Source organism: Bradyrhizobium sp. OK095 (assembly GCF_900109945.1).
GTDB lineage: Bacteria > Pseudomonadota > Alphaproteobacteria > Rhizobiales > Xanthobacteraceae > Bradyrhizobium.
This window is the reverse complement of sequence record NZ_FOBX01000022.1, coordinates 1-57,228: the sequence shown is the minus strand read 5'-3', so window position 1 is coordinate 57,228 and position 57,228 is coordinate 1. Positions and strand designations below refer to the sequence as shown.

The window sequence follows — 57,228 nt, the reverse complement described above, 5'->3', positions numbered from 1 at the left end:
CAGAAAGCTCCCATCGCTGGGGAAATCCAGGCGATACTAGAGCACGATCTATGCCATGCGGCAAATCAGGCGCTTGTGGCTAGCGCGACAGCCGTTTTGCGAAGTGAACCGATTGCCAGTCTCCGAGGCCGGTGTCGCAAAAGCCCGCCTTCTTGGCGAGGCCGCGCATTTCGGCATTTGCCCGCGCGGTCTCGGCTGCGATCATCTCGTGACCGAGATCGCTCGCGCGCCTCTCCATCGCGGTCATCATCTGCAAGCCGAGGCCCGTGCGCTGAAATGCATCGGCGACCGAGATCGCGAACTCGCCATGCCGGGCAGCTGCATCATAGGCATAGAGCGTCTCGCCGATGATCATGCCGCGCCCCTCCTGCCTGAGCTCGGCGAGCAAGGTGAAGTGATCGGGATGGCTGGCTTTGGCGACGCATTCGGCCGCGACTATCGCGATGTCCGCCCGCGCGCCCATGAAGCGCTTGTTGCGCGTCGTCGTGGAAAGGCCGGTGAAATAGATCGAGAGACTGTCCATATCGGATGCATCGGCCGCCCTGATGCAGACAATTCCTCTCGTCTCGTTCGGCTCGACAACGGCATCCAGAGATAGCTGTGACATGCGTGACGCTCTCGGCAGGTTGCGTAGACCGCACACCTAACCGAGACCGCATGCCGGCGGCTTGGACATCGCTGCCAATCATGCGGCTGAAAACGAACAGCTCGTTTCCTGTGCCGTATGTCACACACGGGAGAGTGACGGCACCTCTTCGGGCATGATGGCCTGAAGGCCACCGAAGCGGCGCTCGCGGCCATGGAAGGAGGCGAGAGCCGCAGCGAGATCGCTCGCCTCGAATTCGGGCCACATCCGCTCGGTGAAGTGCAGCTCGGCATAGGCGCCTTCCCACAGCAGGAAGTCCGACAGCCGCTTCTCGCCGGAGGTGCGGATGATGAGATCGACATCGCGCAAGCCGGCCTCGCCGGTGACAAGCTGCGAGAAGGCTTCGCGGGTGAGGCTCGTCAGCGCCGCCGCCTTGGTTGCGGCGTTGAGGATGGCGTCGCGGGCGGAATAGTCGACGGCGATGCGCAAATGAAGCGTGCTGCCCTGGGCGGTGGCCTGTTCGGCTCGCGTGATCGCATTGGCGATGCCGTCAGGCAGCCGGTCGCGACGGCCGATCACGGTGAGACGCACGCCGTTCTTGACGAGGCTCTGCACCTCGTTGGCGAGATAGAAGCGCAGCAGGGTCATCAGCGCGGCGACCTCGGCCTTCGGCCTTCGCCAATTGTCGGTGGAGAAAGCATAGAGCGTCAGCGTGCCTATGCCCTGCTTGGGCGCGGCCTCGACGATGCGGCGGATCGCCTCGACGCCGGCCTCGTGGCCGCGCAGGCGCGACAGGCCGCGGCGTGTCGCCCATCTGCCGTTGCCGTCCATGATGATGCCGACGTGAAGCTTCTCGTTGCGGGACGCGATGTCACTTTGCATTGCAAAGTCTCCGGTCAAAAAGGGGAGGATCAGGTCGAGATGATGCCGAGGCGTCCGAGCGACGGCGCCTCGCGACCGGCGGCTTTCGCAGCGTCGCGCACCAGCCGCTCGAGCACGGCGAGATAGTCGAGGAAGCGGCGGCGGCCGGCCTTGGTCAGGCGGCAGCTGGTGTGCGGGCGATTGCCCTCATAGCCCTTAGTCACCTCGACGAGCCCGGCTTCCTGCAGCACGGCGAGATGCCGGCTGAGATTGCCGTCGGTGAGGCCGCAGAGCTGCTTGAGATCGGCGAACGCAAGACCCTTGGGATGCGCCATCAGAGACGTCAGAAGCCCAAGCCTCGCCTTCTCGTGAATCACGCGGTCGAGCCCTTCATATGAGAACGGCGCGCTGTCAGTCTTCGACATCATTGTCTCCGGACGCGAAATACAGAATGCCCGCCATCACCGACTGCCCGATCACGAAAGGCAGCCCCATGGTCCATGGCGATAGCGTGTGGGTTTGGCTCGCGAGCACGACGACCGCGAAGCCGGAAACGAAATACCAGGCGCCCGCGAGTGCGACGGTGCGCGGCAGCGAACGGACGGAGGCGAAGATGCCGAGCGACACCAGGATCTGCCACAAGCCCGGCAGCAACCACAGCGTCTCGCTCGCGAACTTCCACATCACCACCGCAAGCAGCACACCGGCAACGCCGGCGGGCAGGAACTGCTCGACCGCCTGGTGGATCATGGCATCCGCCAGACCCGAATGATGGCGGCGCGAACGCGCGCGCATCTCGATGCCGATGATCAGGCCGGAAAGCGTAGCAGCAATGAGCCAGCCGAAGAAGAAGCCGAGCGGCTCGCTTGTGAGATCGCCGAGCAGCCAGAATTGCAGGATCGCGGTGAGAAGCGCGACGGCGCCGGTCGCCGCCATCGTCGCCGGGCCGTAGCCGCGGAACGCGGTGCCTGCCGCAATCTGGCTGCGGATCGCCCCAATGTCCGCCAGTGCCTTGTCGAGATCGCGCATCGGCAACGCCAAAGCCCCGCTCCGCCCAATTGTCCGGGATTGCCCACCCCGTTACTTTGTATTGCAAAGTATATCGCATCGCAAAGTAAAGGCAAGCCGGAAAGCCGCCCTCGCGCGAACAACTGCCGGTTGCGCCGCACCTCCTCCCACGGATAAGATGGATGCAAAGGCGTTCCGGGGGGAAGTATGTGGCTTAAGTCATTGGTCGTTGCGTCACTGTTGCAAGTCAGCATCGCGGGAATGGCGCATGCAAAGGGCCCGTTCGGCTCCGTCAATGTCGGCAACTGGATCGGCGGCGCCTTCAGCAATGACGCGACGGGCGCTTTCTCCCATTGCGCGGCGACGACGCCTTATGCGAATGGCGTCATCCTCGTCGTCAGCCAAAATGCCGCCGGCACATGGTCGCTCGCCTTTGCGAGTCCCAGCTACAAGTTCGACAAGGGCGAGAATGCCGCGATCGACGTGACCTTTGACGGGCAGGGGCAAGCCAGGTTGTACGCCACGGCGTACCAGCCCAACATGCTCACGGCTATCATGCCGGTCAACGTGGTGCGCGCGTTTCAGAAGGCGAGCCTGATGGTGGCGACGGCCGGCCGCGCGGTCCTGAACTTCGACCTGACCTCGACCGGCCCCGTAATCGCGGCATTGGCCAATTGCGTGACCAAGGTGAAAGCCGACGGGCTCGACAAGGCCGGCGACTTCACCAAGGTCGCGGCTAAACCCACAGTGGCTGCCGACAAGCAAGGCGCGCCTTCCGCTCCCAAACAGGGACGGGCTGAAAGCTACTTTGGCACCGGTTTCGTGGTCAGTCCCAACGGACACGTTGTCACCAACAACCATGTGATCAAAGGTTGCGCTGGCGACATCAAGGGTAACCTCACCGGCGAGGCGGCGGTGACTTTGCGCGTCGTGTCGAGCGATGCCAACAACGACCTCGCCCTGTTGCAAGCGCCGTCGACCACGACATTCAAAGATTTCGTCCGAATCCGCGACCGTTCGATCCGCTCGGGCGATTCCATCATCGCGATCGGCTTCCCCTATCATGGAATGCTGACCTCGGACTTCACGGTGACGACCGGTATCGTGAGCTCGCTCAGCGGCATTCGCAACGACACGCGCTTTCTGCAGATCAGCGCACCCGTGCAGCCCGGCAATAGCGGCGGCCCGCTGTTCGACAACACCGGCCAAGTCGTGGGCGTGGTCACCGGAAAAGTGGACGCCCTCCGTATTGTCGCGGCGACCGGCAATATTCCTGAGAACATCAATTTCGCCATCAAAACGGGCGCACTGCGCGACTTCCTCGACAATTCGGTGGTGCCGTACCAAACGGCAGAGCCGAAGGCCGAGCTCAAGACCACCGACATCGCCGGCAACGCGCGGCCGTATACGATGTTGATCTCGTGCAACGCGACGGAGCAGGCGGACGCGAAGAGGTAGCGAGAGGCGACGCTGCCAATCCTGTCATCCTTACCGGAGCCAAATCCCCTCACCCGTGGCAGCACGTCTCCTTCGCCGCCTGCGGCTCATGGTGTCAGGCGACGAAGGCATCGAGCTTGTCGAAGAATGAGGCCCAGCCGCGCTGGTGGTTGTCGCGCGCGGTCTCGTCGAAGAACTGGGCGTGATGAAAGATCATCAGCGTGCCGTCGCTGTCCGGCTTCAGCGTGATCGTCACCAGCGATTCACGCTCCGGCGTCGAGTGCCAGGCCCAGGTGAACACAAGACGCTCGTTCGGCACGACCTCACGATAGGTGCCCCCTGCCTCGAAATATTCGCCGTCATCGCGGGTGAAGCTGATGCGGTAGCGGCCACCGGTGCGAACGTCGAGCTCGGCATTCAGCGTCGCCGGCGTCATGTTCGGCGGCCCGAACCATCGCATCAGCTGCGCGGCTTGCGTCCAGGCGGCGTAGACTTTTTCCGGCCGCGCGCGGAGCCGGCGCGTGAGCGTAAGGCTTGGACGTTCAAGGCCTGGTGGTTCGGCTGTGGGATTGGTGTTGACGGCTGCGTTGGCCATGTCTCTTCCTCCACGAAGGCGGCAAGACGATCGAGATTGTCGGACCAGAACTGCGCGTAGTGATTGAGCCAGCCTACCGCCTGTTGCATCGGCTGCGCGGTGAGCCGGCAAACCACCGTGCGCCCGGTCTTCTCGCGCACGATCAGGCCTGCATCCGTGAGCACGTCGAGATGCTTCATGATCGCCGGCAGCGAGACCGGAAACGGTGCGGCCAGCTCGCTCACCGACAGGCTGTCCTGCTCGCCGAGGCGGGCCAGAAGTGCCCGCCGCGTCGGATCAGAGAGCGCCGCAAAGGTTCGGTCGAGGGCCTCGCCCTGATACTTAACCATATGGTTTAGTCTAGGCGCAAGCAGCAGCGCGTCAAGCAGGAACCCGCGTACGCAGGCCTGCACGACGATTTGATCGGGACAAGGCCCGATCGTCAGAGCGCTGAAGGCGCGCGGCTAGTACGGCGCAACGTGCCGCGCGCGCCGGCGTGGCTGAGGCTGCGGCTGCGGCGCCTGCCCGTAGGCGACAAGCGGATTGGATCCGCACGCCATGAGCCGGCCCGACACACTGGCCTGACATTGTTCATAGGTGCTGTAGGTGCAATCGCCGGGATAGTCATATCCGCCGCCCTGGGCGCACCAGGGATAGTCGCGGGCCGCGGCGGGTGTGACGGTGGCAACACCGGCAAGGACCGTCGCACCGAGCGTCAGCAGCGCCAATTGCGTCTTGCGCATGATCCCAACTCCTCTCTTGGTGGCGCGAGATACGGCGCCATCTATCATCAGGTTTCGCCGCGCCGTTTTATTCCAGATCAACGGAACAGACCACGCAAGAAAAAAGCCCTGCCTGATGGCAGGGCTCCGTTTCTCGCCATCACAAGATCGCTACTCGACCTTCAGGCCGGCGAACTCGACGACCTTCTTCCACTTCGCGGTCTCGGCCTCGACCTCCTTGCCGAAGGCCTCCGGCGTCAGCACCAACGGATCGCCGCCGAGCTCGACCAGGCGCTTGGTCATGTCGGGCTCCTTCATTAGCGCGTTGATCTCGGTGTTCAGCTTGGCGATCATGTCCTTGGGCATGTTCTTCGGCGCACCCATGCCGAACAGCGCGCTCGCCTCGTAGTCCTTCACGGTCTCGCCGATCGCGGGCACGTCGGGGAGCTGCGGCGAACGCTGCGCCGTGGTGACGCCGAGCGCACGCAGCGAGTCGGAGCGGATGTGCTGGATGATCGAGGGCATGTTGTCGAAGATCACCTGCACCTGGCCGCCGAGCATGTCGGTGATCGCGAGCGCAGCGCCACGATAGGGCACGTGCTGCATCTTGCAGCCGGTCATCGCCATGAACATCTCGCCGGACAGATGCACCGAGGTGCCGTTGCCGGAGGAGGCCATGTTCACCTTGCCGGGATTGGCCTTCACATAGTCGATGAACTCGGCGACGGTCTTGGCCGGCACGTCCTTGTTCACGGTCATCACGTTCGGCACGCGCTGGAACGCGGCAATCGGCGCGATGTCGCGCACGAAGTTGAACTTGAGGTTGGTGTAGAGCGTGGAGTTGATGTAGTTGGCCGGATTGACCAGCAGCACGGTGTAGCCATCGGGCTCGGCGTTGACGACGGATTCGGTGCCGATATTGTTGCCGGCGCCCGGCTTGTTCTCGACCACGAATTGCTGGCCGAACTTTTCCGACAGCCGCTGGCCGATCAACCGGGCCAGAATGTCGGTGGCGCCGCCCGGGGGATAGCCGACCACGAACTTCACCGGCCGGGACGGATAGTCGGCGGCAAAGGCTTTCGACAGCGGGCTGGCTGCAAGAGGCGTGGCGGCAAGCAGGCCCAGCGCGTTACGGCGAGTGATCATCTCAAGGGTTCTCCCAGTGTTGTTCTTCAACGAGCGTTGTTCTTGAAGGCCGGATATCTTGAAAGTGGCGTCATTGCGGTTGTAACAAAGCTTGCCAAAGGCGGATAGTGTGCGGCGCGCATCACGACGAAAGGATAAGGCATGCCGGTCAAGGTCGAAGCTCTCGATCATCTCGTGATCAACGTCGCCGACGTCCCTGTGACCACCGAGTGGTATCGCAAGATCCTGGGCATGGAAGTCAAGGTATTCGAGCCCGGCGGCGACAAAGCGCCGCGGACTTCTCTTCAATTCGGTAACCAGAAGATCAACGTCCGGCCGCGCGATGCCGACAAGGTCGAATGGTTCACCGCGGACCATCAGACCGCCGGCAGCGAGGATCTGTGCTTCCTGACCTCCGCCGCGCCCGACGAGGTGGTGGCGCATTTGAAGGCACATGGCGTCGCGATCGAGGAAGGCCCGGTTCCCAAGCAGGGCGCCCGCGGCACGCTGCGCTCGGTCTATTGCCGGGACCCGGATGGCAGCCTGATCGAGATTTCGTCGTACGAGGATTGACGCGTCCATTTGCGTCCCGCGCCATCCGATGGCAGGAAGACGCAATCATCCGAAGACAGCCGCCATCAAGATGCAGGCTGCGCGGGAGGACACATGGCCATCAAACAAACCTCAGCCGGAATCGTAGGCCCGTTCGATGGGCTCGACGTACCCTGGCTCTTGAGGATGCGCGCCGAGGTTCGGCGCGATCATCCGTTCCTGATCTGGGCGCCGTTCGACGCGCCGGCGCGGCGCTGGAGCTATGGCGAGTTTCACGAACGGGTCGGCGCGCTCGCGGCGGGGCTGGTCAGGCGCGGGGTCAAGCCCGGTGAGTACGTGCTCATTCATCTCGACAATTGCATTGAGGCATTGCAGGCTTGGTTTGCCTGCGTCGAGTTAGGGGCCATCGCGGTGACCACCAACACCCGCTCGGCGCCGGCCGAGATCGCATATTTTGCCGATCATTGCGGCGCCATCGCTGCGATCACACAGCCGGCCTATGCCGAGATCGTCGCGCAGAACTGCCGCAACATCCGCTGGATGGCGGTGACCTCGCATGATGCGGGCGCGGCGCCCCAGCAGACGGTTTCACGCGGCGACAGTTTTGAATCCCTGTTTGCCGACAGCGCCGATCGCCCGCAGCGCGCGACCGATCCACTCGCACCGTGCAGCGTGCAGTACACGTCAGGCACGACGTCACGCCCGAAGGCGGTGCTCTGGACTCACGCCAACGCGCTGTGGGGCGCCAAGATCAACGCCGCGCATGAGGACCTGCACGCCGGCGACGTGCACCAGGTCTATCTGCCGCTGTTCCACACCAATGCGCTGGCCTATTCCATGCTGGCGACGCTGTGGGTTGGCGCCACCTGCGTGATCCAGCCGCGTTTCTCGGCAAGCAGGTTCTGGGGCGTGGCGCGCGAGCACGGCTCGACCTGGACCTCGACCATTCCGTTCTGCATGAAGGCGCTGCTCGAGCAGGAGATCCCGAAAGACCACAAATTCCGCCTGTGGGGCACCGCGATCAACGAGCCGCCGCCGTTTGCCGCGTTCGGCATCAAGATGATCGGCTGGTGGGGCATGACCGAGACCATCACCCACGGCATCATCGGCGAGGTCGACCAGCCCAACATCCCGATGTCGATCGGCCGCGCCGCGAGCGAATATCAGATCCGCATCACCGACGATGACGGACGGCCGACCGAAATCGGCGACACCGGCAATCTCTCGATCAAGGGTGTTCCCGGCCTGTCGCTGTTCGCCGAATATCTGCACAACGAGACGGCGACGCGCGAAAGTTTTGACGAGCACGGCTTCTTTCTCACCGGCGACCGCGTCGAGCGTCTGACAAACGGCTTCCTCAAGTTCGGCGACCGCGCCAAAGACATGCTGAAGGTCGGCGGCGAGAACGTCGCGGCGTCCGAGATCGAGCAGGTGATTGCGGTGGTGCCGGGTGTGCGCGAGGCGGCGGTGGTGGCGCAGAAGCATCCGATGCTGGACGAGGTGCCGGTCGTCTTCATCATCCCGCATGGCGGCGTCGCGGGCGCTGCGGCCGATCTGCATGACAGCGTGATGGCCGCCTGTCGCACGGGCCTCGCCGACTTCAAGGTGCCGCGCGAGATCAGGTTCGTCGACGACATGCCGCGCTCGACACTGGAGAAGGTGGCGAAGGCGGAGTTGAGGAAGTTGCTGGGGTAAGTCGTAGGGTGGGTTAGCCGAAGGCGTAACCCACCAACTTCGTCCGGCAAACGCGGAAGCGTGGTGGGTTACGCTTCGCTAACCCACCCTACTATCGCCGCTTAGAACGACCCCAGCGCCACCGGCCTGAACGCCTGCAACAGCTGCTGGTCCAGCTTGTTGCCCATGCCTTCCATCATCGCGAAGGCGCGGGAGTGGGTGAAGGGCATCCGGTAGGCGCGCTTCTCCACCAGGGCAGCGTAGATGTCGACGATGGTCGTAACCCGCACGATGTCGCTGATCTGGTTCGACGAGAGACCGTTCGGATAGCCGGTGCCGTCGAGGAATTCGTGATGATGCAGGACGACGTCGAGCATCTCCGGCGGGAAGCCGCCTTGGGCTGCGAGCGCGTCATAGCCGCGGCGCGGATGCTGGCGGACTTCGGCCATCTCCTCGTCGGTGAGCTTGCCGGGCTTGTCGAGCAGCACGGAGGGAACGAAGGCCTTGCCGACGTCATGCAGCAGCGCAGCGCGGGTCAGGCGGCGCTGGTCGTCCTCGCGCATGCCCAGATGCTGCGCGAAGGAGACGGCAAAGCCGGTGACGAACAGACAGTGACGATAGCTGCCGACATGGTGGCAGCCGACCGTCGTCAGCCATTCGCGCAGCGAGGAGTGCTTGATCGCTTTCAAAATCTTGCTCTCGGCGGCGATGACGTCGTCGAAGGTCAGGGGTACGCCGAGCGGCAGCTTCTCGAACATCTTCTTCAGCACCGCATGCGCCGCCTCGACGCCGCGGTTGAGCGTCTTGCCGCGATCGGTCGCGTCATAGGTCGCGGTGTCCGGGAAGGCAGCGCGGATGCGCTGGAGGATGTCCTCGGGCTGGAGCGGCCGCGAGATCGTGTCGGTGGCGCCCAGCGCCCAAGCCTGCATGGTGCCGTGATGAAGCGCATCGGCCAGCACGAACAGCCGCGGCATCGTGCGATAGGCATCGCCACGCAACTTGTTACGCACACGCTGCACGCTCTCGGGCGCGCGCAGATTGATGTCGACGACGAGACCGGAGAGATCGCGCGAGGGCTGCTCGGGAATCTCCTGCGTCGTCACCGTCGAAACGTCGCCCACCGATTTCAGGATGCTGGCGAGTTCGCCGCTCGCATCGCTCCGGTCGGAGGCGAGCAGAAGCCGGCGTTTGACGGCGGATTTGGCTGGCGCGTTCATGGCTTCCCCAAAAGCACGGGACTGGATTTGGTGTCAGCCTAGGCCGGATCAGGTTCTCTGGCCCTTAAGAGGCGTGCTCAAGGGAAGCTTGCGGAATTGGGTTCAATTTTAGGGTTTTGCCGGTCGCGACGGCTCCAAGAAAAATCGCGAAAACAACCCCATGCACAGTAGCGGCATAGCCATATTCTCTTCAGAAAATGACGAGAATAATTTGACGGTGACGAGAATGAGCCCTATATTCTCCGCATAAGATGCAGAGAATATGACCTACATCCACGAGACAGCCGACTGGCCAGCGTTTCGGTGGAGCGCAGACAAGCTCGCCGCGCGCCTGGCACAGGTGCGCCATAAGCAGGGCCGCCTGCTCGGCCGGATGGAAAGTCTCGGCTTCGATTTGCGGGCGGAAGCCTCGCTCCAGACGCTCACCGAGGATGTCGTCAAATCAAGCGAGATCGAAGGTGAGATGCTCGACCGCAAACAGGTCCGCTCCTCGCTGGCGCGGCGGCTCGGCATCGATATCGGCGCTCTCACGCCCGCTGAAAGAAACGTCGAGGGCGTCGTCGACATGACGCTCGACGCGACCCAGGCATACGATCAACCTATCACCGCCGAGCGGCTGTTCGGCTGGCATGCCGCCCTCTTCCCGACAGGGCGGAGCGGCATGTTGAAGATCGTTGTCGGCGGATGGCGCACCGACCAATCCGGTGCCATGCAGGTCGTCTCCGGACCAGTCGGCCGCGAACACGTCCATTTCGAAGCACCCGCCGCCAAGCGGCTTGAGAACGAGATGAGCGCGTTCCTCGACTGGCTCAACGCCGGTCAGGAATCAGATCCGGTCATCAAGGCCGCGATTGCGCATCTCTGGTTTGTGACCATCCATCCGTTCGAGGACGGTAATGGCCGCATTGCGCGCGCGATCGCGGATCTGTCCCTGGCGCGCTCGGAGCAAAGTGAGCAACGTTTCTACAGCATGTCGGCCCAGATCCGAAAAGAGCGAAGCGCCTACTACGACATTCTCGAAAAAACCCAGCGCGGAACGCTCGACATCACCGGCTGGCTGCAATGGTTCCTCGATTGCCTCGATCGCGCATTCGACGGCGCCGAAACGATCATCGAAAACGTGCTGCACAAGGCACGGTTCTGGAAGCAACATGGCACAAAGCCGCTCAACGATCGCCAGCGCCTCATGTTGAACCGCCTGCTCGATGGCTTCGAAGGAAAACTCACGTCTTCCAAATGGGCGCAAATCGTCAAGGTGTCGCAAGCGACCGCTGCCCGCGACATTGAAGACTTGATTGGCCAAGGCATCCTGCAAAAGGACGCTGCTGGTGGCCGCAGCACGAGCTATTCCTTGATCGCGTAAGCGCTGGATTGGCAGACGACAAAAAATCCGCCGGAGGTTGCCCTCCGGCGGATCACGTCACAGTCGCAGCCGCGCCTTACGCCTTCATCGCGCTCTTCACGGCTTCGGCCGTGATCGGCAGCGCCCGGACGCGGGCACCACTGGCATTGAAGATGGCGTTGCCGATGGCCGGGGCGATCACCGTCACCGCGGGTTCGCCGACGCCGGTGGCTTTCTCGCCATTGGCGATCACGGCGATTGCGACCTCGGGCACCTGGCTCATGCGCAAGGGCGTGTAGCTATCGAAGTTCGTCTGCTCGATGCCACCGTCCTTCAGCGTCGCCTTTTCGTACATCGCCAGCGACAGGCCCCACATCGCCGCACCCTCGACCTGGGCACGGATGTTGTCAGGATGCACCTGCGTGCCGACATCGGTTGCGACCGTGAGCTTCTTCACGGTCACTTCGCCCGACGGCGCCACGGCGACATGCGCGACGCAAGCCGTCCAGCTCGCGGTCGCGCGCTCCTGCGATGATACGCAGGCGACGCCCATGCCTTCGCCTTTCGGCAGCTTCTTGGTGCCGTAGCCGGCCAAGCCCATCGCGGCGAGCAGCGTGTTGCGCAGCCGCTGCGCACCACCGTCGTTCTTGCCGGCGCCGTCGAGCAGCGAGATGCGGTATTGCGCCGGATCCTTGCCGGTCGCAGCCGCGATCTCGTCGATCATGCTTTCGACCGCCCAGAAGGTCCAACCCGGCGCCACCGAACGAAGCTGACCCGACGGGGTGGCGTTGTGCGCCATCTCGTTCTTGATCGCCCGCACATAATGGTTGGGCACGGTGTAGAAGAAGTCCGACCCGTTCACCGTGAACGAATCCAGCGGACCCTTCTTGTCGACCGAGGGCGTGAGGAAATCAGGGATTCCCCAGCGCTGGGTCGGCCAGGCCGAGACCACGTCGTGGCTGAGCGCAACGAGCTTGCCGTCGCCATCAACACCGGCTTTCACTTTCTGGTAGGTAAGCGGACGCGAGAAATCCATCGTCATGTCGTTCTCGCGCGTGTAGATCACCTTCACCGGCTTGCCGATCGCCTTCGCCGCCTGCACAGCTGGCACCATCATGTCGGCATCCAGCCTGCGGCCGAAACCGCCGCCGAGCCACATCTGGTGCATCACCACGAATTTTGGATCGATCCCGGCAGCACCGGCCGCAATCGCGCCGGAGCGCGTCGCGAACTGGTTGCCGGAATAGATGTGCAGGATGTCGCCCTTGAACTCTGCGGTGGCGTTCATCGGCTCCATCGGCGCGTGGATGTTGATGCTGGTGGTGTATTCCGCCTCCAGCACCTTGGCCGCCGTGCCGAGGGCAGCCGCGGGATCGCCGTCCTTGACGAAGAACTGCCCGGAATCGTCGAGCTTCTGAAGCCGCCTGGCTTCATCGAGCAACGACTGGCTCGACACCTTCGCATTTGGACCACCGTCATAGGCGATCTTCAATGCCGCTGCCGCCTTCTTGGCGTTGGCATAGGTATTCGCCACCGCGACCACCCAGCCCGACGTCGTCTGGGTCTTGTCGTCGAGGATGACGGCCTTGATGAAGCCCGGCACATTTTTCGCGGCCGAGTCGTCGACCGATTTCACCGTGGCGCCGTAGCGCACCGGGGGCGTCACCACCGCGCCATAGGCCATGCCCGGAATCATCACGTCGATGCCGTATTTGGCGGTGCCATTGGTCTTGGAGGGGATGTCGAGCTGCGGCACCGACACACCGATCATGGTGTATTGATCCGGCGTCTTCAGCTTGATCGCCTTCAACTCGTCCGGCGTGAAGGTCTTGGTCGCCTTGCCGCTCTTGACGATGTCGGCAAAGCTCATCTGCTTCTTCGACTTCGGGTGCGAGACCATGGAGTCGCGAACAACGAGCTGGTCCTTGAAGTATGGCGGCAGGCCCATGGCCGCGGCGGCGGCCTCCGTCAACGCCATCCGTCCGGCTGCACCGGCCCGGCTCATCGCGTCAAAATTCATCATGGTCGACCAACTGCCGCCGGTGATCTGCGCGCCCAGCACGGGATCGTTGAATTTTGGATCGTTGGAGGCGAGTGCAACGCGCATGTCGCTCCACTTCGCACCCAGCTCCTCGCAGACGATCTGCGCCATGGTAGAAGCGATGTGCTGGCCCATGTCGGCCTTGCCGCAGGTCACGGTGACCAAACCATCGGGCGCGATCGCGTACCAGACGCTCGGCTCGAAATTCGACGGCGCAGCGAGCGCCTCGCCGATGCCGGGCACGCCGGCATAGCCGAGCACGAGGCCCGTCGCGGCGGTGCCGACGAGGAAGGAGCGGCGGCTGAGATCTGATGTCTCTGACGTGATGGTCTTCACGTGCTTGTTCATGTGGGCCTCCGCTCGTTGCCGGCGGCGGATGCAGTGCGCATCTCGGTGGCGGCGCGCATGATTGCCTTCTGGATCCGCGAATAGGTCATGCAACGGCAGAGATTGCCGTCCATATGCGCGACGACCTCTTCCTTGGTCGGATTGGAATTCTTCGCCAGCAGCGACGCTGCCTGCATGATCTGCCCGGACTGGCAGTAGCCGCATTGCGGCACCTGCTCGGCAATCCACGCCTTTTGCAGCGGATGATCGCCCTTGGGAGCGAGGCCTTCGATGGTGGTGATCTTCTTGCCGGCGACATCGCCGACCATGGTCTGGCACGAGCGCACGGCTTCGCCGTTGACGTGCACGGTGCAGGCACCACACAGCCCGGCACCGCAGCCGAATTTCGTGCCGGTCATCTGCAATTGTTCGCGGATAGCCCAAAGGAGCGGCGTGTCGTTTGCCGCATCCACGGGCATGCTCCGCCCGTTGATGGTGAGCGTTGGCATAGGCGTCTTCCCCTGCCGGTGCATGAAGCCGCTTACGGCGGCAACACTTGAATGGCGGACGCCCACCGGGCCGGCGCCCACCTTGATCGCAAGAATGATCGCGTTCGTAGCCAGAGGCAAATGCAATTTGGAATCGATCGAAACTATCTCGGCAGCTCAGTGTTGTGCGTTGCGACAACAGCACCGATGCAGTGACTGAACGCAACAGAAGCGCTCCAGGCATGCGTACCATCGCGACCGCGACGGTTTCCTCCGAGTAACCTTGCGGGCTAGGATGATCGAGGAACCAGAACAATAAAGGCGGGTGGAATGCCAAAAATCGATCGGGACGGCGTCGGAATCTATTACGAGGTCCACGGCAACGGGCCGCCATTGCTGCTCACCCACGGCTACTCCTCGACCTCGGCGATGTGGCATGGCCAGGTCGATGCGCTCGCGAGAGACCACAAGCTGATCTTGTGGGACATGCGCGGCCACGGCCAGTCCTATTACCCAGATGATCCCAACGCCTATAGCGAAGCGCTGACGGTCGACGACATGGCGGCGATCCTCGATGCGGTCGGCGCCGAGCGCGCCATCATCGGTGGGCTCTCGCTCGGCGGCTACCTGTCGCTCGCGTTCTATCGCGCCTATCCGCACCGCGCTCGCGCGCTGCTGATCATCGACACCGGCCCGGGCTTCAAGAAGGACGACGCGCGCGAGGCCTGGAACGCGCGGGCGCTTGCGACCTCCGACAAGCTCGATCGCGAAGGCCTCGACATGCTGAAATCGGCGACGCGCGAGCGCGCCGCCGCCAGCCATCGCAACGCCAAGGGCCTGGCGCTCGCGGCGCGCGGCATGCTGACCCAGCGCGATGCGCGCGTGATCGAGCTGCTGCCCGACATCAAGGTGCCCAGCCTGATCGTGGTCGGCGCCGACGACACGCCGTTCCTCGCTGCGTCCGACTACATGGCCGCAAAAATCCCCGGCGCACAAAAAGTCGTGATCCCCGCCGCCGGACACGCCGTCAATATCGATCAGCCCAAGGCTTTTGTTGACGCGGTCGAGCCTTTCCTGAAGAACTTGCCGGGATAGGACGGCCGGACGAGGACACAGGCAATGAAGCGGGCGATGTTGGCTGCGGGCGCGGTGTTGCTCTCTATGTCTGCGCAGGCAGAGCCGTTCGGCGGCATGCCGCCGCGCCAGCCTTTTGTCACGACCTTGTCCAACAACACGCCGCTCGCCTTCGGCATGGATGCCGGGCAGACCGCGCGGGCGCTGGGGCAAAAGCTGCAATATGTGCGCGGGCGTCCCGGCAACGAGATCTATCTCGCTTTGCGTAATCTCGGCGGCAGCGGGTTGATCCCCTCACGCCACCGCCTGTTCCTGCAATTCCGTCACGGACGGCTGGCGGGATGGAAGGAAGACTACGGCGAGAACTGGATGTGGGAGTGAGGTGTTTCCCCTCATCCTGAGCAGAGACTAGAGTTCGTCGTAAAAAAAGGACAACCCGCGTGGGACAAGACATCAAACTGACGGCATCCGACAATTTCCAGCTCGGCGCCTATCGCGCTGATCCCTCGGGCACGCCGAAGGGCGCGGTGGTCGTGATCCAGGAGATTTTTGGGGTCAATCACCACATCCGCGCGGTCTGCGACCGCCTCGCAGGCGAGGGCTACGTCGCGATCGCGCCGTCGATCTTTGATCGGACGTCGCCGAACTTCCAGTCGGGCTACACGCCCGACGAGATCGCCGAAGCGCGAAAATTCGTCGCCAGCCCCGACTGGGAGGCGATGCTGCGCGACACGCAGGCCGCGATCGACGCGGTGAAAAGCGTCGGCCCGGTCGGCATCATCGGCTTCTGTCTCGGCGGCAGCGTCGCCTTCGTTGCGGCGACACGGCTCTCGGGCCTGAAGGCCGCGATCGGCTATTACGGCGGCGCCGTCGTGCGCTTCGCCGATGAGAAGCCGAAAGTGCCGACCCAACTGCACTTCGGCGAGAAGGATGCCGGCATTCCCCTGACCGACGTCGAGACCGTCAAGGCGAAGCGGCCGGATGTCGAAATCTTCATCTATCCGGGCGCCCAGCACGGTTTTCATTGCGACGAGCGGCCGAGCTACGACAAGACCAGCTCCGACATCGCCTGGCCACGCAGCCTGGAATTTTTCGCGAAGCATTTGAAGTAGCCACCACTGTCGTTCCGGGCTCGCGCTCCGCGCGCCCGGAATGACGAGGAGAGAGCGGGAATCGGGTGGCCGCGCCCTGACGCCCGGCGATAGAGCTGGCTGATCAAGCCAACTCACGCCGGGAGATCGTCATGCAGCAGGCCAATACGAACATCGTCATCCGCAATCCGTTCGGCGCCAGGGACGTGCCCGGGCCTGATGACGCTGACGTCATGGACTATGCCGCAACGGCGATGCTTGCCGGCGATGCGGCTGACATCAACGCGGCGGCATGGGCCTCCATCGCCGCGCCGTCCGATCCGCTCGAAGGCGTCTGGGCGAGCCGCTGGAATGGCGGCGCCGATCCAACGATCGCCGGCGATACGCCGGAGGCATGGAAAGACGGGCGCGCGGAGGTGCGGGTCGCGGGCGGGCGCATCTATCTGCGCTTCGATTGGGACAATGGCCGCCGGCACGGGCTGATCGATGCTGCGCGCGAGGGCGCGCGCCTGATCGGGAAGTACATCAACCTGACCAATCCTGCGATCACGCGGCCATGGGTTGGCCACGTGGTCGATGCCATCAGGATCGACGGATGTTTTCCGAACGGGCGGCTCGACTTCAGGCGGTGAGCTAGAACCAGCGTTCGCCGACGAACACGGTGTCGCCCGGGGCCAGCGGCGTGCCGAGCGGGACGACGGCGCGCATGGAGCCGCCGGCTTCGGTGTGCGTGACGGTGACGACGTCGCGCTTGGCGCGCGGCGAGAAGCCGCCGGCGATCGCGACGGCGCTTTCGACGCTCATGTTCGGCACATAGGGATATTGGCCGGGCGCGGACACTTCGCCGAGAATGAAGAACGGGCGATAGGAATCGATCTCGACGGCGACCGAAGGCTCGCGGATATAGCCATTGCGCAGGCGCGCGGCGATTTCGCCGGCAAGGCCCGCCGTGGTGCGGCCGCGCGCGGGCACCGCGCCGATCAGCGGCATGGTGATGGAGCCGCCGGCGTCGATGGCGTAGCTGTTGGTGAGACCTTCCTGGCCGTAGACGACGACGCGCAGCTTGTCGCCGGCGTCGAGATGGTAGGAGGCGTCGTAACGCACCGGCCCCGGCATCGGCGCGGCGTAGCCGACCGGCATCGGCGCGGGCGAGGAGGCAAAGGAATTGCTGAGCGCGGCGATGGCGCCACCGCCGCTGTTGGCAACGACGACCGGTTGCGGCGCGCCGTAGGGCTGACCATAGGCCATCGAATCGAGATCGGGGCGCGGCTGCACATATGCGACGGGGCCCGCGGTCTGCATGCAGCCGCCAAGGGTCAGCGCGGCGGACGCTGCCAGGGACGCTGCCAAGATCGACCATCGAAACGCGCGTGCAACTGGCACCGGACCTATCCCTCGGAACGAGACAGCTCAAGTGATGCACCGGTTATGGTTAACAAAGCGTTTGCGGGGGGGGGCGATGATGGGGATGCGATGGAACCGCGCACTCCGTCATGCCCGGGCCTGTCCCGGGCATGACGATCTTCTCTCGCGCACCAAGAACGTGGATGGCCGGGACATAGGCGAGCGAAGCGACGCCGTCCTTCGGACGGCTAAGCCCGGCCATGACGAACTTCTGGTGAGACTACGCGCTCACACCCACGCCGATCGGGCAGGACACGCCGGTACCGCCGAGCCCGCAATAGCCGGCGGGATTCTTTGCCAGATATTGCTGATGATAGTCCTCGGCGAAATAGAATTCGCCGGCAGGCGCGATCTCGGTGGTGATGGCACCGAGGCCTTTTGCGGCAAGCGCCTTCTGATAGAGCGTCTTGGACGCGTCGGCCGCTTTCTGCTGCGCATCTGAAGACGTGTAGATCGCGCTTCGGTACTGCGTGCCCACGTCGTTGCCCTGGCGCATGCCCTGCGTCGGGTTGTGGCTCTCCCAGAAAATCTTCAGGAGCTTCTCATAAGAAACCTTCTTCGGGTCGAACACGACCAGCACCACTTCGGTATGGCCGGTGCGTCCCGAGCAGGTCTCTTCATAGGCCGGGTTCGGCGTGTGGCCGCCGGCATAGCCGACTGCCGTCGTATAGATGCCATCGCCGAGCTCCCAGAACTTGCGCTCGGCGCCCCAGAAGCAGCCGAGCCCGAACACGGCCTGCTCGAGGCCCGCAGGATAAGGCGCGTGCAACTTGCTGCCGTTGACGAAATGGGTGCTTGCGGTCGGAATGGCTTGCGCACGGCCGGGCAGCGCTTCCGTGGCGCTCGGCAATGCGGTGGTCTTGCGCATGAACAGCATGACGGATCTCCGAGACGAGCTGTCCGTCGCTTGAGCCAAAGCGCTCAGGCGGCGTGCTCGCGATCATGGTGGGAATATAGGGATCTACGTCAGCGAGGGCAGCCCTGTTACGCAACTGCCGGCGCGAGGCTCAGTTCCGGGAATTGAAGATCAATCCCGGCGGGAATTGAAGGTCAATCCCGGCGGGAATTGAAGATCAATCCCGGGAATAGCCGATCAAGGGTTTCCGCGGGCGGAACAGGATCATCAGCAGGATGCCCAAAATGCCGAGGACGGCGAATACCGGCTGATCCAGCACGAGGCGGATCACCGAGGTCCAGAGCCAGGGCGCCTTGGCCTCGACCCAGGTCCGGAACGCGGTCTGGCTGGCCTGATTGATGTCGTTCCAGAATTGGCCGAAGCGGGTGAACTTCAGGGTCTGGTCGGCCACCCAGCGGGCGCCGTCATAGACCATGAAGATGAACCCGCCGGCCAGCAGCAACAGCCCAATCAGTCGGAAAAAGCCGCGGATCATGCCTCACCTTATATGGATCGTCCGATCGGACGACCATCGGAACGCTGCCAGCCAATAGCCGGGAGGCGGCAGAAATTCAACCTCTTCAGGGCGTTACGGCAGCCAACCAGCACGCCTGGGGCCTGTTTTCCAGCCCCGGAAAGCGTTGACGGTGCCGCAGACCCTCTCTATAAGGGCGCCAACTGGCGGTGGGCGCAATCCTGCCGCCGCTGTTCTTTGAGCGGTTGCAAGCGCCTTGAGCTTATTGGCTCTTCGATGCCTCATGTTCCGGGAACAGCCTAGCAACCGAACACCCTAATTCCGAGCGTCGATCAAGCGGTCCAGCAGCCGGCGCTACCCGACCAAGACGCGACCGGTACCGCAAAGGATATTGAGACCATGGCCAATACGACCTCCGCCAAGAAAGCGACGCGCAAGATCGCCCGCCGCACTGCCGTCAACAAGTCGCGCCGCACCCAGATGCGTGGCGCCGTGCGCACCGTCGAGGAAGCCATCGCGACCGGCGACCGCGCCGCCGCTCTGAAGGCGATGGCGTCTGCCGAGCCCGCTTTGATGCAGGCCGCGCAGCGCAACATCGTTCACAAGAACAACGCCAGCCGCAAAGTCTCGCGCCTCACCGCGCAGATCGCCAAGCTCGCCAAGTAACTCGTCGAGTAAGCGCGCGAAGCAAGTGTGCCGGGTCATCTGATCGGTTGATCTGATCGACATGGTGCTCGTCAATCAGCCCGGCCTCGCGCCGGGCTTTTTGCTGCCCGCCATAATCACGCAAGCAGTCACGCGTCGGCCGATCTTCGATTGGAAGATTTGCGTCGTCCGCACTATGATGCGTTCCGTAGTTCTACTCGCGGATGATTTTGCAACAGCGGAAACTTTCACTGCGCTGCGAAAAACCCCTGTGGCACGGGCTCAAGTTGAATTTGTGCGCGTGCGAGTTCTGCACACCGTAGTTTCACCGGAACACATCTCGCGGTGGAGCTACCCTGTGAAACGGGACTCAAAAAACGGTGTCTCGCGAACAACTTATCGACATAGTGCCGACAAGCATTTGGAAAAATCGCCCGCGCGGCGCGTGCGTGACGTTTTTGTAAAAAAATTTTGGCGGTGGCGGAGAATTGTCACATGACGCGCGGCGTCTTCGAATCTGTGCACGGATTCAAACTCTTGCTCCGAAGCCTGTGCACAACTCCCGCGCGGCGTTAACGCTGGTCAAGTTTTTAAACGCCTCAAGTTGGAATCAATTTCGTTGCGAGTCTTTCCGCTTGGTGTATTCCTTAAGTCGTCCGCAGCGCCCACGATCTTGAGACCAGCGCGGTTTTAGAAACGGGGCGAGCGTGCAAATCGGCGGCGGTGTGCACGTAGGCGACGCTTCAACAAGCGATTGTCGGTTCAAAACCCACAGCAATGTGGGAACGGTAGCTCTTTGTCTTGATGTCTCCAAGCGGGATCTTATGCATCCCGCTCGCGCCAGGCGCAAATGAGAGACGTCATGAAGCTACCCCGACACGCATGATGGCGGCGCCGAGCGGACGAACAGTACAGACGGGCAAGGACATCGGCGACTTCAGTCGCTTTTGTCTTCAGGACACTAAGGACCTTGCCGTGAGCAATCACGGCAGGACGGGGAGGTATCATGTCTTACGGACTCAACGCGGTATTGAAACAAGTCGCATTTTCCAACGATGCCGTCTTAAATCCGTCGGACGTCCAGCCCTCCGCGTGTGACGGAGCGCCGAGTACGCGCTGACCTCGCGACCCCACCATCTCTGACATCGCTGATCTGACCCAAGGCGTTCGCGCCGGACGGCGGAGCTGTGTCCGACGATGGAATCGCTCGAGGTCACGCCATTGCAGATATCCTGATGGCAGGAACCCTGCATGGCGCTCACAACGCAACTTTATCTCTCAGTAAAAGTTTTCAAATGATGACGACATCGGAACAGGATCGCTGGTCACGCGTGAAGAGCCGGCTGCGCTCGAACGTTGGCGAAGACGTCTATACGAGCTGGTTCGCTCGCATGGATCTGGAAGGCGTGCAGGAGGAGAGCGTGCGGCTCTCGGTTCCCACGCGCTTTCTGAAGAGCTGGATCCAGGCCCATTATGCCGAGCGCGTGCTGTCGTGTTGGCAGGCCGAGATGCCCGAAGTGCATCGCATCGATCTGACCGTTCGCTCCGCGATGCGCCCCGTGGTGCAGCCGAAGGAAGCGCCCGCACCGATCGAAGCACGCCGCGCACCTGCGCCGGAGCTGCGCTCGACCGCGACCGCGCCGGTCTCCGCCAATCATGATGCGCTCGGCGGCTCGCCGCTTGATCCGCGCCTGACCTTTGCAAGCTTCGTCGTCGGCCGCTCCAACACGCTGGCGCATGCAGCGGCGCGCCAGGTCGCGGAGGGGCGCCGCGGCGACCCCGTCATGTTCAACCCGCTCTACATTCATGCGGGCGTTGGCCTCGGCAAGACGCATCTGCTCCAGGCGGTGACCTGGGCCGGCAATTCCGGCAACGAGCGCAAGGTGCTTTATCTCACCGCGGAAAAGTTCATGTACGGCTTCGTGGCCGCGCTGAAGACGCAGACGGCGCTCGCCTTCAAGGAAGCGCTGCGCGGCATCGACGTGCTCGTCATCGACGATCTCCAGTTCCTGCAGGGCAAGTCGACGCAGGCCGAGTTCTGCCACACGCTGAATGCGCTGATCGACGCCGGCCGCCAGGTCGTGATCGCGGCCGACCGTCCGCCGTCCGATCTCGAAAGCCTGGACGAGCGCGTGCGCTCGCGGCTGGCCGGCGGCCTCGTGGTCGAGATGGGCTCGCTCGGCGAAGAACTGCGCCACGGCATTCTCAAGTCGCGCGTTGCGGCAGCCCGCGCCCATCATGCGACGTTCGAGGTGCCCGAGGAGGTGTTGACCTATCTCGCGCGCGCCATCACCCATAACGGCCGGGATCTCGAAGGCGCGATCAACCGTCTGCTCGCGCACTCGAAACTCAACAACCGGCCGGTGACGCTGGAAATGGCCGAGCACGAGGTGCGCGACCTGATCCGGCCGCAGGAGCCGAAGCGGATCAAGATCGAGGACATCCAGCGCGTGGTGGCGCGGCAATATAATGTCAGCCGCTCCGACCTGCTGTCCTCGCGCCGCACCGCCAACGTGGTCCGTCCGCGCCAGGTGGCGATGTACCTCGCCAAGACGCTGACCCTGCGGTCGCTGCCGGAAATCGGCCGCCGCTTCGGCGGGCGCGACCACACCACGGTGCTGCACGCCGTGCGCAAGATCGAGGCACTGGTCTCCAAGGACACCGCGCTGTCCGAGGAAGTGGAGTCGCTGAAGCGCCAGCTTCAGGAATAAACGCCTATTTTCCTTCACCTCTCCCCGCTTGCGGGGAGAGGTCGCCGCGCTCGCAGAGCGCGGCGGGTGAGGGGGTACAGGACCATCGGCGTTCTCATGCGTGGAGAGAGGCCCCTCACCCCAACCCTCTCCCCGTAAGACACGGGGCGAGGGAGCGGACCTGCGCCTGGGCGGCGGCCTTCGCTTTTGCCTGTAAATCGTGGGGAACTACCGCCCAATCCCTTGAACCGGATGGCTTTCCGCGCCACCTTGCGCGACCCTGACGGCTTTGGTCATATCGGCTGGATGATCCGGCTTTTCGGGGTCTTCGGTGCCGTGGCGCGCTTTTCGGCCGTCCGGCTTTTCCAACACTGTGTTTTCTTGGGATCGGGCGAGTAGTGCAATGAAGGTTACGGTCGAACGCGCGCAACTCCTGAAGTCACTGGGCCATGTCCACCGCGTGGTCGAGCGCCGCAACACGATTCCGATCCTCGGCAACGTGCTGGTCCGGGCCGAGAACGCGAAATTGTCGCTGAAGGCGACCGACCTCGACCTCGAGGTGACGGAAACGCTGCCGGCGGAAACCGCGACCGCCGGTTCCACCACCGTGCCGGCGCACATGTTCTACGACATCGTGCGCAAGCTGCCGGATGGTTCGCAGATCGTGCTGGAGGCCGACGGCGACCGCGCCGTGCTGGCGATCCGCGCCGGCCGCTCCCGCTTCACGCTGCAAACGCTGCCGGAGAATGATTTTCCGGATCTGGCCGCCGGCGACATGTCGCATTCGTTCAACCTCGCCGCCAAGGACGTCAAGCGGCTGATCGACCGCACCCAGTTCGCGATCTCCACTGAGGAGACGCGCTATTACCTCAACGGCATCTATCTGCACGCCGCCGGCACGCCTGCGGCCGCCACCTTGCGCGGCGTCGCCACCGACGGCCATCGGCTCGCCCAGCTCGATCTGGTCCAACCCAAGGGCGCCGACGGCATGCCGGGCGTGATCGTGCCGCGGAAAACGGTCGGCGAGGTGCAGCGCCTGATCGAGGACGCCGAAGCCGAGGTCACGATCGAGCTGTCGCAGGCAAAAATCCGCTTTACGATCGGCAACGTCGTGCTGACCTCGAAACTGATCGACGGCACCTTCCCCGACTATGGCCGCGTCATCCCGCAGGGCAATGACAAGGAGCTGGTCGTCGACAAGAAGGATTTTGAGAACGCGGTCGATCGCGTTTCCACGATCTCGAGCGAGCGCGGCCGCGCGGTAAAACTGTCGCTGTCGCCGGGCAAGCTGGTGCTGTCGGTCACCAATCCGGATTCCGGCAGCGCGACCGAAGAGCTCGAGGTCGAATACGCCTCCGACGCCCTCGATATCGGCTTCAACTCCCGCTATCTGCTCGACATCGCTTCCCAGATCGAAGGCGACGTCGCGACGCTCCGGCTCGCCGACCCCGGCTCGCCGACCCTGGTGCAAGACCGCGACGACAAGAGCGCGTTGTATGTGCTGATGCCGATGCGGGTGTGAGGGCTTACGTGCTCCCTCGCCAGCGCACACTGCCTTATCGCGATGCGCATTGCTGCGCCCTCTCCCCTTGTGGGAGAGGGCTACACTGACGTTTGACGCAAGCTCACTTGGGTGAGGGGTTGGTGCCACGAGACCCGTCCCATCGGCCGATCGCCCCGCCTCTCCGCCAATTTGCGAAGAATATGCGGCACGCGCCGACCGACGCAGAGCGGGCAATGTGGCGCTTGTTGCGGGATCGCCGGCTCTCCACATTCAAGTTTCGCCGACAGGTACCGTTCAAGAACTACATTCTCGACTTTGTCTGTTTCGAGCAATCTCTCGTGATCGAGATCGACGGAAGCCAACACGCAGAGTCACAGGGAGACGCGGCCCGCGAGGCCGCGCTTGCAGCCGAGGGGTTTTGGACTTTGCGCTACTGGAACAACGATGTGTTGCAGCAACCCATTTCAGTATTGGAGGACATCCTTGCAAAGCTCGCCGGGCGGTAACATACCCCTCACCCGTCGCCTCACTTCGTGAGGCGCCACCCTCCCCCACAAGGGGGGAGGGGAAGAAACGCGCCCATGACGAATAACTGATGACCCCATCCCGCATTCATCGCTTGACGCTGACGCATTTTCGCAATTATCGGGCGGCGGGGCTCGAGACGACGGCTGACATGGTGGCGCTGGTCGGGCCGAACGGGGCGGGAAAGACCAATTGCATCGAGGCGATCTCGTTCCTGTCGCCGGGGCGGGGCTTGCGGCGCGCCACGCTGGAGGACGTCGCCGACAACCAGGGTGACGGCTCCTGGGCGGTCTCCGCGCAGGTCGAGGGCGCATTGGGGTTGGCCACGCTCGGCACCGGGATCGACCCGCCACGCGCAGACGCCGCGGTGAGCCGGCGCGTCCGCATCGACCGCGAACCGGTGAATTCAGCGACAGCCTTCGGCGACCACATTCGCATGGTGTGGCTGACCCCGGCGATGGACGGGCTGTTCATGGGCGGGGGCTCCGAACGCCGGCGTTTCTTCGACCGCCTGGTGCTCGCCATCGACAGCGAGCATTCCAGCCGCATCTCCGCGCTCGACCGTTCCTTACGCTCGCGCAACCGCCTGCTCGAGACGCGCAATTACGACGACCATTGGTGTGACGCGATCGAGCGTGAGACTGCCGAGCTTGCGGTCGCGGTGGCCGCCACGCGCGGCCAGACCGCGGCGCGCCTCACCGGCATGTTGAACGCGCGCGCGCAAGCCTCCGCGTTTCCATCGGCGCAGATCGCGCTCGACGGCTGGATGGAGAACGCGCTGCTCAACGAAACCGCGACGTCAGTCGAGGACCGCTACCGCCAGATCCTGCGCGACAACCGCCCGCGCGATGCCATTGCCGGCCGCACCACCGACGGCCCGCATCTCACCGACCTCCAGGTCATCTATGCGCCGAAAAGCATGCCCGCGCGCGACGCGTCCACGGGCGAGCAGAAGGCGCTGCTGATCGGCCTCGTGCTGGCGCATGCGAGCCTGGTTGCCGAGATGACCGGCATCGTGCCGCTGCTGCTGCTCGACGAGGTCGTCGCGCATCTCGATCCTAGCAGGCGTGCCGCGCTGTTCGAGGAGCTGCGCAAGCTCGGCGCGCAGGTGTGGCTGACCGGCGCGGACCCGGCCGCCTTCGCCGAGATTGGCGCAGGCGGCGAGGTCTTTGACGTCGAGAGCGGACGGGTATCGGCCCGGCGATAATTTTCGCATTGAACCCGACCGTTTTCCGCCACGACTAGTTGCCAGAGGCCGCGCCGACGGTGTCGCAGCCGTTACCCATCGCGCGATGACATGATGCGCGACATTCCTGGAGAGTGAGATGCGGACGGTAGGGCCCGGGGCGCAAGCCCCGGCACGATGGCGGGCGTTTGCGTGCGGCCTCGTCTTCCTCGCAAGCTGCATGCTCGCGGCAAGCGCCAGCGCCTGGGTGCCGCATCTCTCAGTGCTGTTTTCGGCCGAACTCACGCCCGATCCTGACACCAAGCTGCCGGCGCCGACCCGTTACAGCTACAGGGGAATCCACACCACCGTCGTACTCGGCGTTGAAACGCCGCTCCGCACCAAGTTGGAGGCCACCGTGCCCGCCGAAATCAGTGACGTCCTCGCCTTCTACCGCACCGAGCTTGGAAAGCTCGGCTGGCAGGAGCAGCACGACGGCGCGGTGGTCTCCGCCGACCACGTCCAGCTTGCCTTCGTCTCCCCGCTCGGACCCGGCATGCTCGCGCTCGACCGCACCGCGACCAGCACCAATGTCAACCTCGTGCAGAAGAACGCATCTGTCGCGACCAACGCGAACGTCATGCCCGAGCCCGGCCAGACCAAGCTGGTGTTCTCTAATATCAGCGAGACGGAAGCCACGCTCGTGATCAACGACCGGACCATCAAGCGCGCCGCCGGCGCCCGCGCGGTGTCGCTGGATCTGGCGCCCGGCCAATATTCCTACGAGCTGAGCGTGCCGGGCCATCCGGCCACCACGAATATCCTTAACTTCGCTGCCGGCGATACCTGGGAGCTCACGGTCGGGCGCGACGGAGAGGCATGGTCGCCGCTCCTGCTGTATTGAGCGCTTTGAACCTGCCGGGTTCGTGCCGCGACTAGTCGTCTGGGGCCGCGCCGACGGTGTCGCAGCCTGCAATTGCGCTGGGGATGAAGACCCGCGCAAAATCCTGGAGTTTTCACGATGTCGATCATCAAGCGCGGGACGCGGGTCCCGGCACGCTGGCGGCTGCTTGCATGCGGTATTCTGTTGATGGCGAGCCCTGCGCGCGCGGCACCATTCGACGCGGGCTATGTCGACGTTCACACACTGCCGGTGCTGTCGGGCGCGATCGAGGACAACTCGCGGCCCGATCCCTCCCGGGTGAGATATGGCGTGTCGACCGTGGTCGCGGTGACGACCGCTGCGGTGACGAAGATGCTCAGCGCCGACGGCTGGGTGCCCTATGTCCGCCCGCTCAACGAGACCAAGACCAACCTCGCCTTCAAGAAGGGGCGGCAGGGACTGTCCGTCTCCTTCACGCAGGGCCTCGGCCGGCCCGATCAATCCGCGGTCACCTACAGCCCGAACCGCATTTATTCGAATGTGCCCTTCCCCGACGGCGCGATCGACCTCGTGTTCGACGAGACGCGGCCCTATCTCGGCTGCATCGCGCCCAGCGCTTTCGATGCGACCGTGGATTTCTACGCGAAAGAAATGGCCGCGATCGGCTGGCGCAAGCTTACGCCCGCGACGGCCGCAAGCTGGCCGAACGCGGACCTGAGCGAAACCGTCCCGAACGGCATCCGCAGCTTCTTCGACCATCCCGACGGCGACTCGACGCAGTTCTACAAGCAGAAGCCGGTGATGCTGACGCTGACCCGCCGTGACGACGGGCGGACCAATGTCGAGATCAGGATCGCGCCGTTCGCCTTGCCGACCGATCTGGAGGCAGAAGACATGTCCGGTCTGCCGGCGCCGAAGCCGTACAAGTCAGCCGGGGGCAGAGGCGACGCTCGATCGAACCGGCGTGAGCTGACGGTCGCCGCCCTTGCCGATCTGCCCGCCGTGCTCGCCTTCTACCATCGCGAATTCACTGCGCGCGGCTGGACGGAAGAGGGAAATACACCTCTCGCTGCAGGCGACGAAGTGGCGCTGAAATTCTCCTCGCCCGAGGAAACCGGCGTGCTGCATCTCGGCCGCAAATACGATTTCACGATGGTCGATTTGGCCGCGCAGGTGAAGGAGTCCGTGCTTGCCGCCCGCACCAAGGCGAAGAAGGATGCCGACGACCAATTCATGAAGGACGCGGAGCAGATGGCGAAACAGGTCATCGCCGCGGATGAAGTCAGGCGCAAGGCGCAGGCCGCCACGCTGTCCGATGCGCCGCTGCAGGCGCTCGCCGGCAGCAACGCGCCGCTGCCGGTGCCCGAGAATGCGCAAGAGGTGGAGTTCGACGACGGCCGGCTCGAATTCAACTCGACCTCGAGCGTGAAGGCGTTGGCCGCCTTCTACCGCGCCTCGCTGAAGCCCACCGGCTGGAAGGAGCAGCCCTCCGTCATCAACCAGCCCAACATGGTGGTGATGGAATTCTCCAAGGCGGGCAAGTCGATCTCGATGACCTTGATGCAGATGGGTCCGAAAGTGAATGTCAGCGCCAACGGATCCGGCCTGGCGATGGCTGCCGCCAAGCCTGCGTCCGGCAGCAAGCCGGCGGGCAGCGATCAGGCCGGCGCTTCGGCCAAATCGGCCGCGCCGCTGGAGGCGGATACGGAGTCCGCCCTACCCGTGCCGAAGCAGCACAGTTCGACCTCACTCGGCACTGCAAAACTCCCCGGCATCGAGGTGCCGTTCCGTCGCGAGCTCGAAGCCAGCGTGCCGGCCGAGCTCAGCGACGTGCTGGCGTTCTATCGCAGCGAGCTTACAAAACTCGGCTGGCAGGAGAAGCCGGATGGCGCAGTCGTTGCCGCCGATCGTGTGCAGCTCGCCTTCGCGTCCCCGCAGGGACCGGCCGTGCTGAAGCTTGGCCGCACCGAGAGCGAGACGTCAATCAACCTGGTGCAGAAGAACCCGGATGCCGCGACCAAGGCGGACATCATGCCGAAGCCCGGCCAGGCCAAGTTGCTGCTTGGCAATATGGGCAACCAGGAAGCCGTGCTCACCATCAACAAGCAGACCGTCAAGATCGCGGCGGGCGCCGGCGGCCCCCAATCGCCGAAGGGCCCGATGCTCGATCTGCCGCCCGGCAGGTACCAATATTCGCTGAGAATGGCGGGCCGCCCGGCCCGCAACGACACCATAACCATCGCTGCGGGCGACGCCTGGGGCCTGATGGTGGGGCCGACCGGCGAGGTGTTACCGCTGCAGATGTACTGATCCACCGGGCCCCCGATGAAGAGAACAGACATGACGACGGCAAGGCGTCTGATGAGAGGTCCGACACGGTGGTTACTGCCGCTGTGCGGCTTCGCTCTTCTCGCGGGCAGCCTGGTCGCCGCAAGCGCCGTCGGATGGATGCCGCATCCATCACCGCTAACTTCGGCGGCACTCACACCGGCGAATCCCGACGCCGACATGCCGGTGCCGAAGCAAAACAACTTCTTCAGCTCCAACACCACCCATACGACCGGCATCGAAGTCCCGCTGCGGGTCGGACTTGAAGCCCATGTGCAGGCCCAGCTCAGCGATGTGCTCGCATTCTACCGCACGGAGCTCGCAAAGCGCGGCTGGGAGGAAAAGCCGGATGGCGCTGTGGTTGCCGCCGATCATGCGCAGCTCGCCTTCGCCGCCCCCAAGGGGCCGGCCACACTGAAGCTTGGCCGCGCGAAGGACGAGACCACGGTCAGCCTGGTGCAGCGGAATACGGAGGCCGCGGCCAAAGCCAATGTCCTGCCGATGCCCGGACGAGCACGGCTGATATTCGGCTATCTTGTGCCGAACGTGGCTTCACTCACGATCAACGATCAGACCATCGAGATCGCGGGCGGCGAGAATCACCCGCAAATGCTGGACCTGCCGCCCGGCACGTATTCCTACGAGCTGGTCGTGTCGGGCTACCGGTTGCGGACCGATACCATCACCGTGGCTTCGGGCGAGGCCTGGTCCATCAGCTTCGACGACGATAAGAAGCCGGATCAGATTTACTGAACCCAGTCGCCTGTTCCGGGCGCCACGGCGCTAGGAACGCGCTTCTCCGCGCCCCGCAAAATCCACGCCTTCGAGGGCTCAAAACAGGGTCTCGAATCGCCCTTTTCGCGAGCCCCAGAATCGGCCTTCGCACGCCTTGAAAACCGGCCAAAAACTCCTATCTGATCAAAGACTTGCCAGAGGATACTTTGCGCTAGGCGCAATCCCTCTTTCGTGGCACAAATAGCCGCTAATCAGCGCCTTTTTGCGCGGCTGATTCGGGCGACATTTCGAAGGCCTCTCATGACAGAACCTGCTCGGCAGACGCCTGCCGAAAACGAGCCCTCAAATCCAAGCGATTACGGGGCGGAATCGATCCGCGTGCTCAAGGGTCTCGATGCCGTCCGCAAGCGTCCGGGCATGTATATCGGCGACACCGACGACGGCTCGGGCCTGCACCACATGGTCTACGAAGTCGTCGACAACGCGATCGACGAAGCGCTCGCGGGCCACGCCACGCGCGTCGACGTCGTGCTCAATGCCGACAATTCCGTCACCGTGCGTGACGACGGCCGCGGCATTCCGGTCGACATCCACAAGGGCGAAGGCATCTCGGCGGCCGAGGTCATCATGACCCAGCTCCACGCCGGCGGAAAGTTCGACCAGAACTCCTACAAGGTCTCCGGCGGCCTGCACGGCGTCGGCGTCTCCGTCGTCAACGCGCTGTCGAGCAAGCTCACGCTTCGCATCTGGCGCGACAACAAGGAGCACACCATCGAGTTCGCCCATGGCGATGCGGTCGCACCGCTGGCGGTCGTCGGCGACGCGCCCGGCAGGCGCGGCACCGAGGTGACCTTCCACGCCTCGCCCGAGACCTTCAAGAACATTGAATATGATTTCGCGACGCTCGAGCACCGGCTGCGCGAGCTCGCCTTCCTCAATTCCGGCGTCAACATCGCCCTCTCCGACATGCGTCACGCGGTCGAGAAGCGCGAGGAGATGTATTATTCCGGCGGTGTCGAGGAGTTCGTCAAATATCTCGACCGCAACAAGAAGGCGATCGTGCCGGCGCCGATCATGGTGAACGCGGAAAACAACGGCATCACTGTCGAGGCCGCGTTGTGGTGGAACGACAGCTACCACGAGAACGTGCTCTGCTTCACCAACAACATCCCGCAGCGCGACGGCGGCACCCATCTGGCCGGCTTCCGTGGCGCGCTGACGCGCCAGGTCAACGGCTATGCCGAGGCCAACGCGAAGAAGGAAAAGATCGCGCTGACCGGCGACGATTGCCGCGAAGGCCTCACCGCCGTTTTGTCGGTGAAGGTGCCGGATCCAAAATTCTCGTCGCAGACCAAGGACAAGCTGGTGTCCTCGGAAGTGCGCCCCGTGGTCGAGAACGTGCTCAACGAAGCGCTCCAGGCCTGGTTCGAGGAACACCCCAGCGAAGCCAAGGTGATCGTCGGCAAAGTGATCCAGGCGGCGGCTGCCCGCGAGGCCGCGCGAAAAGCGCGCGAGCTGACCCGCAAGAGCCCGCTCTCGGTCTCCTCGCTGCCCGGCAAGCTCGCCGACTGCCAGGAGAAGGATCCGGCCAAATCCGAGCTCTTCATCGTCGAGGGTGACTCGGCAGGCGGCAGCGCCAAGCAGGGCCGCAACCGCGAATTCCAGGCGGTCTTGCCGCTCCGCGGCAAGATCCTCAACGTCGAACGCGTCCGCCCCGACAAGATGCTGGGCAGCGAGCAGATCGGCACACTGATCACCGCGCTCGGCACCAGCATCGGTGACGAATTCTCGATCGAGAAGCTGCGCTATCACAAGATCATCGTGATGACGGACGCCGACGTCGACGGCGCCCACATCCGCACGCTGCTGCTGACCTTCTTCTACCGGCAGATGCGCGACATCATCGACGGCGGCTATCTCTATATCGCCCAGCCGCCGCTCTATAAGGTCAATCGCGGCAAGGCCGAGCAGTATCTGAAAGACGAGCGGGCGCTGGAGGATTATCTGATCGACACCGGGCTCGACGACTGCGTTTACATTCCCGGCAACGGCGGCGATCGTAGCGGCCGCGACCTGCGTTCGCTGGTCGACGACGCCCGCGCAGTCCGCGGCATCCTGCGCAGCCTGCACACCCGCTATAATCGCAAGGTCATCGAGCAGGCCGCCATCACCGGCGTGCTCAACAAGGCGATCTACGGCGATCCGGAGAAAGCCGCTGCGGCCGCGCAATACATCGCAGCCCGCCTCGACACGCTCGCCGACGAGGTCGAGCGCGGCTGGATCGGTCAATATCTGGAGGGCCAAGGTTTCCAGTTCGAGCGCACGGTGCGCGGCGTCAAGGAAGCCGCCGTCATCGACGACGCCTTTTTGGGATCCGTCGAAGCCCGCAAGCTCGACGACTACACCGTGAAGCTCCAGGACGTTTACGTCCGCCCGGGCAAGCTGCGGCGCAAGGACGCCGAGCACATGGTTTACGGTCCGGTCGACCTGTTCGAAGCGGTCACGGACGCCGGCCGCAAGGGCGTCACGCTGCAGCGCTACAAAGGGCTGGGCGAGATGAACCCGGAGCAGCTCTGGGAAACGACGCTGGATATCAATGCGCGATCGCTCTTGCAGGTGAAGGTCAAGGAAGTCGACGAGGCGGACGACATCTTCACCAAGCTGATGGGCGACGTGGTCGAACCGCGCCGCGACTTCATCCAGGAACATTCGCTCAGCGCGACGATCGATATCTAGGGTCCGGTAGGACAGGCGGCGCTCAGCGCTGCCTGTCGGCAACGGCAAATTGAATTCGCCCGCAATTCCCTATAGTTTCCGCCTCCGAAGCAGCCCGCCCCAACCGCAACAGGACGGAGAGATATCAGTGGCGCCCATTCAATACATCGTCGAGGGCGGTCACCGGCTCTCGGGCTCGATCGAGCCGTCCGGCAACAAGAATTCGGCGCTGCCGATCATCGCCGCCGCCCTGCTCACCGAGCATCCGGTAACGCTGGAGAACGTGCCGCGGATCCGCGACACCGAGACGCTGGTCGAGCTGATCCGCTCGGTGGGCGCTTCGGCGGAATGGACCGGCCGCAATACGCTCGTGATTCATGCCAAGAGCATCCGCGCCGCCGACCTCGACCCCGAGCTCTGCGTCCGCATCCGCGCCTCGATCCTGCTCGCAGGCCCCCTGCTCGCCCGCTGCGGCGAGGTGATGCTGCCGCCGCCGGGCGGCGATGTCATCGGCCGCCGCCGGCTGGACACGCATATGCTGGCGCTCGAGCAGCTCGGAGCCAAGGTCACGGCGACCGACCGGCTCGAATTCCGCGCTTCCAAACTGACCGGCGCTGACGTGTTCCTGGACGAGCCGAGCGTCACCGCGACCGAGAACGCGCTGGTCGCCGCGGTCGCCGCCGACGGCGTCACCTATCTGCGCAACGCGGCGTCCGAGCCGCATGTGCAGGACCTCGCCAATTTCCTGGTCGCGCTCGGCGCGAAGATCGAGGGCATCGGCACCAACACCATGATCGTGCATGGTCCGGCGACGCTTGGCGGCACGACCTACCGGATCCAGCCCGATCATATCGAGGTCGGCTCGCTGATCGGCCTTGCCGCCGTGACGCGCTCGCAGCTTCGCATCACGCGCGCGGGCGTCGAGCATCTGCGCTCGATCCGCATGGGGTTCGAGCGGCTCGGCATCGTCTGCCGCGTCGAGGGCGACGATCTCATCGTGCCCTCCAACCAGACGATGAAGATCCAGGATGATTTTGGCGGCCACGTGCCGAAGCTGGAGGACCAGCCCTGGCCCGCCTTCCCCGCCGATCTGATGTCGATCGCGATCGTCACCGCCACGCAATGCGAGGGCGTGATCCTGATGTTCGAGAAGATGTTCGAATCCAGGATGTTCTTCGTCGACAAGCTGATCGCGATGGGCGCGCGCATCGTGCTGTGCGACCCGCATCGCGCCATCATCGCCGGCCCCAGCCGCCTGCGCGGCGCATCGATGATCTCGCCCGACATCCGCGCCGGCATGGCGATGCTGCTCGCGGCGGTCTGTGCCGAGGGCACCTCCACCATCAACAACGCCGACCAGATCGAGCGCGGCTACGAGCGCATCGACGAACGGCTGAATGCGCTCGGCGCCAAGATCAAGCGCGTGCCTGAACGGAAGGGCTGACGGCGTCCTAACTCCCTGATTGAAACAGGTCTCGTGCCCCGGACGCAGCGCAGCACGCTTGTGATGCGCTGCTGAGCCGGGGCCCATGTGGCCGAAAGCTCCGCCGCAGCTTCTGGGTCCCGGCTCGCGCTTCGCGCGTCCGGGACACGCAAGCCCAGCTGTGCTATCGACCCGCCCATGCTCGACACCGTGCAGCCCCGTCCGCAGCCGCAAGCCGGCGTGCCGCAAAACCATCTCGCCGAAGAATTCGTCGAGACGCTGAAGCTGGCTGTGCCGATGATGCTGACGCAGCTCGGGCAGATCGCGATGATCACGACCGACCTCGCGATGATCGGGCACCTCGGCGAGAATGCGGTGGCCGCCGCCGCGCTGGCGCATACGGTCTATTTCATCAGCTTCACCTTCGGGCTCGGATTGATGGCGGCGGTGTCTCCGCTCGTCGCGCAGGCGTTCGGCGCCGGCGATGTCAGGCGCATCCGCCATTCCCTGCGTGTCGGCCTGTGGATCGCGCTGCTGATCTCGCTGCCGATGATGGCCTCGCCGCTCTACGGCGAGCCCATCCTGATCGCACTCGGCCAGGCACCGCAATCGGCCGCACTCGCCCAGCGCTATCTCTACGGATTGGCCTGGGGCATCGCGCCGGCGCTCGGCTTCATCGCGCTGCGCAGCATGATGAGCGCGGTGAACCGGCCGCAGGCACCGCTGTGGATCACCCTCGCGGCGATCCCGGTCAATGCTGCACTGGTTTATGTTCTGATCCACGGCCTGTTCGGCCTGCCGGAGCTCGGCCTGTTCGGCGCCGGCCTTGCGACCACGCTGGTCAATCTCGGCACGTTCCTCGCCACGCTCGCCATCGCCGCGTGGCGTAAGCCGTTCGCGGATTATCGCCCGCTCGCTCATCTCTGGCGGATCGACTGGCCGCTGATGCGCCAGCTGATCGCGATCGGCGCGCCAATTTCGTTTTCCCTGCTGATGGAATATGGCCTGTTCTCGTCGGCCGCGCTGCTGATGGGATTGATCTCGACCGCCGCAATCGCCGCGCACCAGATCGCGCTCCAGATCACCGCCGTGCTGTTCATGGTGCCGCTCGGCATCGGCATGGCGGCGACGGTCCGCGTGGGCCATGCCTTCGGCCGCAATGATCCGGCCGCGGTGAAACGCGCAGGGCTGGCCGCCGCTGTGCTCGGGGTCATCCTGGTCTCGGCACTGACGGTCGCCATTATCCTCGGCCGCTACCAGCTGGGACGGTTGTTCTTCGGCACTGGTGAGGCAAGTGCTGCGACTGTCGAGCTGACGGCGACGCTGCTGGTCGTTGGCGCCACCTTCTTCATCGCCGACGGCCTCCAGACCATCGTGGGCGGAGCGCTGCGCGGCATCAATGACACCAGGATGACACTGGTGTTCGCGGCAATCGGCTATTGGTGCGTCGCATTTCCCGTCGGCTGGATGCTCGCTTTCAACGCCCACCTTGGCGCGGTCGGCGTCTGGATCGGGTTCTCGGTCGGGACGTTCGTCTATGCCGGACTCTTGATCTTGCGCTTCCGGATGCTGACGCGCAGACTGGCGGGATGACAGGATCCGTTCGCGAAATCACCCCCAATGTCGATGCCGGCACGGTGCTGTCAGGCGCGCAGTTCATCGACGCGTTTCGTGTGGAGGTCGGCACAACGCCATTGAGTGCCCGCGAGGCCTGCACCCGAATGGTGCTGCACGGGCCGCGCTGGATCGATGCGCTGACGCGCTTGCGTAACATCCTGGTGAAGCCGTTTGGACTGAAGACGTCGGGCGAAGGCGCCTACGCGCCGGGAGGCCTGATCGGCCTGTTTCCGGTGCTGAGCGAGACACCGGAGCGGCTGGTCGCCGGCTTCGACGATTTTCACCTCGACTTCCGCCTCGTCGTCGACGTGGCTGGCGATGCGGCGAGCCGTCAGGTGACATCGACCACGCTAGTACGAACGAATAATCTGCTCGGCCGGAGCTACCTCACCCTGATCATGCCCTTCCACAAGCTCGTGGTCCGCAGCATGATGGGGTGCATCGTGGAGCCGGTGCGATGACGCTGTCCGTCGACCTCTTCTATTCCTACCGCAGTCCTTTCAGCTATCTGGCGCTACCAAAGACGCTGAAACTCGTCGAGCAATATGATCTCGCGGTGAACCTGCGGCCGGTCTATCCGCTCGCAGTCCGCGTGCCCGGCTTCTTCAAGAAGGCCAGCCCGAACTTCATTCGCTATGTGGTGCTCGACAGCACGCGCGTGGCGCAGCACGAGGGCATTCCGTTCCGCTTTCCCAGGCCGGATCCGATCGTGCAGGACAAGACGACGTTCGATGTCGCGGCCGAGCAGCCTTACATCCACCGGCTGACCCGGCTGGGGGCGATGGCACAGCTCGAAGGCCGCTCGCTCGCATTCACCGACGCGATCGCACGTGTGCTGTGGGACGGCTCTGTTGCGGGCTGGAACGAGAGCGATCATCTCGCGCGCGCCGCCGATAAGGCGGGCTTCGATCTTGCCGCCATGGACGCCGCGATCAGTGCCGACCCCGATCGCTACGAGCAGGTGATCGCGGAGAACGAAAAGGACCACGCCGCCTCGGGCCATTGGGGCGTGCCGACCTTCGTGTTCGAGAACGAGCCGTTCTTCGGCCAGGACCGCATCGATCTGCTGGTCTGGCGTATGGTGGCTAAGGGCCTGACGAAGCGTTAGCTCACTCGGCGATCTTCACCGGCCCATCCGCCGCCGCCTCCGACCATTCGCCGACGACGCGATCGAGATCGCAGAGATTTTGGTGCATCTGCTCCAGCGAGAAGCCGATCGCGAAGAAGCGCTCGGCGGTATCGGCCGGCTGGCCGCGGATCAGGCCGTCCTGGCGGACGGCGGCAACCGCCTCGGAATAGTGCTGGAGCGCGACGTGGACGGGATGGATCGGCGGGGCGCCGGCGCCCGCGCGCATGGCTTCGGCCGCCGACTTCAAAAAGCGCACGATCGCGGCGCTGACCTCTGCAAGGGGCGCGGCAAGCCTGACCTGCACCTCGACCGGCAGCGGCACCACGGTGGCGCGGCCGATCATCACGACGTCATGGCGCAGCCGCAAAATCGTTCGCAACAGCGGACCGGTGTCGGGCCCGCCCGACAATCGCGCTGAGCGCTCGCGCTCGGCTTCGGCGCCGATCGTATTCATGCCGACCATTGCGGTGCCGATTCCGTCCTGAATCCGATGCAACGCATCGTTGTCGCGGCCGCGCGTGAGGCCCGCGAGCAGTTCGGTGAAGGCTTCCGCGATCAATTCAAGCAGCCTGGCCGCGCTGGCGCGAATCTGCCGCACCGCGCGCGACGGCAGCACCAGGAACGAGACCAGCAGTCCCGTCACCGCGCCGACCGAGACTTCGCTGACCCGATCGATCGCCGAGGCCATGGGATCGGCATGGTGCATGGTCGGAAGCACCAGCACGATCACCGCCGTCACCGTTGCAGAGCTCAGATTCGGATAGATCGCCGCAACAAACGCAAGCGGGGCCACGGCCAGCACCAGCAATCCCAGCAGGCCGAGCTCGCCGGAATAGGGGATCAGGATTGCGATCGCGCCGCCATAGATCGCACCGCCGATCGTGCCGAGCATGTAGTCGCGCGTCGCCTTCAGCGAGCGCCCGACGCTCATCTGGGTTACGATAATGGAGGTCAGCACCGCCCAAAGCGGCAACAACAAATGCAGCGCGGTGGCAAGCGCATAGGCCCCGGTGGCCGCCACCGTGACCCGGACCGCCAGCCCCAATTGCGTCCGGCGCGACCAGACCCGGTCGAATAGCTCTCTTGCGACTGCCATCGTCGAATGTCCCGGTCCGATCCTCGTAAAGCCAGCCAAAAGCATGGCTGATGCCCGCGGCCCCAAGGCCGCTTGAAAGGCCAAATCAGCCCGCCTAACTTGCCGGCCAAAACGAGGAAACACGATGGCCCACGAAACCGCAACGCTTGCCGCCTATGTCGCCAACCTGAAATACCAGGATATTCCAGCGGACGTGCTGGATCGCGCCAAGGTGCTGACGCTGGATTTCCTCGGCAGCGCCATCCGGGCCCGCAGCGAGGCAGAATCGACCCCCTCGATCCTGAAGATGCTGGAAGCGCTCGCGCTCGACACCAAGGGCTGCTCCACCGTATTCGGCGACACCAAGACCTGGACACCTGCGGTCGCGGCCCTCCTCAACGGCGCACTCGGCCATTCCCTCGACTTCGACGACACCCATGCCGATTCCTCGCTGCATGCGAGTGCACCGGTGGTTCCGGCCGCCTTCGCGGTGGGCGAGATGGTCGGCGCCTCCGGGCGCGACGTGCTGACCGCGATCGTCGCCGGCTACGAGGTCTGCTGCCGGCTCGGCAACGCGCTCGACCCGACCTCGCATTATGCGCGCGGCTTCCATCCGACCGCGACCGCCGGCACCTATGGCGCGGCGGCCGCGGCCAGCAAATTGTTCGGTCTCTCCGAGACGCAGATCGTCGCCGCCTTCGGCGTCTCCGGCAGCCAGGCCGCGGGCTCGCTGCAATTCCTGGTCAACGGCGCCTGGAACAAGCGCTACCAGGTTGGAGCTGCCGCAATGAACGGCGTCATCGCCGCGACGCTTGCGCGCAACGACTTTGTCGGCGCGACGGAATCGATCGAGGGCAAGCACGGCCTGCTGGTCGGCTACACCGATGACGCGCATCCCGATAAGGCGATCGCCGGGCTCGGCGAGACCTACGAGACGATGAAGATCGGCGTGAAGCCCTATCCTAGCTGCCGTTACACCCATGCTGCGATCGACGCGCTGATCGCGATGCGGCGCGAGCACAATCTGACGCCCGATCAGGTCAAGCGCGTCGAGATCGGCCTGCATCGCAACGGCATTACCCTGACCGGCGACGCCGCGACCAAGCGGCATCCGACCTCGATCGTCGGCGGCCAGTTCTCGATGTTCTTCACCGGCGCGCTCGCGCTCGACCAGGGCAGCTTCGGCTGGGACGATTACAACCGGTTGGGCGATGCCGCCATCGACGCGCTCGCCGAAAAGTTCCACGTGGTGCAGGACGATCGGCTCGAGGTCGGCCGCACCCATCCGTTCGGCGCGCGCGTCAGCATCACCACGGACAACGGCGTGCATGAGCGGCTCTATGCCGATCCCTCCGGCGAGCCGGCCTCCTTCCCCGACGCGCAGGCGATGCAGCAGAAGTTTTTGACGCTGGCCCGGCCGGTCCTGAACGCGCGGGCGGAGAAGTTTGCCGATGCGATCATGACGCTGGAGCGGTTTGACCGCGTGGCGAAGGCCACGGAGCTGGGTCGGTAGTAAATTATCGCCGCGCAGACGGTGTACCCTCGCCCCTTGTGGGAGAGGGTGGATGCGCGAAGCGCAGCCGGGTGAGGGGTTCTCTCCGCGAGTCCAACTCTCATTTGAATGCGCGGATAGAGACCCCTCATCCGGCGCTTCGCGCCACCTTCTCCCACAAGGGGAGAAGGAAAAAAGAGGCGACGCTTCGCTTGGCCGCCCTCAATCCACCCCTGCCAGCTTTCCCTTCTCGCGCGTCGCCGCCACCACATCGCGCACGAGGTCGAACACGCCGTCCGCTTGCGGCGGTGCGTTCGGCGAGCGGCCGAGCCGCACGATCACCAGCTTCTCCGACGGAATTACGATGGTGTACTGCCCGATCGTGCCCTTGGCGAAGAAGGCATCGTGTGGCCAGCCGTGCTCCACACGAAGCTTCGCGCCAAAACTGTCGCCCTGGTTGGTCCAGAATCCGGCGCCGATGCCGACCCAGGCGTTTGGCGTCGCCGTCGCGGAATAATTCACCCATCCCTCCGGCAGGATGCGCTTGCCGCCGGCGACGCCGTCATTGAGATAGAGCTGGCCGAAGCGAGCCCAGTCGCGCGCGGAGGCCAGCATCTCGCTCGAGCCTTCGACCGTGCCGGCGCCGTCGAGCTGGAGCGTGACGTGGCGCATGCCGAGCGGGGCGAACAATTCGCGGCGCGCGAAAGCGAGCGCATCGGCGGGCTTGCCGCCGGCGGCGTTGCGGATCAGCTGCGAGAGTATGAGGAAGTTTCCGTCGTGATAATTCCAGACCGTGCCCGGCGCGGTCGCGAGCGGCACGCTTTCGGCATAGGTCGCCATGTCGTCCTCGGCGAATTTCATGACATTGACCGGCTCGAAGGCGGAGCCGAGCGAGGCCTGCAACGAGCTTCCGAGCGCAATGCCTGCGGTGTGACGCAGCAATTGATCGACGGTGATGGCATGACGCGGATCATCCGGATCCTTCCAGGCGGCCACCGGCGCGGGCCCGTCGAGCTTGAGCTTGCCCTGGCGCACGAGAATGCCTGTCAGCGCCGAGATCACCGACTTGGTCATGGAGAAGCCGAGCAGCTGCGTCTCCGGCCCGATGCCGTCGGCATAGCGCTCGGCGATGATGCGGCCGGCCTTCATGACGACGATCGCGCGGGTGCGCCGATAAGGAGGCTGCGCAGGCTCGGCGAAGGCGCGGTCGAGCGCGGTTGACAGTCCTTCGCTTTGCGGCGGCACGAGTCCCGGGCCGGCGATCTCGGGGAGCAACGCGGGCTGTTGATCATCAGGCGGCAACGCGACGTCGGCGATCCCCTGGCCGTGCTCGAGGGTACAGCCGAGCCCCTCGCGATAGACGGCATGGCTGCGGCCAATGCCGAACAGCGTCACCGTGACATCCTTGCGCACGCGATCGACCTGAAAATCCATCGCCCAGGTCAGGAGGCCCACGCCTGGCATCGCATCGGTGGTCTCGGCGAGGTTGCGGCTGGGATCGAGGCCGGAGACGAACGTCTCCGAGCAGAGCGTGTCGGCGATGAATCCGGTGGCAATCTTCGGCACATCGTGCGCCCGCGCCGCGCCAAGGGCGAGACCGGCACAGGCGATTGTCGTGGTGAGGAGGATGATCTTGCTGCGGCGGGTCACGGGCTTTCTCCAGCTTCGGGGCGTGTGCCGAGAGGAAGCCGGGTGCGGGCGATGCGCGCTCGCCGGATTTGAAAATCGGCCTCGTCGAAACTGATCGGGACTAGCTGTTTCTGGAATTATCCTGTGATTTCAATGGCCTAAAAATCTAGACCGCGTCGGCCTTGAGCCGCCTATATTCCGTCGGCGTCACGCCCGTCACCGCCTTGAAGGCGCGGTTGAACGGGCCGAGCGACTGGAAGCCGGCATCCATCGCAATGGTGATGACGGGAACTTCGGCCTGCGACGGATCAGCCAACGCCGCTTTGGCTTCCTCGATCCGGTGGTTGTTGAGAAAGACATTAAAGTTGCGGTAGCCGAGCCGCTGGTTGATCAGCCGCCGCAGCCGGTATTCGGGAATTCCGAGCTTGGTGGCGAGCGTGCCGATGCTGATGTTGTCGTGGCGATAGATGCGCTCGTTGGCCATCAGCCGCATCAGCGCGTCGACTAGTTTCTGATCCGCGCTGGAATCCCCGGCAACAGCGACCGGGGCGGGAAGGATTGCCGCGGCTTCGACGGGCGCCGGAAACAAATCCGCGGCATTGACCTGCATCATCGCATAGCAAATCGCAGCGACGATACCGGCGAGAACGGCCGCGTTCGCGACATTGGCGATCGCGGCGTTATCCCCGCCCCATATCGATATCTGCAGCAGCACATTGACGCCGCCATAGAGCAAGGCTGCGCTGACGATGAAAACCCGCAAGTTACGCCGGCGCTCGACCAGATCGGCCGACCAAGAGGTCATGGTCTGGGCTATCGCCAGCACGATAAAGCAAAGCGCCAGCAGATTGACCGCGATAATAGCCGGCCGGCCGTGGACTGCCGGCGCGATCCACAGGCAACTGACAAAACTGTAGGCCGAGACCGCCGCCCAGATCAGCGCGTGCCACCAGCGCGGCACGAATGAATCGTCGAGCAACGCACGCGTGAACAGCCACAGTACCACGGCATCGCCGGTCGACAGCGCGATCAGCGGCGCATGCCATATCGAGACCGGCGCGGTCGAGCCGATCTCCGAGGTGACGGCGTGCGCAATCGTCCCCAGCGCCAGCGCAATGGTGAGGCGTCCCGCCACGCTATGGTGGAGGTCGCGCAACAGCGAGGCCGCCAGCATCAGCAGCAGGGCCACGGTCGCGGCACGCAATGCGAGATCCGTTGCGGCGAGTGCCATCGGGCGATGCGATCCGTCGCAATTGAAGTCAGCCGAACATCGTTCGTTACGGCTGTTTTTTCAAGGGCCATCCGCACCAGGGTTAGCAGCGCCGCACTCTCCGCTGTCGTCGCCCGGCCTTGTGCGCACTTGCGCACTGGACCGGGCGATCCAGTACTCCGAGATGGCAGTGATTGAATCGATGGGCTGCGGCGTACTAGATGCCCCGCTTTCGCGGGGCATGACAGCGGAGTATGTGGTCGGCCTTTCTCGCGACGACGACGCCAAATCCTGTTACGATCAGGCTCGTCAATTACGAAGGAGTCCACCATGAGCTGGCAACCCTCAAACGATCCCGTGCTCGGCGATCCCATGTCCTGCGATGCGCTCGATCTCGTCATCGTGCCGCGCACCCGCGATCTCGGCGACGGATTTCAGGTTCGGCGGGCGCTGCCGCATGGCAAGCGGCAGATGGTCGGGCCCTTCATCTTCTTCGATCATTTCGGGCCGGTGCAGTTCGTCTCCGGCAAGGGCATGGACGTGCGGCCGCATCCGCATATCGGGCTTGCCACCGTCACCTATCTGTTCGACGGCGCGATCATGCATCGCGACAGCGAGGGCAACGTTCAGGAGATTGCGCCCGGCGCGATGAATCTGATGACGGCCGGGCGCGGTATCGCGCATTCCGAGCGTACGCCGGATGTGCAGCGCGCCTCGGGCCAGCAGATGCTCGGCCTGCAAAGCTGGATCGCGCTGCCGGCCGGCTCCGAAGAGATCGCACCGTCGTTCCAGCACTACGGCTCGGGCGATTTGCCGATGATTTCCGAGCGCGACTTCACCGCGAAGGTGATTGCGGGCTCGGCGTTCGGCATCACCTCGCCTGTCTCGATGGTGTCGCCCTGGTTCTACGCCGAGGTCACGGCTGTCGCGGGCGCCAGCGTGCCGCTCGATCCTGACCATGAGGAGCGCGCGATCTATGTCGTCGACGGCGAGGTCGAGATCGCGAACGAGCGCTATGAGGGACCGCGGCTGCTGATCTTCCGCCCCGGCGACCGCATCACCGTGAAGGCGCTCAGAGCCACGCGGATGATGTTTCTCGGCGGCGATGCGCTGGAGGGACCGCGCCACGTCTGGTGGAATTTCGTCTCCTCCAGCAAGGAGCGGATCGAGCAGGCCAAGCAGGACTGGAAAACCGGCCGCTTCGCCGCGGTTCCGCAGGAACATGAGTTCATTCCGCTGCCGGAATAGGCTAATCCCGTGTCCGGCCGTGCCATCAGGCACGGCCGGATGTCCTGCCTGAAAGACAAGTCTGCGAAAGCTTTGCGATGACCACCATGCTCTCCAGCGACCTCCCCCTGCCCAAGATCGGCCGCGGCAAGGTGCGCGATATCTACGCCGTCGACGACGACCGCCTGCTGCTCCTCACCACCGACCGCATCAGCGCCTTCGACGTCGTGATGGGCGAGACCATCCCGATGAAGGGCGCGGTGCTGACGCAGATCAGCGCGTTCTGGTTCAACGAGCTCGAAGGCGTGGTGCCGCATCACATGATCAGCGCCGACACCGACCAGATCATCGCCGCCGTGCCGGCGCTGAAGCCGCACCGCGCCGAGATCCTCGGCCGCGCCATGCTGTGCCGCCGCACCACTGTATTCCCGATCGAATGCGTGATCCGCGGCTATCTCTCCGGCTCGGCGTGGAAAGAATATGCGGCCAGCGGCACACTCGCCGGCGAGAAGCTGAAGGCCGGCCTGGTCGAGAGCGAGAAGCTTGAGCCTTCGATCTTCAGCCCGGCGACCAAGGCCGAGACCGGCCATGACGAGAACATCACCATCGCGAAGATGCGCGAGGTCGTCGGCGACGAGACAGCCTACACGCTTGAGAGCATGACGCGCGCGATCTACACGCTCGGCGAGGAACTCGCGCGCGAGCAGGGCATCATCATCGCAGATACAAAATTCGAATTCGGCCGCGACAGAGACGGCCGCATCATCCTGATCGACGAAGTCATGACGCCGGATAGTTCGCGCTTCTGGGCGGTCGACGCCTACAAGCCCGGCCAGCCGCAGGCGAGTTTCGACAAGCAGCCGCTGCGCGACTATCTCGACGTCGAGCGCCGCGCCGGCCGCTGGAACGGCGACGCCCCGCCGCCGCCGCTGCCCGCGAGCGTCGTGGAGGCGACCAGCAAGCGGTACCTGGAAGCGTATCGGCGCGTGACGGGGAAAGAGCTGAAGATTTAAGCGCGGCTGCTGCCGCAAACTCCGTCATTGCGAGGAGCTCTCGCGACGAAGCAATCCAGAGTTCCTCCGCGGATGCATTTCTGGATTGCTTCGCTACGCTCGCAATGACGGGGAGAGGCCGGTGGTTCTCGTCGTCCCGGCCCCATGCGCCGCGCTGGCTTCGGTTTTTCCCTCCACCATATGGTTGACCGTTCACACGGCGTGAACGGGAATCCTCGTCAAAACAGCCGCAAAACTGTCGGATATTTCATACTGTCAAGAATCCTGTTGCGCTAAGCCCGCAGTCGTCTACGTCTCGGACGAGACTTTTCATGGCGAGCGCAACCGCGTGACCGATCCAGCAATTACTTTCAGTCCAGCTCCGCGATTCAATCCGGCCCTCAAGCGTGCGCTGAATGACATATTGGGCGGAAGCGCCGCCAGCGTGCTAACCGTCACCTTCGGACTGTCCTATTCGCTGCTGATCTTCGCCGGGCCGCTGTCGCCCTATCTATCCTACGGGATCACGGCGACCTTCGTCAGTTCAGCTGTGCTCGCGATCGTCATCGGGCTTGGCAGCTCACTCCCGTTCGTGGTTGGCGCCCCCGACAGCTCGACCGCCGCAGTGACGGGAATTCTCGCGGCCTCGGTGGTCGAGCGGATCGAAGCGGCAAACCCCTTGGCACCGCTGCTCTCGCCGGTTCTGATCACGCTCGGCCTGTCGACGGTGTTGACGGGGTTGGTGCTGTGCGGACTTGGCCTGACGCGGCTGGGGCGCGCCATACGCTATGTGCCCTATCCCGTGGTCGGCGGCTTCCTCGGCGCGACCGGACTTCTCATTGCTCTCGGTGCTATCCGGGTGATCACCAACCACCCCTTGCAGTTCGCGACGCTGCCGCTCTTTGCCAATGGCACCACTTTGCTGGAGCTGGCTGCCGCCTGCGCGATGGCGATGGTGCTGTATCTGACCTGGCATCGCTCGCGCAGCCCGTTCGGACTGCCGATTATCCTGGTCGGCGGCGTGCTGACGGCGCATGTCGCGTTCTGGATCACCGGCGTCTCGTTCGACCACGCACGCGCGCTGGGCTGGACGTTCCAGCCGCCGCCGCAAGCGGTCTTCATGCTGCCCTGGCACACCGACGATCTCGCCCGCTATCCCTGGTCCGCCGTGCCGGACCTGCTCGGCAACGTGGTCGCCGTGATCTTCGTCACGGCCTCCAGCACGCTGTTCAATACCACCGGCATCGAGGTCGCCGTGCACCGCGAAGCCAATCTGGAGCGCGAGCTGAACGTCACCGGCGCCGCCAATATCCTGACCGGCCTGCTCGGCGGCTATCCCGGCTGTAGTTCGATCAGCCGCTCGATGCTCAACTACAGCAGCGGCGGGCGTGGACGCCTGTCCGGCCTTACCGTCGCGGCGCTGTCGCTGCTGATGCTCGCGATCGCGCCCGAGCTGCTCGGCTTCATCCCGAAATTCGTGCTCGGCGGCCTTCTGCTCTATCTCGGCGCCGACCAGCTGCACAAATGGATCATCGAATCGCGCAAGCGGCTTTCGAAGCTCGAATATCTCTCGCTGATCGCCATCATCGCGATCATCGTCGCCTGGGGATTCGTGCCGGGCATCCTGATCGGCGTGATCATCGGCTGCGCGACGTTTGCGTTCAGCGCGGCACGGGTGGAATCGATCAAGTACAGTTTCGACGGCTCGGAATACCGCTCTTCGCTCGATCGCTCCCGCGACGACCAGGAGGTGCTGCTGGCCCATGGCGGCAAGATCCAGGGCCTCAACCTCCAGAGCTATCTGTTCTTCGGCTCCGCCAACCGGCTCTACCAACACGTCAAGCTGCTGCTCCACGAGCGGCCGGAGTGCCGCTATCTGCTGTTCGACTTCAAGCTCGTCACCGGCGTCGATTCCTCGGCCGCGTATAGTTTCGCCCAGATCAAGCGCAGCGCGCATGACCTCGGCGTCGAACTGATCCTGGTGCATCTGTCCGCGGCGGCCGAAAAGGTGCTGCGCTCCAGCGACTTCGTCGGCGAAGGCGTCACCATCATCCCCGAGCTCGATCGCGCGCTGGAATGGTGCGAGAACGAGCTCATCTCGCAGCATCAGGAGCTGGTGCAGGAGGAAGCCAGCTTGCGTGACTGGTTCACGCGCATCCTCGGCAGCGAGAACGACGCCGACGCGCTGATCCACCGCTGCCAACGTCTCGAGGTCGAGGCCGGCGACATCATCGTGCAGGCCGGCGATCCCGCCGATTCCATGCATTTCATCCTCGAAGGCCGCGTCGGCATCATGATCCCCGCCGAGGGCGACAGCACCACGCGCGTGCGCAGCCTGGGGCGCTACACCACGATCGGCGAGATGGGGCTGGTGTCGAATTCACCGCGCAGCGCGACGATCCAGGCCGAAATCGACAGCGTGCTTTACGTGCTCAACACGCACCAGTTCGACGCCATCAAGGACGAAGACCCCGCGCTCAGCCATAAGCTGCTGACCTATTTCGTGTCGGTCATGGCCGAGCGGCTGACGTTTGCGAACAGGACGATTGCGGTGCTGCGGCGGTAGGGCCTGCAGCCCGCTTCGTCATTGCGAGGAGCTCTTGCGACGAAGCAATCCAGACTGTCTCCGCGGAAAGACTCTGGATTGCTTCGCTTCGCTCGCAATGACGTGGAGAGATAACGGCGGGCCTACACCCCCGCCATCATCACGTATTTGATCTCGACATATTCTTCCATGCCGTGACGCGAGCCTTCGCGGCCAAGGCCGCTTTCCTTGACGCCGCCGAAGGGCGCGACTTCCGTCGTGATCAGGCCGGTGTTGACGCCGACCATGCCGGATTCCAGCGCTTCGGCGACGCGCCAGACGCGGCCGAGATCGCGGGAGTAGAAGTACGACGCCAGGCCAAAGGGCGAGGCATTGCACATCGCGATCACCTCGGCTTCGTCCTTGAAGCGGATCACGGGCGCAAGTGGGCCGAAGGTTTCTTCCTGCGCCACCAGCGAGTCCGGCCTGACGTCGGAGAGAACCGTAGGCTCGAAGAACGAGCGGCCGAGCTCGCTGCGCTTGCCGCCGGTCACGACCTTGGCGCCGCGCTTCACGGCATCCGCGATGTGGCGCTCGACCTTGTCGACCGCTTTCAGATTGATCAGCGGGCCCTGCGTGACACCGCTCTCGGTGCCGTCGCCGACCTTCATCGCCGCGACCTTCGCCGACAGCTTCTTCACGAACTCGTCGTAGATCTTGTCCTGGGCGTAGAGGCGGTTGGCGCAGACGCAGGTCTGGCCCATGTTGCGATACTTCGAGACGATTGCGCCTTCGACCGCCGCGTCGATATCGGCATCGTCGAACACCACGAACGGCGCGTTGCCGCCGAGCTCGAGGCCGAGCCGCTTCACGCCGACGGAGGCCTGCTGGTAGAGGATCTTGCCGACGGCGGTCGAGCCGGTGAAGCCGACGAAGCGCACCGCCGGATGCTCGCACAGCACCTTGCCGATCGGCGGCGCATCGCCGGTGACGATGTTGAGCACGCCCTTGGGAATGCCGGCCTTCTCGGCGAGCACCGCTAGCGCCAGCGCCGACAGCGGCGTCTCGTTGGCGGGCTTCAGCACCACGGTGCAGCCGGCAGCGAGCGCCGGCGAGACCTTTCGCGTGATCATGGAGTTCGGGAAATTCCACGGCGTGATGGCGCCGCAGACACCGATCGGCTGCTTGATCGCGAGCAGCCGCGCATCGGGCCGCTGCGTCGGGATGGTCTCGCCATAGACGCGGCGGGCCTCTTCGGCGAAGAACTCGATATAGGCGGCGCCGATGTCGACCTCGCCGAGCGCCTCAGAGAGCGGCTTGCCCTGCTCGGAGGTCAGGATCAGCGCGAGGTCCTCGCGGTTGGCGATGATCAGCTCGAACCATTTGCGCAAAATGTTGGAGCGCTGCTTGGCGGTGTGCTTGGCCCAGGCCGGGAACGCGCGCTCGGCAGCTTCCACCGCCTTGGTCGTCTCGTCCGCACCGAGCTGCGGGACCTTTGCGATCTCGACGCCGGTTGCGGGATTGTTGACGGCGAAGACCGGCGTGCCGACCCAGGCGCCGTCGATGTAGCAGGCCTCCTTCAGCAGCGAGGGGTCCTTCAACCGGTCGCGCAAGGTGGCGGAGGCGTGCGGGGCGCGGGCAGCGGCGGTCGGGGTCATGGCGTTACTCCCTGAGGGCGATCGAATTGGCCCGGAATATAGGGACAGACGGTGCATAATGCACCGTCCCGCAACGCACAGCTGATGGCAGTTAAGTCGTGAGCGGCCTTACGCCGCGCCGCTCAGATAAGTCTCGCGCCGGCCGATCATGCGCTCGGCGGCGGCCTTGGCGTCGGCCTTCGAAGACGTCGCGCAGGTCCGGTATTCGAGCGAAGGCGCGTCGGAGGTGTCGCGGCGACCGAACCAGGACTTTGAGCCGACCGGCAGCAGCGCCAACGCCTGCGCCAGATTGTCGACCGCACCGAAGGAATAGAGCGCGCCGGAGCCGGCGATGCGGACCTCGTAGATTCCGGGCGAGATCGGCGCTTCCAGATTGTCGTCTCGTCCGGGACGGGGATAGCGCTTCCATTCGTTCCAGGTCGAAATCATCTGATGTCCCCTCGCGGCCGATGGGAGGCCGCCAAATTTGCTTCAAGTCTTAAGCGTCGGCCGCCCATTGGGCCAAAAGCCAAACGCCGCAACGCACCAAATGTTTCAAGTGCTCCAAACGCTCGAAACATATCGCCTGAGCCCATCCTAGGTCACGGCGAACTGCGGCCATCCACCGCAGATTGTGACGGAGTGTTGCAGTTCAGTCGTCCTGCGTGGGGCACGAGCCGTCAAGTCACGACATCGCGACCGAAGCATGCATATCGCCACGCTTGCCGCGCGGTGGTTGCAGGAGGACAATCGACTACTTCCAATAAAAATCAAACCGGAGGAAACGCGTATGCAAAGCAAAGCAGAGATCGACGAAGTTCTGCGCAAGACAAGCGAAGCCAAGGAGATTCCCGGAATCGTCGCAATCGCCGCCAGCGGTAACGACGTCCTCTACCAAGGCGCGTTCGGCAAGCGCGATCTGTCAAAACCCGACGCGATGACCGCGGACAGCGTGTTCTGGATCGCCTCGATGACGAAGGCGGTGACATCAGCGGGCGCGATGCAACTGGTCGAGCAAGGCAAACTGGCGCTCGATGCGCCGATCGGTTCGCTGCTGCCCGATCTCGCCGAGCCGCAGGTGCTCGACGGTTTCGATGCCAAGGGCGAACCAAAACTGCGGCCGGCGAAGGGGCCGATCACGCTGCGCCAGCTCATGACCCACACTGCCGGCTTCGCCTACAACATGTGGAACGGCGATCTCGCGGTCTATCTGGAGAAGACCGGCACTCCCGCCATCACCACCTGCCAGAACGCGGCGCTGAAGACGCCTGTTATGACCGATCCCGGTACGCGCTGGGAATACGGCACCAACATCGATTTCGTCGGCAAGGCGGTGGAAGCCGTCAGCGGCAAGCGGCTCGACGCTTATCTGCGCGACAATCTCTTTGCGCCGCTCGGAATGTCCGACACCGGCTTCAAGATCACTGACGACATGCGCAAGCGCCTGGTCGGCATGCATGCGCGCGGCGAGGATGGCCAGTTGGCCGCGATCCCGTTCGAGCTCGAACAGAACCCGGAATTCCACATGGGTGGCGGCGGCCTCTATGCGACCGCGGCCGACTACATCAAGTTCACCCGGATGATTTTGAACAAGGGCCGCGGCAACGGCAACCAGCTGCTGAAAGCCGAGACGATCGCCACCATGAGCCAGAACCAGATGGGCGACCTCAACATGACCAAGCTGGCGACCGCGGCGCCGATGTACACCAACGACGTCGATCTCTATCCGGAGCAGGTGAAGAAGTGGGGCCTCAGCTTCATGATCAACACCGCCAAGACCGCGGAAGGCCGCAGCGCAGGCAGCCTCGCCTGGGCCGGCCTCGCCAACACCTATTACTGGATCGATCCTGCGCGCGACGTCACCGGCGTGATCCTGATGCAGCTGCTGCCGTTCGCCGACGGGAAGTGCCTGGAGGCTTTTGCCGGATTCGAGCGCGGGGTCTATGCCGGGCTTGATGCGGAGAGTGGGAAAAAGGCGGCATAGCCACTTAGTATGAGGCGCGCGGCGTCGCGCGTCTTCCCGGCAGAGGATAACCTCGTGCCCGAGGGCCATCGGCTTCAAGGCACGAGGCGACAACTTTGAGGAGACGAACTTGACGGACGGTCTTGCAGACGAAGCCGACAGCTATGTTTGCGGCATCTCGGACACGCCGCTGCTCGGCGACACCATCGGTCGCAGCCTCGATCACGCCGTACGCCGCTGGGGCAGTCGCGAGGCGCTGGTCTCGCCCAGCCACGCCGTGCGATGGACCTGGACGGAATTCGCCGAGCGCGTCGACGCGCTCGCCGCAGGCTTTCTCGCACTTGGCCTTGAACGCGGCGAGCGCATCGGCATCTGGTCGCTTAACCGTCCGGAATGGACGCTGACCCAGTTCGCCGCCGCCAAGGCCGGCTTGATCCTGGTAACGATCAATCCCGCCTATCGGCTCAGCGAGCTGGAATTCGCGCTGAAGAAAGTCGGCTGCGCCGCGATCGTCACCGCGACTTCGTTCAAGACCAGCAATTACATGGAGATGCTCAACACGCTGCTGCCCGAGCTGGCGAGCGCCAGGCCCGGACAGTTGCAGGCGGCGCGGCTGCCGGCCTTGCGAACGGTGATCCAGATCGGCGGTCCTTCAGCGCCCGGCACGATCCCTTTCGAGGAAGTCGCGCGCATGGGCGGCGCAAAGCATCGCGAGCAGCTCGCTGTGCTCGGCGCAGCCCTGCAATTCGACGATCCCGTCAACATCCAGTTCACCAGCGGCACCACGGGATCGCCGAAGGGTGTGACGTTGACCCACCACAACATCCTCAACAATGGCTATTTCACCGGCCGCGCCATGCGCCTGACCGAACAGGATCGCATCTGCATCCCGGTGCCGCTCTACCACTGCTTCGGCATGGTGATGGGCAACCTCGCCTCCGTCACGCTCGGCACCACCATGGTCTATCCCGGCGAGGGCTTCGATCCGCTGGCGACGCTGCGCGCGATCGAACAGGAGAAATGCACGGCGTTGTACGGCGTGCCGACCATGTTCATCGCGGAGCTCGACCATCCCGAATTCAAGACGTTCAACCTGAAATCATTGCGCACCGGCATCATGGCGGGAGCGCCCTGCCCAATCGAAGTGATGAAGCGCGTCAACACCGAGATGAACATGCGCGAGGTCACCATCGCCTATGGCATGACCGAGACCAGCCCGGTCAGCTTCCAGAGCGCGACGGACGACCCGCTCGAGCGGCGCGTCTCCACCGTCGGGCGGATCCATCCGCATGTCGAAGTTAAGGTCGTCGATCTCGAAGGCAGGATCGTAAAGCGCGGCGAACGCGGCGAGCTCTGCACCCGCGGTTACAGCGTCATGCTGGGCTATTGGGAGGAGAAGGAAAAGACGAGAGACGTGCTCGACGCCAACGGCTGGATGCACACAGGCGACCTCGCCACCATCGACGATGAGGGCTATTGCAATATTGTCGGCCGCATCAAGGATCTGGTGATCCGCGGCGGCGAGAACCTCTATCCGCGCGAGATCGAGGAGTTCTTGTACCGCCATCCCAAGATTCAGGACGTTCAGATCTTTGGCGTTGCGGACGCCCGCTATGGTGAGGAGCTCTGCGCCTGGATCCGCATCAGGTCAGGCGAGAAGCTCACCGCCGAGGAGGTGCGCGCCTTCTGTGACGGCCAGATCGCCCACAACAAGATTCCGCGCTACGTGGAGTTCGTCGACGAATTTCCGATGACGGTGACCGGCAAGATCCAGAAATTCGTGATGCGCGATGCGGTAGAGACGCGGCTCGGACTGAGTGCCGCAAAGACGGCGTGACTACTCCTTCGTCATTGCGAGCGTAGCGAAGCAATCCAGTCTGCCTCCGTGGAAGGACTCTGGATTGCTTCGCTTCGCTCGCAATGACGGGGGGCGAGACGAGCGTTAAACCGTCAACCCGCGCTGCTGCGCCAGTTCCTTCAGCGACACCTGCGGCCTGGCGCCGATGTGCTGGATGACTTCCGCGGCCGCCAGCGCGCCGAGCTCGCCGCATTGCTTGTGCGCCAGATTACGCGCCAGACCGAACAGGAAGCCGGCGGCGAAGAGGTCGCCGGCGCCGGTGGTATCGACCAGCTTAGCAATTGGAAACGCAGGTGCTGCGACGACGTCTTCAGCCGAGATCACCATGCAGCCCTTCTCGCTGCGGGTAACCACGCCGAGATTGACGTCGTTGCGGAGCTGCTTCAGCGCGGTGTCGAAGTCCGAGGTCATATAGAGCGAATGCAGCTCGGACTCGTTGGCGAACACGATGTCGACGGTGCCGTCGCGCATCAGCCCCAAAAATTCGTCGCGATAGCGGTCGACGCAGAAGGAATCCGACAGCGTCAGCGCCACCTTGCGCTTGGCGTCATGGGCGATCTTGGCCGCCTTGAGGAACGCGTCCTTGGCGTTCTTGGGATCCCAGAGATAGCCCTCGAGATAGACGATGCCGGCGGACGCGATCTCGGCCGGATCGATATCGGCCGGCGACAAATCCTGGGCAGCACCGAGATAGGTGTTCATGGTGCGCTCGCCGTCGCCGGTGACCAGGATGTAGGAGCAGCCGGTGGCGGGGCCGTCCGTCGCGGCGGGCGTGTTGAAGGCGACGCCGGCCGAGCGGATGTCGTGGACATAGAGCTTGCCGATCTGGTCGTCCTTGACCTTGCCGACATAGGCCGCGCGGGCGCCGAGGCTGCCGATGCCGACGATGGTGTTGGCGGCAGATCCCCCCGAGACTTCCGTGGCCGGGCCCATGTTGCTGTAGATGGCGGCGGCCCGCGCCTCGTCGATCAGGGACATGCTGCCCTTGGTCATGCCGTGCTTGGCCAAAAAGGCCTCGTCGGTCTTGACCAGCACGTCGAACAGCGCGTTGCCGATGCCGAGAACGTCATATTTCACGTCAGCCATTCACCTTGATCCTGTTTGCCGGATTGCGATTGCCGGAGAAATCCGCTTCCTGTCGGCCTGAAATCTGGCTCGCGGCCTATCACGACCGGCCCTTCGCGGGCAAGCAACGGTATTATTACAGGCAATGATCCGCTCCTTCCTGACCGTCTCGACGGGAACACTGGCCTCGCGGCTGCTGGGTTTTGCCCGCGATTCCCTGATCGCAGCGCTGCTTGGCACCGGCGCCGTGGCGGATGCCTTTTTGGCCGCCTTCCAGCTCGTCAATGTGGTGCGGCGGCTGCTCAGCGAGGGGGCACTGAATGCGGCGCTGATCCCGGCCTGGCTACGCGTTCGTGACCGCAATGGCGAGGGGGCTGCTGCGGCATTCGCCGGACGCGTGCTCGGCACGGTGAGCGCGACCCTGATCGCAATCTCGATCGTGATTGCTTTGGTGATGCCGCTGATCATCACGGTCATCGCGCCTGGCTTTCTCGGCAGCGCGACGCTCGATCTCGCCGTCCAGAACGCGCGGCTGATGCTGCCCTATCTCGCCTTCGCCGGTCCCGTCACGGTGCTGATGGGGCTGCTGAACGCGCGGGGGCGATTTGCGCTCACCGCATTCTCGCCGCTGCTGTTCAACATCGCATTGATCGCAGCGATCGCGGCGCTCCTCGTCTGGCATGCCGATGTCACCTTCGCTGCGTGGGTGCTGGCGGCGACCGTCGGCGTTGCAGGACTGCTGCAATTGCTGATGCTGCTGTCGCAGCGAAGTGCAGCTCTCGCGACACCGTTGCGTGTGAGCTTCGACAAGGAGATGCGCGGCTTCTTCGCCAAGGCGATCCCCGGCATGATCGCAAGCTCGGGCCCGCAATGGCTGATGGTCGCAGGCGCGATCATTGCCTCCGCAACGCCGTCCGCCGTGTCCTGGCTCTATTTCGCCAACCGCCTGATCGAATTGCCGCTCGGCATCGTCGGCGTCGCCATGGGCACCGTGCTGGTGCCCGAACTGACGCGCGCCGTCGCAAGCGGTGACCGCGACGCCGTGGCGCATGCGGAATCACGCGCGCTGGAACTTGCGACCGGACTGGCGCTGCCGGCCACACTCGGCCTGACCGTGCTGGCCGAACCGATCGTGCGGCTGCTGTTCGAGCATGGCGCCTTCGGAGCAGAAGACAGTGCGGCCACCGCGCATGCGCTGATGTGGCTGGCGCTGGGTCTGCCGGCTCACGTGCTGATCAAGGCATTGTCGCCGGCCTACTATGCCCGCAGCGACACGATGACGCCACTGCTCGCCACGGCCAAAGGTTTTGTGGTCGCGATCGCCCTCGCCGTCGTGCTCGGACATTTCTACGGCGCGAGCGGGATCGCCGCCAGCATCGCGGCGGGCGCCTGGAGCAGTGCGCTCGCGCTGCTCCGGAAAGGCACCAGCGAGTTCGGCTTCTCGATCGATGCCGCCGCCCGCAAGCGGCTGCCGCGGATCGCGCTCGCCGCCGCCGCCATGGGCGCCCTGCTCTGGTTGACCACGGGTCTTGTCCCTGTCGAGGCGCACGGCCTCATCCGCTTCATTGTGCTGGGCCTGCAGATCGCGGCCGGGATCGCCGTCTATGGCCTGCTGCTGCAAATCCTCGGCGCCGCCTCCTGGCGCGAGGCCGTTAACGCCTTGAAGCGGCCCGCCTAATCCGGCCTCGCCGCGCGGGACCTTCGAAATACCCTTGCGAATTACCCTTGACGGGGCAGCGCCGCTGTTGGAAACGACGCCCCGTATCTTGCAGGAAAGCTGCCATGCCATTCGTTGAACGGGTTTTTTCGGGCGTCCAGCCGACGGGCAATCTGCACCTCGGCAATTACCTCGGCGCGATCGTCAACTTCGTGAAGATGCAGGAAACCCACAACTGCATCTATTGCGTCGTCGACATGCACGCGATCACGCAGGGCGTGGACGTCTGGGGCGGCCCCGCCGAGCTCGCGCGCAACACCCGCGAGGTGACCGCGGCGTTCATCGCCAGCGGCATCGATCCGAAGAAGCACATCGTGTTCAACCAGAGCCAGGTCTCCGGCCACGCCGAGCTTGCCTGGATCTTCAACTGCGTCGCACGCATGGGCTGGCTCGGCCGCATGACCCAGTTCAAGGAAAAGGCCGGCAAGGACCGCGAGAACGCCTCGGTCGGTCTGTTCGACTATCCCGTGCTGATGGCCGCCGACATCTTGCTTTACCGCGCCACGCACGTTCCCGTGGGCGAGGACCAGAAGCAGCATCTCGAGCTCTCGCGCGACATCGCGCAGAAGTTCAACAACGACTTTGGCGACTCGATCCGCAGCCTCGGCGCCAATGACGGCCTGTTCTTCCCGCTGCCGGAACCCCTGATCACGGGACCGGCGACGCGCGTGATGAGCTTGCGCGACGGCACCAAGAAGATGTCGAAGTCGGATGCGTCGGACAATTCGCGCATCAATCTGACCGACGACGCCGACACCATCGCGCAGAAGGTGCGCAAGGCGAAGACCGATCCGGAACCGCTGCCGTCCGAGGAAAAGGGCCTGGAAGCGCGTCCCGAGGCCGACAATCTCGTCGGCATCTACGCCGCCCTCTCCGGCCGCTCCAAGGCCGAGGTGCTGACCGAATTCGGCGGCGGCCAGTTCTCCAGCTTCAAGAACGCGCTGGTGGATCTGTGCGTCACAAAACTCTCACCGATCGCCGGCGAGATGAAGCGCCTGGTCGCCGACCCCGGCCATATCGACGCGATCCTGAACGATGGCGCCGACCGCGCCCGCGCCATCGCCGAAGAGACCATGAACCTCTCGAAGGACATCGTCGGCTTCATCCGCCGGCGCTGATTGTTGCGTTAGCGAAAGCGGCCTGCGCCACGGCGCCGGCCGCTTCTCCCCTCCCAAAAATTGCGGGAGTGTGGCAGCATGTCGTCCGTGCACATTCCGGGACCTGCATGACCAGCAAGCGACTTTGCTTCGAGCCGGGTCACAAGCCCAAATGCCTCGTCATCGTCGACGACACCGCCGAATGGGATCGCGCGGTCTATTATGCCAGCCGCTGGGCGATCCGCGCCGAAGGCGGCGTGGTGATGCTGCGCATTATCGAGCCCGAACAGCAGAGCCAGGAATGGCTGGGGGTCGCCGACATCATGCGCGCCGAGGCGCAGGAGGCGGCGGAAGCAGCCCTCGACCGCGCCGCCGGCCGCGCCAACGGCATCGCCGCGATCACGCCGGAACGGGTCATCCGTGAAGGCGCCGCGATGGAGCAACTGCTGGCGGTGATCGACGAGGACCCCGATATCGCCGTGCTGGTGCTGGCCGCCAATCCCGGTGCGGAGGGTCCGGGGCCCTGGGTCGCGCTGCTGGCGCACGCGCTGGGCGCGTTCCCGGTGCCGGTGACCATCATCTCCGGCGCGCTGAGTGACCAAAGCGTGGATTCGCTGTCGTAGGGCCCGCCCTAACCCGCTGATATAACAGCGAAACAGCCACCCCGCCCCTTGATCGTGCGTTCGCCGTCGCCATCTGCTACTGGATAGGGCACGCGCCGGCCTTGAACCGGCGACGTCTGGAGAAAACCATGTTCATTCAAACCGAAGCCACCCCCAATCCCGCCACGCTGAAGTTCATTCCCGGCCGCGTCGTCGTCGACAGCCCGGTGGAATTTGCGAGCCGCGAATCGGCCACGCGCTCGCCGCTCGCCGAGAAGCTGTTCGACGTGCCCGGCGTCACCGGCGTGTTCTATGGATCGGACTTCATCACCGTGACCAAAGCGAACGGTGAATGGCAGCAGCTCAAGCCCGCGATCCTCGGCGCCATCATGGAGCACTACATGTCCGGCGCGCCGCTGCTCGCGGACGGCGCGGCCACCAGCGATGCCGATCTCGACGACGAGGACGAGTTCTTCGACGAGGCCGATGCCGAGACCGTCGACGTGATCAAGGATCTGATCGAGACCCGCGTGCGGCCGGCGGTCGCCAATGACGGCGGCGACATCACCTTCCGCGGCTTCAAGGACGGGATCGTCTATCTCAACATGAAGGGCGCCTGCTCCGGCTGCCCGTCATCAACCGCGACGCTCCAGCACGGCATCCAGAACTTGCTCAAACACTTTGTGCCTGACGTGGTCGAAGTCCGGCCGATGTAAAGGTGCCGTAGATTCCATGGGGCGGTGAGCGAGCCCTATCCGTTAGGTTTGGGTTTCCACACTCGAACCACCGGAGAGTCTGATGCAAGCATCGACCGAGAGCACGCCCACCGCCGGACATAGTGGCACAATTTTCGTTGCAATCGAACTGAGCCAGCGGAGCTGGCTGGCA

Annotated in this window: 51 protein-coding genes; 31 read left to right on the top strand and 20 right to left on the bottom strand. The window is 64.2% G+C overall.

Annotation, left to right across the window (positions count from 1 at the left end; genetic code table 11):
- Positions 1–79: 79 nt before the first annotated feature.
- From BMW89_RS35580 to BMW89_RS35565, 4 genes are all read right to left on the bottom strand, one after another.
- A complete protein-coding gene (locus tag BMW89_RS35580) occupies positions 80–607 on the bottom strand; it encodes a GNAT family N-acetyltransferase (RefSeq protein ID WP_177196552.1) in 528 nt (175 codons plus the stop codon).
- Positions 608–727: 120 nt separating this feature from the next.
- The gene (locus tag BMW89_RS35575) at positions 728–1,468 is read right to left on the bottom strand and encodes a di-trans,poly-cis-decaprenylcistransferase (protein WP_092034996.1); all 741 of its coding nucleotides are present in this window, start codon (positions 1,466–1,468) and stop codon (positions 728–730) included.
- A 29-nt stretch (positions 1,469–1,497) separates the two neighbouring features.
- Complete coding sequence (locus BMW89_RS35570; RefSeq protein ID WP_177196551.1) at positions 1,498–1,872, bottom strand: transcriptional regulator; 375 nt, start codon at positions 1,870–1,872, stop codon at positions 1,498–1,500.
- Positions 1,859–2,476 (bottom strand): hypothetical protein, encoded by a 618-nt coding sequence (locus BMW89_RS35565; protein ID WP_092034994.1) that lies wholly within the window; start codon positions 2,474–2,476, stop codon positions 1,859–1,861. Before BMW89_RS35565 ends, BMW89_RS35570 begins: the two co-directional genes overlap by 14 nt.
- Positions 2,477–2,662: 186 nt before the next feature.
- Between BMW89_RS35565 and BMW89_RS35560 the strand changes: the two genes are divergently transcribed.
- Positions 2,663–3,913 (top strand): S1C family serine protease, encoded by a 1,251-nt coding sequence (locus tag BMW89_RS35560; RefSeq protein ID WP_092034993.1) that lies wholly within the window; start codon positions 2,663–2,665, stop codon positions 3,911–3,913.
- A gap of 94 nt (positions 3,914–4,007) precedes the next feature.
- On the opposite strand, the gene BMW89_RS35555 is transcribed toward BMW89_RS35560, so the two are convergent.
- The 4 genes from BMW89_RS35555 to BMW89_RS35540 form a co-directional block, all read right to left on the bottom strand.
- Positions 4,008–4,352 carry an SRPBCC family protein gene (locus BMW89_RS35555; protein WP_244547769.1) on the bottom strand — a complete coding sequence of 115 codons (345 nt, stop codon included), beginning with the start codon at positions 4,350–4,352 and terminating at the stop codon, positions 4,008–4,010.
- Positions 4,352–4,816 carry an ArsR/SmtB family transcription factor gene (locus BMW89_RS35550; RefSeq protein ID WP_177196550.1) on the bottom strand — a complete coding sequence of 155 codons (465 nt, stop codon included), beginning with the start codon at positions 4,814–4,816 and terminating at the stop codon, positions 4,352–4,354. The genes BMW89_RS35555 and BMW89_RS35550 overlap by 1 nt, the downstream gene beginning before the upstream one ends.
- Positions 4,817–4,930: 114 nt before the next feature.
- Positions 4,931–5,209, bottom strand: coding sequence for a DUF3551 domain-containing protein (locus tag BMW89_RS35545; RefSeq protein ID WP_092034991.1), 279 nt, complete (start codon positions 5,207–5,209; stop codon positions 4,931–4,933).
- Positions 5,210–5,359: 150 nt separating this feature from the next.
- Positions 5,360–6,334: a Bug family tripartite tricarboxylate transporter substrate binding protein gene (locus BMW89_RS35540; RefSeq protein ID WP_092034990.1), complete on the bottom strand. Its 975-nt coding sequence runs from the start codon at positions 6,332–6,334 to the stop codon at positions 5,360–5,362.
- 141 nt (positions 6,335–6,475) lie between these two features.
- On the opposite strand from BMW89_RS35540, the gene BMW89_RS35535 reads away from it, so the two are divergent.
- Complete coding sequence (locus tag BMW89_RS35535) at positions 6,476–6,886, top strand: VOC family protein (RefSeq protein WP_092034989.1); 411 nt, start codon at positions 6,476–6,478, stop codon at positions 6,884–6,886.
- 93 nt (positions 6,887–6,979) lie between these two features.
- Positions 6,980–8,560, top strand: coding sequence for an AMP-binding protein (locus tag BMW89_RS35530; RefSeq protein ID WP_092034988.1), 1,581 nt, complete (start codon positions 6,980–6,982; stop codon positions 8,558–8,560).
- 101 nt (positions 8,561–8,661) lie between these two features.
- Here the strand turns inward: BMW89_RS35530 and BMW89_RS35525 are convergent, their stop codons facing one another.
- Positions 8,662–9,756, bottom strand: coding sequence for an HD-GYP domain-containing protein (locus BMW89_RS35525; RefSeq protein WP_092034987.1), 1,095 nt, complete (start codon positions 9,754–9,756; stop codon positions 8,662–8,664).
- A gap of 262 nt (positions 9,757–10,018) precedes the next feature.
- Here BMW89_RS35525 and BMW89_RS35520 point away from each other — a divergent pair, with 262 nt between their 5' ends.
- Positions 10,019–11,119: a Fic family protein gene (locus BMW89_RS35520; protein ID WP_092034986.1), complete on the top strand. Its 1,101-nt coding sequence runs from the start codon at positions 10,019–10,021 to the stop codon at positions 11,117–11,119.
- A gap of 76 nt (positions 11,120–11,195) precedes the next feature.
- On the opposite strand, the gene BMW89_RS35515 is transcribed toward BMW89_RS35520, so the two are convergent.
- Both BMW89_RS35515 and BMW89_RS35510 read right to left on the bottom strand, forming a co-directional pair.
- The gene (locus BMW89_RS35515) at positions 11,196–13,487 is read right to left on the bottom strand and encodes a xanthine dehydrogenase family protein molybdopterin-binding subunit (protein WP_092034985.1); all 2,292 of its coding nucleotides are present in this window, start codon (positions 13,485–13,487) and stop codon (positions 11,196–11,198) included.
- Entirely contained in the window at positions 13,484–13,975 is a 492-nt protein-coding gene (locus BMW89_RS35510) for a (2Fe-2S)-binding protein (RefSeq protein ID WP_092035020.1), read from the bottom strand. The genes BMW89_RS35515 and BMW89_RS35510 overlap by 4 nt, the downstream gene beginning before the upstream one ends.
- A gap of 309 nt (positions 13,976–14,284) precedes the next feature.
- On the opposite strand from BMW89_RS35510, the gene BMW89_RS35505 reads away from it, so the two are divergent.
- From BMW89_RS35505 to BMW89_RS35490, 4 genes are all read left to right on the top strand, one after another.
- Positions 14,285–15,049, top strand: a complete 765-nt coding sequence (locus tag BMW89_RS35505) for an alpha/beta fold hydrolase (RefSeq protein ID WP_092034984.1) — start codon at positions 14,285–14,287, stop codon at positions 15,047–15,049.
- Positions 15,050–15,073: 24 nt separating this feature from the next.
- Positions 15,074–15,409 (top strand): hypothetical protein, encoded by a 336-nt coding sequence (locus BMW89_RS35500; protein ID WP_092034983.1) that lies wholly within the window; start codon positions 15,074–15,076, stop codon positions 15,407–15,409.
- Positions 15,410–15,468: 59 nt separating this feature from the next.
- Positions 15,469–16,140, top strand: coding sequence for a dienelactone hydrolase family protein (locus tag BMW89_RS35495; RefSeq protein ID WP_092034982.1), 672 nt, complete (start codon positions 15,469–15,471; stop codon positions 16,138–16,140).
- A gap of 131 nt (positions 16,141–16,271) precedes the next feature.
- Positions 16,272–16,751, top strand: coding sequence for a hypothetical protein (locus BMW89_RS35490; RefSeq protein ID WP_092034981.1), 480 nt, complete (start codon positions 16,272–16,274; stop codon positions 16,749–16,751).
- Between the two features lies 1 nt (position 16,752).
- On the opposite strand, the gene BMW89_RS35485 is transcribed toward BMW89_RS35490, so the two are convergent.
- From BMW89_RS35485 to BMW89_RS35475, 3 genes are all read right to left on the bottom strand, one after another.
- A complete protein-coding gene (locus tag BMW89_RS35485) occupies positions 16,753–17,502 on the bottom strand; it encodes a polysaccharide biosynthesis/export family protein (protein WP_092034980.1) in 750 nt (249 codons plus the stop codon).
- A gap of 241 nt (positions 17,503–17,743) precedes the next feature.
- The gene (msrA, locus tag BMW89_RS35480; protein ID WP_092034979.1) at positions 17,744–18,400 is read right to left on the bottom strand and encodes a peptide-methionine (S)-S-oxide reductase MsrA; all 657 of its coding nucleotides are present in this window, start codon (positions 18,398–18,400) and stop codon (positions 17,744–17,746) included.
- Between the two features lie 196 nt (positions 18,401–18,596).
- On the bottom strand, positions 18,597–18,914 hold the full coding sequence (locus tag BMW89_RS35475) for a hypothetical protein (protein ID WP_091898220.1): 318 nt from the start codon (positions 18,912–18,914) through the stop codon (positions 18,597–18,599).
- 378 nt (positions 18,915–19,292) lie between these two features.
- Here BMW89_RS35475 and rpsT point away from each other — a divergent pair, with 378 nt between their 5' ends.
- The 13 genes from rpsT to BMW89_RS35405 all read left to right on the top strand — a co-directional run bounded on the left by rpsT (position 19,293) and on the right by BMW89_RS35405 (position 36,231).
- Complete coding sequence (rpsT, locus tag BMW89_RS35470) at positions 19,293–19,559, top strand: 30S ribosomal protein S20 (protein ID WP_028151115.1); 267 nt, start codon at positions 19,293–19,295, stop codon at positions 19,557–19,559.
- 1,277 nt (positions 19,560–20,836) lie between these two features.
- Complete coding sequence (gene dnaA, locus BMW89_RS35460; RefSeq protein ID WP_092035019.1) at positions 20,837–22,249, top strand: chromosomal replication initiator protein DnaA; 1,413 nt, start codon at positions 20,837–20,839, stop codon at positions 22,247–22,249.
- A gap of 382 nt (positions 22,250–22,631) precedes the next feature.
- A complete protein-coding gene (gene dnaN, locus BMW89_RS35455) occupies positions 22,632–23,750 on the top strand; it encodes a DNA polymerase III subunit beta (RefSeq protein ID WP_092034978.1) in 1,119 nt (372 codons plus the stop codon).
- Between the two features lie 122 nt (positions 23,751–23,872).
- The gene (locus tag BMW89_RS35450) at positions 23,873–24,238 is read left to right on the top strand and encodes a DUF559 domain-containing protein (RefSeq protein ID WP_092035018.1); all 366 of its coding nucleotides are present in this window, start codon (positions 23,873–23,875) and stop codon (positions 24,236–24,238) included.
- 89 nt (positions 24,239–24,327) lie between these two features.
- Positions 24,328–25,464, top strand: a complete 1,137-nt coding sequence (recF, locus tag BMW89_RS35445; protein ID WP_092034977.1) for a DNA replication/repair protein RecF — start codon at positions 24,328–24,330, stop codon at positions 25,462–25,464.
- Positions 25,465–25,582: 118 nt separating this feature from the next.
- Complete coding sequence (locus BMW89_RS35440; RefSeq protein ID WP_092034976.1) at positions 25,583–26,326, top strand: hypothetical protein; 744 nt, start codon at positions 25,583–25,585, stop codon at positions 26,324–26,326.
- Between the two features lie 117 nt (positions 26,327–26,443).
- Entirely contained in the window at positions 26,444–28,615 is a 2,172-nt protein-coding gene (locus BMW89_RS35435; RefSeq protein WP_092034975.1) for a hypothetical protein, read from the top strand.
- Positions 28,616–28,645: 30 nt separating this feature from the next.
- Positions 28,646–29,386 carry a hypothetical protein gene (locus BMW89_RS35430; protein ID WP_092034974.1) on the top strand — a complete coding sequence of 247 codons (741 nt, stop codon included), beginning with the start codon at positions 28,646–28,648 and terminating at the stop codon, positions 29,384–29,386.
- Positions 29,387–29,668: 282 nt separating this feature from the next.
- On the top strand, positions 29,669–32,104 hold the full coding sequence (gene gyrB, locus BMW89_RS35425) for a DNA topoisomerase (ATP-hydrolyzing) subunit B (protein WP_092034973.1): 2,436 nt from the start codon (positions 29,669–29,671) through the stop codon (positions 32,102–32,104).
- A gap of 127 nt (positions 32,105–32,231) precedes the next feature.
- A complete protein-coding gene (gene murA / locus BMW89_RS35420) occupies positions 32,232–33,527 on the top strand; it encodes a UDP-N-acetylglucosamine 1-carboxyvinyltransferase (RefSeq protein WP_092034972.1) in 1,296 nt (431 codons plus the stop codon).
- Positions 33,528–33,704: 177 nt separating this feature from the next.
- Positions 33,705–35,099, top strand: a complete 1,395-nt coding sequence (locus tag BMW89_RS35415; protein ID WP_092034971.1) for an MATE family efflux transporter — start codon at positions 33,705–33,707, stop codon at positions 35,097–35,099.
- On the top strand, positions 35,096–35,584 hold the full coding sequence (locus tag BMW89_RS35410) for a DUF2867 domain-containing protein (protein ID WP_092034970.1): 489 nt from the start codon (positions 35,096–35,098) through the stop codon (positions 35,582–35,584). The genes BMW89_RS35415 and BMW89_RS35410 overlap by 4 nt, the downstream gene beginning before the upstream one ends.
- Positions 35,581–36,231, top strand: coding sequence for a 2-hydroxychromene-2-carboxylate isomerase (locus BMW89_RS35405; RefSeq protein ID WP_092034969.1), 651 nt, complete (start codon positions 35,581–35,583; stop codon positions 36,229–36,231). Before BMW89_RS35410 ends, BMW89_RS35405 begins: the two co-directional genes overlap by 4 nt.
- A gap of 1 nt (position 36,232) precedes the next feature.
- Here BMW89_RS35405 and BMW89_RS35400 read toward each other — a convergent pair whose 3' ends face one another.
- On the bottom strand, positions 36,233–37,348 hold the full coding sequence (locus tag BMW89_RS35400; protein WP_092034968.1) for an FUSC family protein: 1,116 nt from the start codon (positions 37,346–37,348) through the stop codon (positions 36,233–36,235).
- Between the two features lie 124 nt (positions 37,349–37,472).
- Here BMW89_RS35400 and BMW89_RS35395 point away from each other — a divergent pair, with 124 nt between their 5' ends.
- Positions 37,473–38,840, top strand: a complete 1,368-nt coding sequence (locus BMW89_RS35395) for an MmgE/PrpD family protein (protein WP_092034967.1) — start codon at positions 37,473–37,475, stop codon at positions 38,838–38,840.
- Positions 38,841–39,041: 201 nt separating this feature from the next.
- Here the strand turns inward: BMW89_RS35395 and BMW89_RS35390 are convergent, their stop codons facing one another.
- Together BMW89_RS35390 and BMW89_RS35385 are read right to left on the bottom strand one after the other, a co-directional pair.
- Complete coding sequence (locus tag BMW89_RS35390; RefSeq protein WP_092034966.1) at positions 39,042–40,469, bottom strand: serine hydrolase domain-containing protein; 1,428 nt, start codon at positions 40,467–40,469, stop codon at positions 39,042–39,044.
- 145 nt (positions 40,470–40,614) lie between these two features.
- Complete coding sequence (locus tag BMW89_RS35385) at positions 40,615–41,679, bottom strand: AraC family transcriptional regulator (RefSeq protein WP_092034965.1); 1,065 nt, start codon at positions 41,677–41,679, stop codon at positions 40,615–40,617.
- A 309-nt stretch (positions 41,680–41,988) separates the two neighbouring features.
- Here BMW89_RS35385 and BMW89_RS35380 point away from each other — a divergent pair, with 309 nt between their 5' ends.
- The 3 genes from BMW89_RS35380 to BMW89_RS35370 all read left to right on the top strand — a co-directional run bounded on the left by BMW89_RS35380 (position 41,989) and on the right by BMW89_RS35370 (position 46,443).
- Positions 41,989–42,906: a pirin family protein gene (locus BMW89_RS35380; RefSeq protein ID WP_092034964.1), complete on the top strand. Its 918-nt coding sequence runs from the start codon at positions 41,989–41,991 to the stop codon at positions 42,904–42,906.
- A gap of 77 nt (positions 42,907–42,983) precedes the next feature.
- Positions 42,984–43,898, top strand: coding sequence for a phosphoribosylaminoimidazolesuccinocarboxamide synthase (locus BMW89_RS35375; protein WP_092034963.1), 915 nt, complete (start codon positions 42,984–42,986; stop codon positions 43,896–43,898).
- Positions 43,899–44,226: 328 nt separating this feature from the next.
- Complete coding sequence (locus BMW89_RS35370; protein WP_092034962.1) at positions 44,227–46,443, top strand: SLC26A/SulP transporter family protein; 2,217 nt, start codon at positions 44,227–44,229, stop codon at positions 46,441–46,443.
- Positions 46,444–46,565: 122 nt separating this feature from the next.
- On the opposite strand, the gene BMW89_RS35365 is transcribed toward BMW89_RS35370, so the two are convergent.
- The gene (locus BMW89_RS35365) at positions 46,566–48,059 is read right to left on the bottom strand and encodes an NAD-dependent succinate-semialdehyde dehydrogenase (protein ID WP_092034961.1); all 1,494 of its coding nucleotides are present in this window, start codon (positions 48,057–48,059) and stop codon (positions 46,566–46,568) included.
- A 108-nt stretch (positions 48,060–48,167) separates the two neighbouring features.
- The gene (locus BMW89_RS35360) at positions 48,168–48,488 is read right to left on the bottom strand and encodes a hypothetical protein (RefSeq protein WP_092034960.1); all 321 of its coding nucleotides are present in this window, start codon (positions 48,486–48,488) and stop codon (positions 48,168–48,170) included.
- Positions 48,489–48,828: 340 nt separating this feature from the next.
- Between BMW89_RS35360 and BMW89_RS35355 the strand changes: the two genes are divergently transcribed.
- Complete coding sequence (locus BMW89_RS35355) at positions 48,829–50,022, top strand: serine hydrolase domain-containing protein (protein WP_177196549.1); 1,194 nt, start codon at positions 48,829–48,831, stop codon at positions 50,020–50,022.
- A 109-nt stretch (positions 50,023–50,131) separates the two neighbouring features.
- Positions 50,132–51,838, top strand: coding sequence for an AMP-binding protein (locus BMW89_RS35350; protein ID WP_092034958.1), 1,707 nt, complete (start codon positions 50,132–50,134; stop codon positions 51,836–51,838).
- Between the two features lie 105 nt (positions 51,839–51,943).
- Here BMW89_RS35350 and BMW89_RS35345 read toward each other — a convergent pair whose 3' ends face one another.
- On the bottom strand, positions 51,944–52,945 hold the full coding sequence (locus BMW89_RS35345; protein WP_092034957.1) for an adenosine kinase: 1,002 nt from the start codon (positions 52,943–52,945) through the stop codon (positions 51,944–51,946).
- Between the two features lie 124 nt (positions 52,946–53,069).
- Here BMW89_RS35345 and murJ point away from each other — a divergent pair, with 124 nt between their 5' ends.
- From murJ to BMW89_RS35325, 4 genes are all read left to right on the top strand, one after another.
- Positions 53,070–54,602, top strand: coding sequence for a murein biosynthesis integral membrane protein MurJ (gene murJ / locus BMW89_RS35340; protein ID WP_092034956.1), 1,533 nt, complete (start codon positions 53,070–53,072; stop codon positions 54,600–54,602).
- Positions 54,603–54,706: 104 nt separating this feature from the next.
- Positions 54,707–55,759 (top strand): tryptophan--tRNA ligase, encoded by a 1,053-nt coding sequence (gene trpS / locus BMW89_RS35335; RefSeq protein ID WP_092034955.1) that lies wholly within the window; start codon positions 54,707–54,709, stop codon positions 55,757–55,759.
- Between the two features lie 107 nt (positions 55,760–55,866).
- Positions 55,867–56,361, top strand: coding sequence for a universal stress protein (locus tag BMW89_RS35330; protein ID WP_177196548.1), 495 nt, complete (start codon positions 55,867–55,869; stop codon positions 56,359–56,361).
- Between the two features lie 128 nt (positions 56,362–56,489).
- Positions 56,490–57,056 carry a NifU family protein gene (locus BMW89_RS35325; RefSeq protein WP_092034953.1) on the top strand — a complete coding sequence of 189 codons (567 nt, stop codon included), beginning with the start codon at positions 56,490–56,492 and terminating at the stop codon, positions 57,054–57,056.
- Positions 57,057–57,228 lie beyond the last annotated feature (172 nt).

Excerpts from the sequence above, each read along its gene's own strand:
- BMW89_RS35580 (WP_177196552.1), bottom strand. The coding sequence starts at position 607 with ATGTCACAGCTATCTCTGGATGCCGTTGTCGAGCCGAACGAGACGAGA.
- BMW89_RS35575 (WP_092034996.1), bottom strand. The coding sequence starts at position 1,468 with ATGCAAAGTGACATCGCGTCCCGCAACGAGAAGCTTCACGTCGGCATC.
- BMW89_RS35570 (WP_177196551.1), bottom strand. The coding sequence starts at position 1,872 with ATGTCGAAGACTGACAGCGCGCCGTTCTCATATGAAGGGCTCGACCGC.
- BMW89_RS35565 (WP_092034994.1), bottom strand. The coding sequence starts at position 2,476 with ATGCGCGATCTCGACAAGGCACTGGCGGACATTGGGGCGATCCGCAGC.
- BMW89_RS35560 (WP_092034993.1), top strand. The coding sequence starts at position 2,663 with ATGTGGCTTAAGTCATTGGTCGTTGCGTCACTGTTGCAAGTCAGCATC.
- BMW89_RS35555 (WP_244547769.1), bottom strand. The coding sequence starts at position 4,352 with ATGCGATGGTTCGGGCCGCCGAACATGACGCCGGCGACGCTGAATGCC.
- BMW89_RS35550 (WP_177196550.1), bottom strand. The coding sequence starts at position 4,816 with ATGGTTAAGTATCAGGGCGAGGCCCTCGACCGAACCTTTGCGGCGCTC.
- BMW89_RS35545 (WP_092034991.1), bottom strand. The coding sequence starts at position 5,209 with ATGCGCAAGACGCAATTGGCGCTGCTGACGCTCGGTGCGACGGTCCTT.
- BMW89_RS35540 (WP_092034990.1), bottom strand. The coding sequence starts at position 6,334 with ATGATCACTCGCCGTAACGCGCTGGGCCTGCTTGCCGCCACGCCTCTT.
- BMW89_RS35535 (WP_092034989.1), top strand. The coding sequence starts at position 6,476 with ATGCCGGTCAAGGTCGAAGCTCTCGATCATCTCGTGATCAACGTCGCC.
- BMW89_RS35530 (WP_092034988.1), top strand. The coding sequence starts at position 6,980 with ATGGCCATCAAACAAACCTCAGCCGGAATCGTAGGCCCGTTCGATGGG.
- BMW89_RS35525 (WP_092034987.1), bottom strand. The coding sequence starts at position 9,756 with ATGAACGCGCCAGCCAAATCCGCCGTCAAACGCCGGCTTCTGCTCGCC.
- BMW89_RS35520 (WP_092034986.1), top strand. The coding sequence starts at position 10,019 with ATGACCTACATCCACGAGACAGCCGACTGGCCAGCGTTTCGGTGGAGC.
- BMW89_RS35515 (WP_092034985.1), bottom strand. The coding sequence starts at position 13,487 with ATGAACAAGCACGTGAAGACCATCACGTCAGAGACATCAGATCTCAGC.
- BMW89_RS35510 (WP_092035020.1), bottom strand. The coding sequence starts at position 13,975 with ATGCCAACGCTCACCATCAACGGGCGGAGCATGCCCGTGGATGCGGCA.
- BMW89_RS35505 (WP_092034984.1), top strand. The coding sequence starts at position 14,285 with ATGCCAAAAATCGATCGGGACGGCGTCGGAATCTATTACGAGGTCCAC.
- BMW89_RS35500 (WP_092034983.1), top strand. The coding sequence starts at position 15,074 with ATGAAGCGGGCGATGTTGGCTGCGGGCGCGGTGTTGCTCTCTATGTCT.
- BMW89_RS35490 (WP_092034981.1), top strand. The coding sequence starts at position 16,272 with ATGCAGCAGGCCAATACGAACATCGTCATCCGCAATCCGTTCGGCGCC.
- msrA (WP_092034979.1), bottom strand. The coding sequence starts at position 18,400 with ATGCTGTTCATGCGCAAGACCACCGCATTGCCGAGCGCCACGGAAGCG.
- BMW89_RS35475 (WP_091898220.1), bottom strand. The coding sequence starts at position 18,914 with ATGATCCGCGGCTTTTTCCGACTGATTGGGCTGTTGCTGCTGGCCGGC.
- rpsT (WP_028151115.1), top strand. The coding sequence starts at position 19,293 with ATGGCCAATACGACCTCCGCCAAGAAAGCGACGCGCAAGATCGCCCGC.
- dnaA (WP_092035019.1), top strand. The coding sequence starts at position 20,837 with ATGACGACATCGGAACAGGATCGCTGGTCACGCGTGAAGAGCCGGCTG.
- dnaN (WP_092034978.1), top strand. The coding sequence starts at position 22,632 with ATGAAGGTTACGGTCGAACGCGCGCAACTCCTGAAGTCACTGGGCCAT.
- recF (WP_092034977.1), top strand. The coding sequence starts at position 24,328 with ATGACCCCATCCCGCATTCATCGCTTGACGCTGACGCATTTTCGCAAT.
- BMW89_RS35440 (WP_092034976.1), top strand. The coding sequence starts at position 25,583 with ATGCGGACGGTAGGGCCCGGGGCGCAAGCCCCGGCACGATGGCGGGCG.
- BMW89_RS35435 (WP_092034975.1), top strand. The coding sequence starts at position 26,444 with ATGTCGATCATCAAGCGCGGGACGCGGGTCCCGGCACGCTGGCGGCTG.
- BMW89_RS35430 (WP_092034974.1), top strand. The coding sequence starts at position 28,646 with ATGACGACGGCAAGGCGTCTGATGAGAGGTCCGACACGGTGGTTACTG.
- gyrB (WP_092034973.1), top strand. The coding sequence starts at position 29,669 with ATGACAGAACCTGCTCGGCAGACGCCTGCCGAAAACGAGCCCTCAAAT.
- BMW89_RS35415 (WP_092034971.1), top strand. The coding sequence starts at position 33,705 with ATGCTCGACACCGTGCAGCCCCGTCCGCAGCCGCAAGCCGGCGTGCCG.
- BMW89_RS35410 (WP_092034970.1), top strand. The coding sequence starts at position 35,096 with ATGACAGGATCCGTTCGCGAAATCACCCCCAATGTCGATGCCGGCACG.
- BMW89_RS35405 (WP_092034969.1), top strand. The coding sequence starts at position 35,581 with ATGACGCTGTCCGTCGACCTCTTCTATTCCTACCGCAGTCCTTTCAGC.
- BMW89_RS35400 (WP_092034968.1), bottom strand. The coding sequence starts at position 37,348 with ATGGCAGTCGCAAGAGAGCTATTCGACCGGGTCTGGTCGCGCCGGACG.
- BMW89_RS35395 (WP_092034967.1), top strand. The coding sequence starts at position 37,473 with ATGGCCCACGAAACCGCAACGCTTGCCGCCTATGTCGCCAACCTGAAA.
- BMW89_RS35385 (WP_092034965.1), bottom strand. The coding sequence starts at position 41,679 with ATGGCACTCGCCGCAACGGATCTCGCATTGCGTGCCGCGACCGTGGCC.
- BMW89_RS35380 (WP_092034964.1), top strand. The coding sequence starts at position 41,989 with ATGAGCTGGCAACCCTCAAACGATCCCGTGCTCGGCGATCCCATGTCC.
- BMW89_RS35375 (WP_092034963.1), top strand. The coding sequence starts at position 42,984 with ATGACCACCATGCTCTCCAGCGACCTCCCCCTGCCCAAGATCGGCCGC.
- BMW89_RS35365 (WP_092034961.1), bottom strand. The coding sequence starts at position 48,059 with ATGACCCCGACCGCCGCTGCCCGCGCCCCGCACGCCTCCGCCACCTTG.
- BMW89_RS35360 (WP_092034960.1), bottom strand. The coding sequence starts at position 48,488 with ATGATTTCGACCTGGAACGAATGGAAGCGCTATCCCCGTCCCGGACGA.
- BMW89_RS35355 (WP_177196549.1), top strand. The coding sequence starts at position 48,829 with ATGCAAAGCAAAGCAGAGATCGACGAAGTTCTGCGCAAGACAAGCGAA.
- BMW89_RS35345 (WP_092034957.1), bottom strand. The coding sequence starts at position 52,945 with ATGGCTGACGTGAAATATGACGTTCTCGGCATCGGCAACGCGCTGTTC.
- murJ (WP_092034956.1), top strand. The coding sequence starts at position 53,070 with ATGATCCGCTCCTTCCTGACCGTCTCGACGGGAACACTGGCCTCGCGG.
- trpS (WP_092034955.1), top strand. The coding sequence starts at position 54,707 with ATGCCATTCGTTGAACGGGTTTTTTCGGGCGTCCAGCCGACGGGCAAT.
- BMW89_RS35330 (WP_177196548.1), top strand. The coding sequence starts at position 55,867 with ATGACCAGCAAGCGACTTTGCTTCGAGCCGGGTCACAAGCCCAAATGC.
- BMW89_RS35325 (WP_092034953.1), top strand. The coding sequence starts at position 56,490 with ATGTTCATTCAAACCGAAGCCACCCCCAATCCCGCCACGCTGAAGTTC.